The following is a 57,671-nucleotide window of genomic DNA, read 5'->3' as shown; positions in this document are numbered from 1 at the left end:
AGAGTCGTGAAGAGAAGAGTCGTGAAGAGAAGAGTCGTGAAGAAAGAGAAAGGCCGTCACGCGGGAGTTCGTGGCGAAGAAGGTCGTATCGCATGAGGTCGTGACGCAGACGGCCGTGGCAAAGAATGCGTGGCGGAGGAACAAGTGCTGTTCCGGCCACCGTGATCCGACGGTGTCGGTCACAGGGGTGGTGGTTCCGGCCCGGGATACCGGGTGAGGGCGGCCCCCGATCGTCCCGGCCGGGGCCCGACGCGGCTAGCGGGGCGGATGGGCCGTGCCGGGCGCGAGGCCGGGAGATCGGGGGCCGCCGTGAGGGGCGGGCACGAGCCGCCCGCGAAAAAGGGCGGCGGGAGGGGGCCGCGCCTACCCCTTGACGGCGCCCTGCATGATGCCGCCCACGATCTGTCGGCCCAGCAGGCCGAAGACGAGCAGCACGGGCAGGGTGCCGAGCAGGGTGCCGGCCATGACGACCGACTGGTCGTGGACGTAGCCGCCGCCCAGCTGGCGCAGGGCGACCTGCACCGTCGGCTGCTGCGAGGTCAGGGCGATGATCGGCCAGAAGAAGTCGTTCCAGGAGGCCATGAAGGTCAGGATGCCGAGCACGGCCATCCCGGGCCGGGCCACGGGGATGACGATGCTCCAGAAGATCCGGGCCGTCGACGCGCCGTCGACGCGGCCGGCCTCGATCAGCTCGTCGGGCAGCGCCTGCAGCAGGAACTGGCGCATGAAGAAGACCCCGAAGGCGGAGACCAGGCCGGGCAGGATGACGGCCTGGAGCTGGTTCACCCAGTGCAGTTTGGCGATCACCATGAACAGCGGGATCACTCCGAGCTGCGGCGGGATCATCATCGTGCCGATGGTGAGGGCGAGCAGTGCGTTGCGTCCCCGGAAGTGCAGTTTGGCGAAGGCGAAGCCGGCCAGGGTGGAGCACAGGACGGTTCCCACCGTCACCGAGCCGGAGACGATGAGGGAGTTGAGCAACGCCTTGCCGATGTCGGCCTGTTGCAGCACCTGGTCGAAGTTGTGGATCAGGTTGCCGCCGGGCAGCAGCGCCGGCGGGGTCTTGGCCAGATCCGCGTTGGAGCGGGTGGCCGCCACGATCGTCCAGTAGAAGGGGAAGGCGGAGAACAGGGCCGCCGCGATGAGGATGGCGTACGCCAGGCGCCCGCCGCGCTCGTGGCCTCCGGCCCGCCTGCCGCGTGGACGGCGGGCGGGGCGGGCGGCCGGAGCGGTGCTCTCGCCGGTGCTTCGCGGCGCGGTCAGAGTGGTCATCGCTGGTTCTCCTTGCCGCTGCGGCGACGGGCGACGGCGGTGTTGACCAGCACCAGCAGGACGATGAGCACGAACATCACCCAGGCGATGGCGGCGGCACGGCCGAGATGGAAGAAGCCCCAGCCCTGCTCGTACATGTAGAGCCCGAGGGTCTGGTACTGGTGGGAGATGCCGCCGGAGATGCTGCCCTCGAACAGCAGGGGCTCACCGAACAGTTGGGTGGCGCCGATGGTGGACACCACGATGGTGAACAGGATCGTGGGGCGCAGACCGGGCAACGTGACGTGCAGGAACTGCCGCCAGCGGGAGGCTCCGTCGAGTTCGGCGGCCTCGTACAGGTCCGCCGGGATGGCCTGCATGCCGGCGAGGTAGATCAGCGTGTTGTAGCCGGTCCAGCGCCAGGTGACGATGGTGGACACGGCGATCTGCGAGGCGACGGTGCCGGACTGCCAGTCGACCGGTCCGATGCCGGCCAGATGGAGCAGGTAGTTGATGAGTCCGAAGTCGCGCCCGAACAGCTGGGCGAAGACGAGGGTGGCCGCGGCCACGGAAGTGGCGTAGGGCAGCAGCATGGTGACGCGGAAGAAGGTGCGGCCGCGCAGCTTGTAGTTGAGCAGGTGGGCCAGGCCGAGGGCCATCAGCAGCTGCGGGACGGTGGAGATGACGCCGATGGTGAAGGTGTTGCGCAGCGCCGTCCAGAAGTTGTCGTCGCCGAACAGCGCGGTGTAGTTGTCCAGGCCCCGCCACTCCATCTGGTCCGGTGTCTGGAGTTCGACCCGGTAGAGCGAGACGTAGGCCGTGTAGAGCAGCGGGAACAGCCCGAAGGCGGCGAACAGGGCGAAGAACGGGGTGACATAGGCGTAGGGCGACAGCCGGGCCAGGCGCTGGCGCAGCGTGGCAGGCGGCCGCGCGGTGCGCCTGGGGGCGGAGGCGGTCAGGGTCATGAGGAGACCTTTGGATCGGAGAGGTCTGTCGGACGTCAGGGGAGGGGCGCGAAGGACCGGTGCCGGGAGGCCGCCTGTCGGGGAGGTGGTCCCTCGCGCCCCGTCACGGGGGAGGGCCGGTCAGCCGACCGCGTTCTTGACGCCCTTGTCGGCGTGGCTCCAGGCGGTGGCGGAGCTGGTGCCCTTGCGCTCGACCTCACCGAGCGCGTTGGTGATCTGCACGTTCACGTCGTTGTCGTGCACGCCGAGCACCTGGACGGGCGCGCTCTCGGCGGCCTTGCCGAAGATCTCACCGACCGGGGCGTTGCTGAAGTAGGGGTCGGTGACGCCGCTGACAGCCTTGATGGCGGCGGTGTTGGACGGGAAGCTGCCCTGCTTCTTGAACAGCTTTTCCTGCTGCGGTCCCGCCGTGAGCCACTTGATGAGTGCGTACGCCTCCTTGGCGTGCGGCGAGCCCTTGGGGATGGCGAGGTAGGAACCACCCCAGTTGCCCGCGGCGCCGCCGGGCAGCGGGGCGACGTCCCAGGTGCCGTTGCCGGCCGAGCCGGCCTGGCCCTTGATGTAGCCCAGCATCCAGGCGGGGCAGCCGATGGTGGCGAAGGATCCGCTGCTGAACGCCTGGTTCCAGGCGGGTGTCCACTGGGCGAGCTTGGCGCTCAGCCCGTCCTGGGCGGCCTTGACGGAGGTGTCCCAGGCCGTTTTGACGGCCGGGTTGTCCTTGTAGATCAGCTTTCCGGAGGCGTCGTAGTAACGCTCCTTCTGCTGTCCGACGATCAGGGAGTAGAGGCTGCCGACGCTGTCCATCCAGTGGCTGGAGGATCCCGCCTTGGCCTGGTACTGCTTACCCAGTGCCAGGTAGTCGTCCCAGGTGGCCCACTTCTTGGCCAGCTCGTCGCGGTCGGTGGGCAGACCGGCCTTCTTGAACAGGTCGGTGCGGTAGCAGATGGCCTCGGGGCCGACGTCGGTGCCGAGGCCCAGGGTGCGGCCGTCGGGGGTGCCGGCCGCGTTCCACTTGGCCGCCGAGTAGTCGTTCTTGAGGCTCTTGGCGCCGTAGGCGTTGAGGTCCTCGAACTTGTCGGCCTGCTGCTGGGTGACGGAGGCGATGCGGCCGACCTCGATGCCCTGGACGTCGGCGAGGCCGCCTCCGCCGGCGAGCCGGGTCTGGAGTGCCTTCCAGTAGTCGGCCTCGTTCTCGGTGCTCGACTCCTTGATCGTGATGTTCGGGTGGAGCTTGTGGTACTCGGCGTACAGACCGGCCTCCTTGAAGCCGAACGTGCCGAACAGGTCCACGGTGAGCGTGACCTTGCCGCCGTTCTGGGCGGAGGAATCCGATGAGCCGGACCCGCAGGCGGCGAGCAGGGTGCCGGCGAGTGCGACCGCCCCGAGTCTGAGGGTGGCTTGTCTGGCGGCTCGGGAGATGGACATGGAAAGCCTCCATGGCTTCGGGCGGAGTGCGGAGTGCAGAGTGCGGAGTTCGATGCGGAGCGAGTGGAGCGGACGCTGAGACGCCGGGCGCCTCAGATTTTTGAGAGCGCTCTCAAGCGGTGCTCAGAGTTTCCGGACCCACGCCGCTCCCGTCAAGAGTCGAACGCATAACGGTGGTCCTCGATCGCCGCACCGGCTCGGCGCGCACCGGGTGTCAGGGCTGTCGTTTCATGGCTCTGTCGGCGTCGGCGAGGGCCCGCCTCCAGCCCTTCTCCGCAGAGGTCTTGTGCCCTTCCAGTGCTGCCAGCGCATCGGCGAATGCCTGGTGAGCCGGGGTTTCGTCGGCGCCGGCCGACTGCACGGGCGTGCGGGCCGACGCCTGGCCGAAGATCTCTCCGACGGGCGCGTTGTTGAAGTACGGGTCCTGGGTCAGCCTGATCTGGGCCTGGGCCCGCAGCCCGGAGGGGAACAGGCCGCTCCTGGTGAAGACCCTGACCTGCTGCTGGTCGGCCGTGAGCCACTTGAGCAGTGCCGCGGCCTCCTTCGGGTGCTTCGCCGACTTCGGGATCGCGAGGTAGGAGCCGCCGAGGTTGCCGGACCGTCCGGGGCCGGCTGCGACGTCCCATGTGCCCGCGTAGCGGTCCCCGGCCTTGGCTTCGATGCGCCGGAGCATTCCGGCCGGGCAGACAACAGTGGCGAATCTGTCGGAGGTGAGCGCTTTGTCCCATGCGGCGCTGTTCTGGCGCAGGTTCGCCGACAGTCCGCCGCCGACGAGTCTGGCCGCGTGTTTCCACGCCGTGCGCACCGCGGGGTTCTTCGCATAGACCGCGGCGCCGCTCTCGTCGGTGTACCGCACGCGTTGCTGTCCGAGCTCGGCGGTGAACAGGGCGGTGGCGCTGTCCGTCCAGGTCCGGCCGGGTTTGGCCTTCGCCGCGTACTTCTTCGCGAGTGCCAGATAGCCGTCCCAGGTGGACCATGCGGCTGCCAGGCGGTCCCGTCGCGTGGGGAGCCCGGCGGCGCGCAGGAGGTCGGTGCGATAGCAGATCGCCTCGGGCTCGCTGTCGGTGCCGGCGGCCAGTACCCGGCCGTCGGCGGTCGTGGCGGCGGCGGTCTTCCACGGCGCCAGCCCCTGGTCGGCGCCGCCGAGACCTGTCTTGCCGAGGTCCGTGAACGATCCGGCCCGGCTGTGCACGACCTCGGCCATGCGCTCCGCCGACAGGCTCTGGATGTCCGCCGGCCGTGATCCCGAGTCGAGTCTCGTCCGCAGATCCCGCCAGTACCGGCCCTCGTTCCGCGTGTTGGTCTGCTGGATGACGATGTTCGGGTGGGCCTTCATGTACTCGGTGTACAGCCCCGCCTCCTCGAAGCCGAAGGAGCCGGAGACGCCGATACGCAAGGTCACTTTCTGCCCCCCGGAACCGCCGTCCGCGAAGTCGCCGCTGCACGAGGTCGCGACGAGGCAGGCGGCAGTGGCAGTGGCCGTCATGGCAAGTGCTCGCAGGCGGACTGAGCTGCGCGAATGCATGGAGGTCTCCAGGCGTCGGGGAAGGGATGCCGAGTTCGCCCCGCGTTCTGAGAGCGCTCTCGAACGGTTCTGACAGTGGAGATGCCGGGAAGAACAGTCAAGGGGTCCGGACGAAGCGGCACTTGAGCGGGTGTCTTGTGTGGCCTGCTGTTTCGCGGGCGTCACAGACGGGTGAACAGTCGTTGCGCGAAGTGTTGACAGTGTCGGGAAACCATCCCTAGCCTCCCATTCTGAGAACGCTCTCAACGGCGAGCCGTGCGGATGCGTTCACGGCACAGCGCGACCGCATCGCCGCGGCGGTTCATCCCCCTCGCGGGTGGCCCACCTCTCGCAGACGGAAGGCTCTGCGGATCGGCCACCGAGGGCGTCACACGCACGAGCACGTCCATTCGTCACCGTCGCGTGCGGCTCGCGACGGCCCCTCTGACCAGGAGTTCTGTCATGCTCCCAGCAAGTCACCCGCTGCCCGCGCCAGCGGGCCACCCCACCCCACCAAGAGCCGCGCCAGGCGCTCGGTGGCATGCCCAAAGATCCTTCCGTCTGTACCGGACCGTGGTGCTCGGCGTGGTGGTCGCCCTGCTCGGTGCCGCATTGACCGTGCTCGTCTCGCATGACGCGCGCGCCGACACGGTGGGCCAGGGCAGCTACACCACGACGCCGCCCGGCCCCCTTCCGTCCGGTTGCGGGGACCTGTCGACCAATCCCCGGCACTGGGTGACGGCGAACGCCCCGTCAGGTGCCGTACCCACCAACGACTGGTGGTCGTCGATCCTGTGGAAGCGCACCAACTGCGCATACGGCGAGCCACTGTTCGCGCAGCCGCTGGGCTTCAAGGCCGGCTCCGGCGGACTGGGCGTCTCGTACAGCACCACGCCGGCGATCTCCGGCAGCGCCACGGGTGTCGGCGAGTACCACTTCAACTACGACGAGGACTTCGTCGTGGGGGTCGAGGGCCTCGCGGCTCCCGAGGTCAAGGTCGACGACTGGAGCGACTGGACCGTCAGCCCCGTACTCACGGACGGCGCGCACACGCTGCGGGCCACCATCGGCTCCGGTCTGCCCTTCTCCTACTACCGAGCCACCGGCGGCAAGGCGCAGATCAAGGGCTCCTCCACGGCGACCCTCAGCGTGTGGTCCAACTCCGGTGGCACCATCGGCTACACCGTCAACGGTCACGACTACGTCGCCTTCGCCCCGACCGGCTCCACCTGGTCCGTGAGCGGCAGCACCCTCAGCTCCTCGCTGGGCGGCAAGGACTACTTCTCCGTCGCGGTCCTCCCGACCACGTCCTCGACCTCGGCGACCGACCGCTCCGCGCTCGTGGACGAGTACGCCAAGTACGCCCACCACCACGTCACGGGTACCGCGGTCTCCTACAGCTACGACGACGCCACGAGCACCGTCACGACGACGTACAAGTACACCACCAAGGCGATGGAGGGAACGGGGACCGGCACGGTCGCCGCCCTGATGCCGCACCAGTGGCGCCACCTGACCGGCGACACCCCGCTGACTCAGAAGTACGTGTCCTCCCGCGGCCCGCTGAAGATCCTCACCGGTATCGACTCCTTCACGACCTCGATGGTCTTCCACGGTGTCCTGCCCGAGGTACCGGCCGTCGCCGACAGCTCCGGCTCCGACGCCGCCACGCTCCAGAACTACCTCGACGCGGAGAAGGTCGATCCGACCCGCCAGCAGAGCGACGACACCTATTGGACGGGCAAGGGCCTCGGCCGCGCCGCCCGCCTGGCGGAGATCGCGGACCAGACCGGCAACACCGCGGTGCGCGACGCCGCCCTGTCCGCGATCAAGTCCAAGCTGAACGACTGGTTCACCGCCTCGCAGAACGAGACGGGCCATCTCTTCTACTACGACAAGAACTGGGGCACCCTGATCGGCTACCCGGCCTCCTACGGGTCCGACCAGGAACTCAACGACCACCACTTCCACTACGGCTACTACATCGCCGCCGCCGCCACGCTCGCCAAGTTCGACCCGGCCTGGGCCGCCTCGAGCCAGTACGGCGGCATGGTCGACCTGCTCATCCGGGACGCCAACAACTACGACCGGACGGACAAGCGCTTCCCCTACCTGCGCGACTTCGACATCTACAGCGGCCACGACTGGGCCTCCGGCCACGGCTCCTTCGCCGCGGGCAACAATCAGGAGTCCTCGTCCGAGGGCATGAACTTCGACAACGCGCTCATCCAGTGGGGCATCGCGACCGGCAACAAGACCGTCCGTGACGCCGGCATCTACATGTACACCACGCAGGGCCGCCGCCATTCAGGACTACTGGTTCGACACCAAGGACGAGATCTACCCCACCGACTTCAAGCACAAGGAAGTCGGCATGGTGTGGGGCAACGGCGGCGCCTACTCGACCTGGTTCTCCAGCGCACCCGAGCAGATCCAGGGCATCAACCTGCTGCCGGTGACCGGCGGCCACCTGTACCTGGGCTACGACCCGGCCTACGTCAAGGCCAACTATCAGGAGATGCTCACCCAGAGCGGCAAGACCCAGCCGACCATCTGGACCGACATCTGGTACGAGTACCAGGCCCTCGGTGATCCCGCCGCGGCCCTCGCCAACTTCAAGGCGAACAACTCCTTCGCCTCGGAGGAGGGCGAGAGCAAGGCGCACACCTTCCACTGGATCCGCAACCTCGCCGCCCTCGGCACCGTGGACACCACCGTGACCTCGGACAGCCCGCTCAGCTCGGTCTTCGTCAAGAACGGCGCCCGCACCTACGTCGCCGCCGACGCCACCGGCACGGGCTCGACGGTCCACTTCTCCGACGGGACCACCGTCGAGGTCGGCGCCGGACAGACCGTCGCCACCGGAGCGCAGAACTGGAAGGGCGGCAACGGCGCCCCGCCGGCCACGGACTCCCCGCCGCCGAGCACCCCGCCGGCGAGCACGTCCCCGCCCCCCGGCGGCGGCAACTCCTCCACCCTGTACGCGCAGAGCGACGGTTCGCTGACCGCCGCCACGAGCGCCTCGGGCAGTGTCCAGGTGACCGCCGGTGACGGCGCCAACCACGACGCCAGCCCGTACCAGCCGGTCACGCTGACCGCCACCGGTCTGACCGGCACCTTCAACGGCGGTACCCCGGCGTTCGACCTGTCGGTCGACGCCGGCAGCGCCGTCGGCAACGCCGTCCAGGTGCAGCTGTCGTACGACTGCACCGGCAACGGCACCTGGAACCGGGTGGAGACCTACCACTACTTCGCCACCGACCCGGTTCAGGGCTGGGAGCACTACACCCAGACCTCCGGCCTGGTCTCCGCCACCGGCACGGCGTGTGACCTGGCCAACGGCAAGGTCCAGGCCAAGATCTGGAACGCCCTCGGCAGCAACCCCAGCAAGCTGGGCACCGGCGACCTGTCCGTGTTCAAGCTGCCCTACACGATGACCGACGGCGATGGGAGCGCGAGCCCGACCGCGTCGCCCACGGCGACGAGTACGGGCGCCGGTATCACCTCGCCGACGCTGTACATGCAGGGCGACGGGTCGCTGACCCCCGACACGAGCGCCGCCGGCAGCGTCTCACTGGCCGCCGGTGACGGCGCCAACCACGACGGCAGCCCGTACCAGCCGGTGACGCTGACCGCCGACGGGGTGAACCTCGCCTACAACGGCGGCACGCCGACGTTCGACCTCGCGGTCGACGCCAACACCGCGGTCGGCAACGCCGTCCAGCTGCGGCTGTCCTACGACTGCACCGGCGACGGCTCGTGGGACCGCGTGGAGACCTACCACTACTTCGCCACCGATCCGGTGGCGGGATGGGAGCACTACACCCAGTCCAAGGGCCTGGCCTCGTCCAGCGGCGCGACCTGTGACCTCAAGGACGGAAAGGTCCAGGCGAAGATCTGGAACGCCCTCGGCACCAGCGCCGGCGCCCTGGGCACCGGCAACCTCTCGGTGCTGCATCTGCCCTACAACTGACCGCTGACGTACGACGCGCCTGGCCCTCCTCACCGGGGGCCAGGCGCCTCGCGTGCCCGCGCGCCCGACGGCGGTCGCGCGACCCGAGAGGTCCGTCGGCTGCCGGCGGTGCGTGGTGGCCGAGTCGGCCCTGTCGGCGTCGAGGTGTTCAGTCGACCCCGCACATCGTCAGGCCCTGTCCGGGGGTCGGCCGGAGGCGGGCGGGCGGTGGGTCAGGGGTTGCCGGGGCGGTGCGGCTGCTCCATGCGCGAGAGCCACGTCGTGAGCAGGCCTTCGAGTGCCTCGGCCTCCGCATCGGTCAGCAGGTCCAACAGGCGGCGTTCATTGCCCATGTGCTCGGTGAACGCCTGGTCGATCAGTTTTCGTCCGGGGTCGGTGAGGGCGACGATCCGGCCGCGCTGGTCGTCGTCGGAGCGGCGACGGGTGACGAGCCCGGCCCGTTCGAGGCGGTCGATCCGCTTCGTCATGGCACCGGTGGTCACCATGGTGTGCGCGGCCAGTTCGCCGGGTGCGCGTTCGTAGGGTTCGCCGGCGCGGCGCAGAGCGCACAGCACGTCGAACTCTCCCTCGCTGAGGCCGTACCGGGCGTACACGAGGCGGAGTTCCCCGGTGAGTCGATCGGCCAGCCGGTGCAGTCGCCCGATCACTGCCTGCGGGGACACGTCGACGTCGGGGAGTTCCCGTCGCCAGTCGGCTTGGATGCGAGCCACACGATCGATCGGTTGAGTGCCTTCCATGGAAGACATTATAGCTTCCATGGAAGTAAGATGGCTTCCGTGGAAGCTAATATCGGCCGAGTGGCGCTGACCGCGATCGCCCCGGTGGCATGGGGAGCCAACTACTTCGTGACGCGCGAGTTCTTGCCCGCCGACCGCCCTCTGTACGGTGCCGCCCTGCGCGCCCTGCCCGCCGGTGTGGTCATGCTCGCCCTGTGCAGGCGACTGCCCAAGGGTGCGTGGTGGTGGCGATCCGCGGTGCTCGGGCTGCTCAACGTGAGTGTCTTCTTCGTCCTCGTCTACGCCGCCTCGCAGTTGCTTCCGACGAGTATCGCCTCGACGGTCATGGCGGTGTCCCCGCTGACGATGATGCTCATGGCCTGGCTCCTGGTGTCGGAGCGTCCGAGAGCGGCCCATCTGGCCGGCGCCGGGATCGGACTGGCCGGCGTATGCCTGATGCTGCTCACGGGAGCGGCGGATGTGGGCGTGCCCGGGGTCCTCGCGTCAGCAGCCGCGGTGCTGGTGTCGTCCTTCGGTCACCCCCTCACCAGGCGGTGGGGTGCCGGTGTGGATGTGACCGCGTCGACCGCTTGGCAGCTGACCGCGGGCGGCCTCCTGCTCCTGCCGGCCGCCGTGGCGGTCGAAGGCGGCCCGCCCCGGCTGACCGCGCCGGGATTCCTCGCCTTCTGCTACGTCGCCGTCGTCGCGACCGCGCTGGCGTTCGCCGTCTGGTTCGCCGGCCTGCGGCACCTGCCCGCGGGAACCGTGGGGCTGATCGGCCTGCTCAATCCCGTGACGGGCGTACTGCTCGGTGTCGCGGTCGCAGGGGAGTCGCTGACCCTGCAGCAACTCTGCGGTCTGGTCCTCGTCCTGGCCGGGGTCGTCCTCGGCCGGCCCGCGCGCGCCGGGCGGCGCGTAAGGAGTGGAGTGGCCGCGGCTGCCCCGCGCAAAGAGCGGGCCGCGCGGTAGCCCCATTTTCCGCGTGGGGCGTGGAAGTCGGCTGAAGGCTCCGCAGGAGCGGCCGCCCGCGCTGGTGGTGCGCATACGGGTGGGCCGGCCGGCCCGGAGCAGACGCTCCGAGCCGGCCCACTCTGCGATCCTCGCGAGGTACGTCAGTGTGCGGCGCGGGGGCGGGGGTGTGAGCCGGTGCGGGCGCCGGTATCGGATCGTGCGGGGTCGGCCCCGCGGAAGGAGTGAGGGCCGGGGTGTAGGGGATCTCTCCGCACAGGGCGGCCCTGGCGGTCCTCGTCGAGCTCTCCCTCCCAGCGGGCGACGGCGAGGGTGGCGACGCCGTTGCCGACCCGGCTGGTCAGGGCGCGGTCCTCGGACATCAACCGGTCGATGCCGAAGATCAGTGCCAGGGCGGCCACCGGGACGTGCGGGACGGCGCTGAGTGTGGCGGCCAGGGCGATGAAGCCGGAGCCGGTGACGCATGCGGCGCCCTTGGAGGGGAGCAGCATGACGCCGAGCATGGTCAGCACCTCGAAGTAGATCAGGGCCTTCAGGCTCACGCGGCCCACCGCACGGGCGTTGCCCATGGAGGCGATGTAGTCGCCACGCGCGGTTACCCGGGAGCATGGGTTCGCATCGGCGGGTTTCCAGGAGCGTGTGAGGTGGATGCAGTTGAAGGGCCGTTTCTCATGCCCGTTGAAGATGTGTTCTGTCTGCAACAGGGCAGGGAGGTCATGGCGACGGGTCGGATCGAGCGTGGCCGGGTGCACAAGGGTGACGCGGTGGAGATCGTCGGCCCGGGCGGTGACGCGACCGCTCGCATCGCGGGCATCGAAATGAATCGCACCCCTATCGGGGAGGCGAGGGCGGGGATGAACGTCGCGATGCGGCTGCGTGGCCTGGCCGTGGATGCCGTCAGGCGGGGACAGGTGCTCGCGGCTCCAGGTTCGGTCCGCGCCCGCAATGGCTTCACTGCCGACATCACCCTGCTGTCCGAGGAGCAGGGCGGCGCGGACGTTGCCTCCGGCGATCGTCTCTGCTTCTACGTCCGCACCGCCGCAGTCTGGGGGACCGTCACCCTGCCCGAGGGTGCCGACGTAGTCCGGCCCCTTCACGGAGCCGAGGTGACAGTGGCACTCGAAGAGCCTGTGGTACTTCAGCACGGCCAGTCCTTCGCATTCCGTCACCACGGTCGTGCCGCCGGATCGGGCATGGTGACGCATCTGCCGCGTTGAGCTGTACACGCGAGCAACGCCAACGGCGGAGCACTGCGCGAGTGGCACGGCGGCGACCCGTGGCCCGAGCAAGCAGTCGGCGGCGGAGTTGCCTGATCTGTTCGTGCCGTCCTGGAGGCTCAGTCGTTGCACGGATCGGAGCGATCTCCTGTGACCTGGGTCTTTCTTGTTGACCGGGGCGGTTGCGGGGGCAGTTGGACGGCTCGTGCGTGAGAACCCTCATCCTCGAAAAGGAACCTTGCCGCGGCTCAAATGCCTCGGCGGCCCGGCGTAGCGTCCTCCGTGAGACACCCCGGTGGCGCCGACAGGCCCGGGATCGCGTGGGTGCTTGTCCCACGTCGATCCGATGGGGATCAGGTTGGTAGGGAGTGGTATCGGTGCGCTTCGGGCTTTCCTTTCTTCCTGACTGCACGCCGGAGACGAAATCTCCACAGGTCTACTTCAGCGACGCGCTGGAGTTGTCGGTCCAGGCCGAAATGGGAGGCCTGGACTCGGTCAAGATGACCGAGCACTATCTGCACTACTACGGCGGGTACTGCCCCAGCCCCCTGGGCTTCCTGTCCGCCGTGGCCGCCCGGACGAAGTCGGTCAGGCTGATCACCGGCTGCGTGCTGCCTGTCTTCCACCATCCCATTCAACTGGCCGCGGAAGCCGCTCAGGTGGACGCGATCAGCGGTGGCCGGCTCGATGTGGGATTCGCCCGGGCCTATCTGCCCGACGAGTTCGACGCCCTCGGTCTGGAGATGGACGAGAGCACCGACCGATTCCGCGAGTCGATTCGCGCGGTGCAGCGTATCTGGACCGAGGAAAAGGTCAGCGAGCAGACGCCGTTCTTCTCCTACCGTGACGTGACGGGACTGCCGCGGCCCACCCAGCGGCCGCATCCGCCGATGTGGGGCGCCGCGGTCCGCACCCCGGAAAGCTTCACCTGGCTGGGCGAGGAGGGGCTGGGGTTGCTGATCACGCCGCTGATCTCGCCGCACGAGTTCCGTGACCACCTCACCCTCTACCGCGACGCGTTCGAGGCCGCGCACGCCGGCTCCGGGCTGCGGCCCCGGATCGCGGCCAGCCTGCCGCTGGTGGTCGCGGACACCGACGAACGTGCCGAGGAGATCGCCGAGACCTATCTGCGCCGTTACCTGGACGTGTGGGCGGAGGCCGTGAGCCCATGGGACAAGCGGGAGTCCTCGGCCTACCGCGGCTACTCCGGGTTCGGCTGGATGCTGCGCGGTCTTCGGCCGGCCAAGCTCTACACCGAGGGCGGAGCCATAGTCGGATCTCCCGCCACCGTCATCGAGCGCATCCGCGCCTTCAACGACCACATCGGCGGCGTCGACCAGATCCTGTGGCAGATCGATTTCGGCGCGATGCCGCTCCCCGAGGCTCGGCGGACCTTGGAGCTCTTCTGCGACAAGGTGCTGCCGGAGGTGAAAAAGCTGTGACATGAAAGCGGCTGTCGCAGCGATTTCACTTGGCAGGAAAACACAGATGAAAGCTGTGCAGAAGGAGGTGTAAGACATGGAGGAATTCGACGAGTTGGTGCTGGATGACAGTGCCTTCGAGTTGGTGGACCTGGGCAAGGTGGTGCCCGCCTCGGTGACGGCCGGTTACGGCCTCACGGAGCTGTCCGCTTCCGGCGGTGCGAGCAGCTGTTGCTGCTGCTGCCCGTGCTGCTCCTGCACCTGATCCGGCGAACGTTTCCGGTGCGGACCTTCCCTTGTCGACACGGCGCAGGAAAGGGGGTGCAAGACATGGAGGAATTCGACGAGTTGGTGCTGGATGACAGTGCCTTCGAGTTGGTGGACCTGGGCAAGGTGGTGCCCGCCTCGGTGACGGCCGGTTACGGCCTCACGGAGCTGTCCGCTTCCGGCGGTCAGAGCAGCTGCTGTTGCTGCTGCCCGTGCTGCTCCTGCACCTGATCGGGGTGCTGAACCTTCCGGCACATGTGCTCTAGCCGGTGCGTGAATCCGAACGGGGACCGGGTGGCTCTCGGTCCTCCTGCTGACCAGTCATCAATGAGTTCATGAAGAAGCGGTGGTCATGGAAGTAGATGTCGAACGGGTGCGGCCGCGACTGCGCGGGGATGTCTACGTCATGCGCGTCCAGGAGGGCGCGTACATCCGCAGCAACCTCGGCGGGTCGATGCTCAAGGGCGCGTCGACGTACGAGTGGATCCAGCGGATCGCGCCGATGCTGGACGGCACCAGGACCCTCGGCGAACTGTGCGCAGCCGTGCCGGAGTCCAGCCGCACCGCCCTGGCCAAGCTGATCCTGCTCCTGCACGGCAAGGGGTACGTCAAGAACGTGCTGGACGACCGTCCGCACTCGCTGACTCCCGACCTCGCCAAGACCTACGCGGCCAACATCGCCTTCGTCGAGTACTTCACCGACTCGCCGGAACTGCGCTTCGAGCGCTACCGGGACAGCACCGTCGTACTGGCCGGGTCCGGTCCGCTGTTGCAGGCCCTGGCCAACTCCCAGCTGCGTGCCGGTGTGCGTACGCCCGTGCTCGCGCCGTTCGCCGAGTCGCCGTTCGACCGCGATCGCGTCGCCGAGCACCTCGCGGTGGCCCAGGCGCGGGACCCGGAGCAGGGGATCGCGTACCGGGAGGTCGACGACGGGCACCTCGACGAAGTGGCCGCCGGCGCCGCCATGGTGCTGCATGTCGCCGATCGCCCCATGACGGAACGCGCGCGGCTGCTGAGCGCTGCCGCCGGCGCCGCGGGCGCCGCGTCCGCGCAGGTGATCGTGGTGGGTGACGAGGCCTGGATCGGACCGCTGATCGGCAAGGACGGCGACACCACGGCCTGGGAGTCGGCCTGGCGCCGGCTGTGCGCGTTGGCGCCCGACACCGTCGGCGCGGATCTGCGCGACCACCCGGACGCGGTGCCGAGCGATTTCCTGCGCGGTCCCACGGTCGCGCTGGTCGCCAACCACCTGTGCTTCGCCGCGTTCCGGCACCTGACCGGCATCGACGAGGGCGCGGCTGCCGATCAGCTGGTCCGGTTCGACCTGGAGACGCTGGAAACCTCCCACCACGCCTTCCTGCCGCACCCGCTGGCGTTGCCCGCCGTTCCCGACGACCCGGCCCGGCCGGCCGCGCTGGCGGCCGCGGCGCCCGTCGACGACGAGGAGCTGGCCCGGCGCGCGGTGGACTGCGTCGACCCGCGGACCGGCATGTTCGCCGAGATCACCGAGCGGGACTACGAGCAACTGCCGTTGTTCGTCAGCGAGGTCGTGGTGTCAGACCCGGTCGGCCTGGCCGGCGGCCCGTTCCCGGTGTACGGCTGGGGCGAGAGTGTCGTGGAGTCGCGCCAGCGGGCGGTCCGGCACGCGCTGGAGCGCTACGCGGCCGTCATGGCCGACCCGCGCAGGGGCGACCGGCTGCACGGCCTGGACGTGCTGACCGGTGAATCGGTCGCGGTCGACGCGACGGCGGTCTTCCCGACGGGGACCGCACCGAGGGCGGCCTCCGGACGCGACTGGAACGAGGCCGTGCGCGCCGCGGTGGTCGCGGCGGCCGGCGAGAACGTCGCGGCGGCGCTGTCGTCCGCGGCCGAACCGTTCCGCAGGCTGGACATGGACGGCGCCGAGCTGAGCCCGCGCGCGGCGCGCCACCTGAAGCTGCTGGAGATCGTCGGGCAGTCCTTCGAGGTCTACGACCTGACCGATTCCCTCGGGCTGCCGACGTTCGCGTTCACCACCCCGAAGGGCACCGTCGCCTACGTGAGCGACCTGGAGACCGGTGCCGCGCTGGAGAAGGGACTGGAGCGGACGCTGCTCGCCTATCAGTCCCAGGCCGCGGACCAGCCCGCCTATGCGCCGCCGCCGGTGCCCGACCTGCCCGCGCAACTGCGCGGTGACATCGCGAAGGCCGACGGGATCGGGGCGCTGCCGGATTCCGTGAGCCTCGAAGAGGCCGTGGCGGCCCTGACGCGCGAGGGCGGCCGCGTGGTCGCCGTACCGCTCGACCACGATCCCTTCCTCGCCCGGACGTGTCCGTTCGTGGTGCGAGCCGTGGTCGTCCATGGCTGATCGGCCGCAGGTGCTCGTCGAACCGCGGCAGGTGGTCGTCGGGCCGTGGGCGCCGGGCTGCCCGGAGTGCCTGAGGACGCGGCGCGCCGCGGCCGCGTCCGCCGAGCGTGCCGCCGAGCTGGCCGCCGAGGTGCCGGACCAGGAGCTCCCGACCTTCCTCGCGGACACCGTCGCCGGGCTGGCCTCGGCCGGGTCCGAGGAGCGGCGGTACTGGATCGTCGACCGGGCCACCCTCGCGCTGTCCCGGCACGCCTTCCTCACCGACCCGCACTGTCCGCGCTGTTCGGCCCTGCCCGCCGACACCGAGCAGGGCGCGAAGCCACCCAGGCGGGCGCGGCCCAAGCTGTCGCCCGAGTCGAGCCGCGTCCGCCCGCTGGACCGGGACGCACTCGCCGCCCTGTACGTCGACGGAGAGAGCGGCCTGGTTCCGTCGGTCACCTCCTACACGCAGCACTCGTTCCCGTTCACCGAGGCCGTCCTGGCCGTACCCGGTGTCTCCAGGGAGGCGTCCGGATACGGGCGTACCCGGGACTTCGACTCGGCGTGGTCCATCGCGGTGGCGGAATCGCTGGAACGCCTCGCCGCCTACGCGCCGGGCAAGCGGACCGCCGTCACGGCCGCCTACGCCGATGTGGCCGACGTGGCGGTCGACCCGCGCTCGCTGGGCCTGTATCCCGCCGACCGGTTCTCGACTCCGGGCTTCCCCTATCGGGAGTTCATCGAGGACGCGGTCACGCACTGGGTGTGGGGTTACTCGTTCGGTCAGGACCGGCCGGTGCTGGTGCCGGAGAGCTTCGTGTACTACCGGTTGCGGACGTCGTCCGGCGGTGGCCACGGGTTCGCCTGCGAGATCTCCAGCGGCTGCGCGCTGGGGAGCTGCTACGAGGAGGCGGTGCTGCACGGCGTCCTCGAAGTCGCCGAGCGCGACGCGTTCCTGATGGCCTGGTACGGGCGGACACCGCTGCCGGAGATCGACCTGGCCACCGTGCCCGACCGGCGGATCCCGCTCGTCGCCGAGCGCATCGAACGGCAGGGCTATCGGGTCCATGTCTTCGACACCACCCAGGACCACGGGATCCCCTCGTTCTGGACGTTCGCCGAGGACGTCACCGGCACCGGCCGGCCCAGGGCCGTCTCGACCGGCGGCAGCGGACTGCGCCCGGCCGAGGCGGTCCTCGCCGCGCTGCACGAACTGAGTCAGACCGTCGAGTACGTCACCGTCCTCGCGCTCGACCCCGGCTGGCGCGAGCGCGCCCAGCACCTGGCCGATCATCCGGACGACGTCGTGTCGATGGCGGACCATCTGCTCTGCGCGGCCGGCCCGGCCACCTTCGACCGGTACTCCTTTCTGCTCGACGCCCCGCGGACGCTGGGCTGGCAGCAGGCACTCGAACGCTGGCGGTGGCCGCGCAACACCGACATCGGCGCGGATCTCGACGAGGCCGTACGGCGGTTCGCCGCGGCCGGCATGGACGTCGTCGCCGTCGACACGACCTCCACGGAACAGACAGCGGGAGGCTTCAGATGCGTCAAGGTGATAGCACCGGGCTCGGTGCCGATGACCTTCGGGCACGCGGCTCGGCGGGTGACCGGACTGCCCCGGCTCCCCGAGGTGCGCAACCCGCACCCGCATCCGTTTCCGTGACCGAGCGCGAGGACGGCGCGGGCCGGGAGTTCTGGCGGATCAGCCTGGAGGATCTCGCCGTCGCGATGGCGACCCGGCAGTCGGAGTACGGCAACCCGGACGAGCCACTGAAGTTCAAGATCTACCGGGGCCGGCCCCGCCGTCCGCTGACGACCCGGGTGCCCCGGAAGCTGACCGAGGTGACGGCGCTCGACGAGACGGCGTTGTCGACGCTGCTGCACTACGGCTACGGCATCTCCCGGCAGGAGTTCGACACCGACGGGACCTGGCCCTACCACCGGATGGTCGCCTCCGCGCGCTGCCTGTTCGGCGTGCAGCTGTACGTGTGCCTCGCCGACGGCGTCTACCACTACGACGCCCCCCACCACGCACTGGTGCTGCTGCGCGAGGGTGATCACCGGCGGCTGCTGACCAGGGCGGCCGGGACCGAAGGTGCGCCGCCCGAGGCCGTGTTGGTGCTCTCCGGGCTGTTCGCCAAGACCGCGTACATCTACCGCGACTACGCCTATCGGCTGTGCACGCAGGAGGCGGGCCTGCTGACCGGGAACGTCGACCTGGTCGCCCGGGCCATGGGACTGCGGGCTCATGTGCACCACCAGTTCGTCGACGAGCCGGTCCACAAACTGCTCGGCCTCGACGCCGACGAGGAACCGGCACTGATGGTGCTGCCGCTCCACTTCGCCGGCGTCGGTGCTGGTATCCGGCGTGGCGGAGCAGCCCAGAGCGCCGCCGCGCTGGCAGCGACCATCGACCCGATCGCGCCGGACGTGGTCCACAGCGGACTGAGGGTCGCGCAGGCCTGTCCGACCCTGACGGAGGTCAACCGCGCGTCCCTGCGCACGGACACCGCGACCTTCGCGACAGCCGTTCCAGTCGCGCCCGGAGTGCCCGGAGAGTCCGGTGCACCCGGTGCCGTACCGCTGCCCCTGCCCCGGGCCGACGCCCCGGAGTTCGATCTGGCCGAGGTGCTGCGGACGCGGGACTCGGGTCCCGGTGTCTTCCGGCCGGTGGCCTCGCGGGTCGACGGCGTCGAACTGTGGACGCGCCTGGCCCGCATCCGCACCGATGTGACCAGTGACGCCGTACCGTCGGGCGCGCCCGTCCCGCTGGAGATCTACCTGACCGTCGGTGATCTCACCGGGATACCGGCGGGCTGCTACCGCCTCGACCAGGACACCGGCGCGCTGCACCCGACCGGCCCCGCGGGCACCGATACAGGCACCGACGCCATCACGGCGATCGAGCGCGTCACCATCCCCGGACCGGTCTTCCAGCACATGAACGCCGTCGTCCATCTCGTCGGCGACCGCGACTGGGCGTTCGACACCTTCGGCGACCGCGGCTACCGCGTGATCAGCCAGGAGGCCGGGCTGCTCGCCCACCGGGTGTGCGTCGCGGCCGCGGCCCAGGGGATGTCCGGCCGCATCGTCAACGCCTACCACGCCGAAGGCGTCCGCCAGGCCCTCGGACTGACCGAGCGACGCCTCACCCCTGTCTTCCAGATCCTGCTGGCCAGGACGGGACCGGGCGGGCGCGTGATCGTCCCCGTCGAGCCCGAGGCGGTGAACTGATGGACACCTTGCGCCAAGCCCGCCCGAACGCGGCGGGGTATGTGCTCGGCCCGGCCGCCGTGGTCCGGCTCGCCGGCAGCCCGGTGGCCGTGCTCGACGGGCTGCGATGCACGCGCAGCTGGCACACCGCACAGGAACTGGTGCGGCTGCGCGCCGAGATCGCCGACGCGACCGGCGTGCTCTCCGACCTGCTGCACACGGCGATCGGCGCCGCGGGCGACGGGGAGCTCAAGGGCCGCCTCGTCGCGGTACGCAGAGCCGTGCACCGCGGACGCCGTGTCGATCCCGCCCGGCTGGCCGACGTACCCGCCGACGTCCTGCCTCCGCTCCGGCAGTGGACGGCGTGGGTGGCCGAACGCGACCGCCTGCTCACGGCGTTGCCGGACCGGCTCGAGGAGGACTGGGCGGCGGGGTACGAGGCACTGCGCGACGCGGCCCGCGTGCCCGCGTTCCAACTGGGCCTGGTGCACGCCAACCCGGACATGTTCATGGCCCTGCGCAAGTGGTTCGGCACCGGACGCGCGCCGCAGCGCCAGAGCGTGCTGCGCCTCGCGCAGTACCTCGCCCGGTCGGCGGCGAAGACCAGCCCGTACTCCACGTTCACCAGCAGCGGTCTGGCCGCCTGGGGCCGGACCGACGACATCGTGCAGTGGTCCGCAGGGCCGTTGGGGGGCGGGCTGCCCGCGGTGACGGCGACCGAGATCAGCGTCGGTTCGCTGCACCGGATCGCGCGCGCCCTGTGCGAACGCCCGGAGTTCGAGGGCGGCAGCCGGGTGCGGATCAACCCCAGTGCCACCGCCGTCGACGGCGCGCTGCTGTTCCTGGGCCGCCGACCCGTCGAGTCCGTGCACACTCTCGCCCTCACTCCGATCCTGCGCCGGGTGACGGAACTGACCACGTCCGACATCACGTTGGACGACCTGCGGGGGAAGCTGCGGGCCCTGGCGAGCGACGGGCAGCGGGTCGACGCCTTCCTGCGCCGGCTGGTGGCGCTGGGCCTGCTGGAGCTGGTCCCGCCGCTCGCCGACCAGGCCCCGGACCCGGTCGCCGATCTGCGCTCCTGGCTGCACGAGCACCGGCAGCCCGGTCTGGAACGGCTCGACCGGACCCTGCACGGAGTGCACGAGGCGCTGTCGGCCTACCCGACGATCACCGCGCCCGCCGACCGGGTCGCCGTCCGCGACGCCGTGATCCGCGGTCTGGACACGGCACTGCGCGAAGTGGGCGATCACGCCCACGCCGACCACCCCAAACGAGCCCAGGAGTTCGCCCGCTACAGCTTCTACGAGAACGCGGTCCACCCCGGTACGACGGCCGTGCTGGACCGGGACAGCTGGCAGCCGCTGCTGGACGACCTCGACGCGGTCCGCACGTTGCTCGGCCTGATCGGGCCCGACCTGCCCTTCAAGCTGACGCTCGGTTCGCTGTTCGAGAGCCGGTACGCGGACGGCGCGGAGGTGCCGCTGCTGGTCTTCTACCGGGACGTGCTGGCCGAGCAGGCCGCCGGGTCCGGGACGCATCGGGCGTCGGCGGAGCCGTCCGTACTGGCACACAGCCGGTTCGCCGGCCCGGACAGTCCGGTCGAGGCGGTGCGCGAGCTGTATCGGCTGCGCACCGCGAGCAAGCGGCTGCTGGGGGAGCGCACGCCCGACCGCGACGGTGTGGTCCGGGTCCGGCCCGAGAAGGTGCGGGAACTCGCCGAGAACTGGCCGGAGTGGGTCCGCACCCCGACGTCCGTCGCGGTCTACTGCCAGCTCGCCGACGCCGCACACGGCCCGGAACTGGTGGTCAACAACATCGGTTGCGGCTTCGGCCGCGGCCGCAACCGGGTGCGCCAGATCCTGGACGTGCTCGACCTGCGCGCCGACCTGCCCGCCGAACCGGGGCTGGTCGCGAGCCGCGGCGACATGCTCTTCGCCGAGTTCGAAGCCGTGTCCCGGTCCGCGGTCAACGTCCGCGAACCCGGCGTCCCGCTGGTCGTCGACTATCCCGGGGTGCGCAGCGTGCGCGAGGCCGACGCCCTGCTGCCGGTGAACGACCTGTACGTGCGGCGCGGTGACGACGGCCTGCTGTGGCTGATGTCGCGGCGGCTGGGCAGGCGCATCTGCCCGGTCCACCCGGGTCTGGGCGCCGACCGGCTGCTGCCGCCCGCGGCCCGCTTCATGCTGGAGGCGTTCGGCGAGTCCAACACCTGGTTCGGCGCGCACACCGAACTCAGAATGACGTCGGACCCGCGCGCGGACAACGGCGTACGCCACCTGCCCCGGCTGATGGTCGGCAACGTGGTGCTGCGGCGCGCCATGTGGATGACCCGCGCCGACCGGCTGCCCCGGCGGGCCGACGTCACGACCGACGCGGCCTGGATGCTGCGGATGGCCGGCTGGCTGGCCGAACACGGCATCCCCGAGCGGTGCTTCGTCACCGTGCTCGACCCGGCCACGCTCGGCCAGGGCGAGACCGGCCAGGGCCCGAGCAACGACACCAAACCGAACTACGTGGATTTCGCGAGCATGCTGCTGCTGCTCGGGTTGGAACGCAGGCTCGCCGAGCCGAACGCGATCGTGCAGATCAGCGAGATGGTGCCGGACCCCGGCCACGTCCGCGGCGAGCACGTCGCCGAGTACATCGTGGAACTGAACGAGCCCGGAGTCACCTATGTCTGAGCGCAGCTGGGTCAGCGCCCACCTCTTCTACCACGCCGATCAGGATGCCGCGATCGTCGGCATCGTCAGGCCCGCGGCCGAACGGCTGCGCCGGGCCGACATCGCCGACGGCTTCTTCTTCCTCCGCTACTGGGAGGGCGGCCCGCACCTGCGACTGCGGGTGCTCACCTCGCCGGACCACGTCCAGGAGGTCCGTTCGGTCATCGAGGAGACGGCCGCGGAGTTCTACCGGACGTCGCCGTCGCGGTCGTCGATGTCGGCGCAGGAATACGCCGACACCGCGCCCGGACTCGCCAAGCTGGAGCAAATGACCGACTACGAACCTGAGTTGCATGCGGACAACTCGGTCGCCTTCATCGACTACGTGCCGGAGACCGACGTGTTCGGCACCGGCCGCTCGCTGGAGGCGGTGGAGCGACAGCTCATGGCGACCAGCGTGCTGGCGGTCGAACTGATCGCCCGCGGTCGCACGCCCGGACAGCGCGCCATGGACGCCTTCGCCATGCTGGCCGCCAACCGCACCCTGTTCACCGGCATCCTCCCCGAACTCGCCTACCAGGCACGGTTCCTGGTGGAAAGCGGCGGCGGGGCGGCACGCCTGCTGGAATCGACGGAGTTCGAGAAGCACTTCGACGCGAACAAGGCCCACCTGCGCACCAGCCTGGAGGCGGTGTGGTCGTCGACGCGGGGCGTGGCCCTGCCGGACGGCTCCGTGGCCGGCAAGTGGCTGACGGCCACGCGGGACCTCAACGACACCCTGGTCAGACTGGAGTTGCTCGGGGAGCTGGACGCCTATCCCGCCTTCGAGGCGCCCGCCGACGTCCTGGAGCACATCAACCACCTGGTGCCGCAGCTGATCGTGGAACGCTGCGCGCATCTGATGTGCAACCGCCTCGGCATCAGCCTGGCGCAGGAGTCCCATCTGCGGCTGCTGCTGACCAGAACCGCGTTCGACCTGTGCGCGGTGTGACCAGATGAGCCCTACGAGCCCCACGAGCGCCGTGAGCGCCACGACCCCGGCGCGTCCCGCGGCCCCCGCGCATCCGGCGACAGCTGAGCCCCCTGTGACACCCGAGAGCCCCGTCGGCAGCGAGGCGACGCGCTATCACGAGACCGTCCACACGCCGACCGAGGTCGCGAACCCGGAGGCGTACCCGCCCTTGGTGGTCAAGAGCTACCCGGGCGCGCCGCGACACCGGCTGCCCTGGCCGCCGGAGCGGTCCGCGCACCGGCTCGGCCGGCTGCTCGCCGACCTCGGCGGCATCACCCGGTCGCAGTGGCTGACCCCGCTGGACATGCTGCCGTTCACCGACAGCTTCGAGGCCATCCCCGACGCCGATCCGCTGCAGTGGCTGGTGACCCGGCGGCCGACGCCGTCGGGCGGCGCCCGCTACAGCGCCGAGTGGTACGTGATCGCCGGCCCCGACTCCGAAGTGCCCACCGGCGTCTACTACTACGACCCGGCCCGGCACGACCTGGTGCGGCTGCGCGAGGGCGACTACCGCGGGTGGGTGGCCTCCCGGCCGGCCACCACGGTCCTCGTGCACACCAACGTGTTCTGGCGGCTGGCCGCCAAGTACGGCGAGATGTACTACCGCCTCGCCTGCCTGGAGGCCGGCATCCAGGTGGCGCAGGCTCTCGCGGTCGCGGACGGCGAGAACGCCACGGCCCGGCTGTGCTTCGCCGACGCCGACGTCACCGAGGTGCTGGGACTCGACCCGAGGGAGGAGGGGGTGCACGCGGTCGTCGAACTGCTCCCGCCGGTGCCCGCCGGGTACGGCGGGCCCTCACTGGCCGCGTTCCCGCGCGCGTACGGCGCCCACGCGGCCGTCCTCGCACAGAGCCGCCCCGACCCCGAACCGCTGCCGGCCGCGTCCCCGGGCGAGGGCAAGCGGATCAGCCTGCCGCACGCGGCACCGGACCTGGCGGCCGGCACCCTGACCCGGCACGCGGCCATGCGCGGCTTCAACGGCGCGACCATGTCGATGGGCGCCCTGGCCACGATTCTCACCGCCTACGGGCAGCCGGCGCGCTGGGACCTGCCGGCGAACCTGGTGGAGTTCTACTGCGTCGTCGCCGACGTGACCGGCATCCCGGCCGGCGCGTACCGCTACCACCCCGACGCACACGAACTGGAGCTCGTGGGGGAGGGCGATCCCCGGCAGCGGCTGCGCGAGGCGGCGTTGGCCGCGCTGACCCAGCAGGGCGCGCGCACGGCGAACGTCTGGCTGCTTCCGGTGGGCGACGCGGCAGCGGCCGAGGAACGGTTCGGCAGCCGCTGGTACCGGGTGCAGCAGGCGGCCGCCGGTGCTGCGCTGCACCGGGCCTGCCTCGCCGGTGCGGCCGTCGACGTGGCGAGCCGGATCCAGAACGACGTGCTGACGCATCTGCTGGATTCCTGGTTCGGCCTGACCGGACGCCGACGGAGCCTGCTGGTGGCGCAGTTCGGCACGGAACACCCCGGCGGTCTGCGCCCCGAGTTCCGGCTGACGTGGTGAGGGAGAACCGCACGTGAGCGACACGGTACTGGGCGAGGGCCGACTGGCCGAGGCCATCGCACGGAGACCGCCGTCGATGCTGGTGGTGGCGCGCGACGGTTGGGACACCGGCGACTGGGCGGCGGCGCACGACCGGGGCGAGCCCTGGCTGCCGGTGTGGAGCGAACTCGACCGGGTCGTGATCGGCCCGCTGGTGCGGCCCGGCGAGCGCGGCTGCGTGTGGTGCCTGCAGAGGTGGCGCTCCGGCGCGCCCCAACGCGACCCGTGGACGGACCAGTTGCGCGCGGACGAGCGGATCGCCGCCCGACCGTCGGACTGGCTGTCCGGCTTCGCCGCCGAGACCGTACGCGAGCTGGTCCACTCGGGCGTCGCCGTCGACCGCTGCTGGTACCTCGGCCTGCGCGACCTGTCCCTCACCCGGCACACGTTCCTGCCGGACCCGCTGTGCCCGGTCTGCGGGACGCTGCCCGACGACACGGCCGAGCGGGCTCGGATCGCCCTCGTGCCCCGGCCTAAACCCTCGGCGCGCGCCGGCAGGATCGGCGAGCTGTCCGAGCCCCGGCTGACGGAGCTGTACGTGGATGCCGAGACCGGTGTCGTCGCCCCGCCCCAAGGGCTGCGCGACTCGCTCCTGCCGCTGGCCGAGGCCGTTCTGGCCGAGTACGGCTACCGCGGCGAGGCCGGTTTCGGGCGCGGCCGGGACTACGCCTCGTGCCGGGCCACCGCGGTCGCCGAGGCCCTGGAACGCCTCGGCGGCCAGTGGTCCTGGGGCAAGCGGACGACCGTACGCGGCCGTTACGCCGAGCTCGCCGCCGACGCCCTCGACCCGCGCTCGCTCGGCCTGTTCCCGGCCGAGCGCTACGAGGAGCCGGACTGCCCCTACCAGCCCTTCACCGAGGACGCCGTGGTGTCCTGGGTGTGGGCCCACTCCTTCCGCGAGGCCCGGCCGCTGCTCGTCCCGGAGACGTACGCCTACTACCGCACGACCTGGCAGCCGGGGGCCGGGGCCGCGCCGGACAAGCCCTTCACCTTCGAGATCTCCAACGGCTGCGCGCTCGGCGGCTGCGTCGAGGAGGCGATCCTGCACGGGATCCTGGAGGTCGTCGAACGTGACGCCTTCCTGATGACCTGGTACGCGAGGATGCCCGTCCCGGAGGTGGACCTCACCCAAGCCCCCGACCCGCGCATCAAGCTCGTCGTCGACCGCATCGAGCGCACCGGTTACCGGCTGCGCGTCTTCGACATGACCCTGCCCGAGGCGATCCCGGCGTTCTGGGTGCTGGCACAGGACACCACCGGCGACGCCATGCGGCCCAGGGTCGTCTGCACCAGTGGATCGGCACTGGATCCGGCCGCCGCCGTCCTCACCGCGCTCGGCGAACTGGCGCCCATCGTGGAACAGGAGATGCGCAGATACCCGGCCGAAGCCGAGCGGGCCCGCCGGATGACCGCCGATCCCGAACTCGTGCGCGTGATGACCGACCACTCGCTGTGCAACGCCACCCCGGAGGCGCTCGACCGCTTCTCCTTCCTGCTCTCCGGCGACCGCCGGATCGGCTGGGACCAGCTCGGCCGCGGGCCCTGGCCCGCCCACACCGACCTGCGGGACGACCTGACCGAAGCCGTCGACCGGATGCTGGCGGGCGGCATGGACGTCGTCGTCGTCGACCAGACCTCGCCGCTGCACGAGGCCGCCGGCCTGACCTGCGTGAAGGTGATCGCGCCCGGTGCCCTGTCCATGACCTTCGGCCATCACAACCGGCGGACCACCGGCCTGCCCCGGCTTCGCGAGGTGCCCCACCGGCTCGGCCACGTGCCGCGGCCGCTGACCGACGCCGACCTCAACCCGCACCCCCACCCGTTCCCATGAGCGGCCACGCCACCACCTTCGGGGTACGCGTAGCGGTGCTGCCCGCCACCGTGCCCGGCGAACTCGTCGACCAGCGGCTGCGGCACGCGCTGCTCACGACGTCCCGTAGGGCGGCCGAGCTGACGGCCGAAGCCGCCGCACTGTCCGACCGCTGCCACGATGTGATCGGCGCGCCGCACTCCGGCGCGGCCAAGCCCAAGCTGGTCGCGCTGCGCCGGACCGTGCACCAGCTGCGCGATCCGTCCCGGCTGCTCGCCGAACCGTCGGTCGCCGCCGCACTCGGCACCGAACTCGTCGCGGACATCGGCGCGTTCGGCAGCAAGCTGATCCGGTACCGGGCCGCGCGCGCCGAGTTGCCGGCGGTGCTGGCCGAAGCCGACCGCGCCGTCACCGCGAGGCTCCTCGAGATCGGCGCGGACCCGCGCTTCGACCAGGGCCTCGCGCACGCCAGCCCCACCCTCCGCGAGGAGCTGCGGCGTAAACCCGGCAGGCAGGAACTCATCCGCCTGGCCGTCTACGTCACCCGCGCCGCCGTCAAGACCAGCCCTTTCAGCACCTTCACCGCCAGCGGCCTCGGCCGGTTCGTCCCCGACGGCCCCGCCCTGCGCTGGAGCACGACCGCGCCGCCCCGGTCGGTCGTCGAGCTGGACCTGTCGGCTCTCGCCCCGCTGGCCGCCACACCGACCGAGGCCAGGGTCCGCATCAACCCGAGCGCGCGCCTGGTGGCCGACACCGTCCAGTTCCTCGGCCCGCCACCGGCCGAGGAACTCCTCACCCTGCCCCTGACCGGGCCGCTACGGCACTGTCTGCGCGCCGCTGCCCCACAGCCGACCCTCGCCGAACTGACCGCCGGCATCCCCGCTCCCGCCGAGAAGGCGGCCGGATATCTGCGCTCCCTCGTGACAAGCGGACTGCTCCTGCTGCTTCCGGACCCGGAACTCGACGAACACGGCCTCGACCCGCTGGGGCAGTTGGCGGACCGGCTCCCCGAACTGGACGCGGTCCGCAAGGCAGTGCACGAGTACGCGGGCGCCGACGGCACCGAGCGGATCGCGCTCGGGCCGGCGTTGCGCGAGCGGCTGTCCGGCCTCGGCGTCTGCGGCAAACTGCGCGACGTCCTCACCGAACAGTCCGTCGTCCCCGGCACGGTGGTCGAAGCGGGCCTGCCGTCGTGGCGGCATGTCCTGGACGACCTCGCCGTCGCCTGCCGGTTGCTCGCCGCCTTCGACTGCACCCTGCCGTTCAAACTGGCTGTTGCCGCCTTCATCCGGGAACGCTTCGGCACACGGACCCCGGTGCCCTTCGACCGGTTCTACGCCGAGCTCGTACGGGACGGCCACGAGGCCATGCGGCTGCACCCCGCCGCGGTCGCCTTCGACATGAGCGGGCCGACCCGGACGCCGGCCGCGAGCCCGATCGCGGAGGTACGCCGACTCGTCGGCGTGATCGCCGACATCCGGCACGCGCTGCCCGACCGGGAGCGGATCGAGCGGGTGCTCAAGGCCGCACCGTCCTGGGTGCGCCCGGCGGGCTCGGTCGCCGTGTACGCCCAGCACGACGGCGGACAGCTGATCGTCAACGCGGTGAACTCCGGCTTCGGCAGGGGCCGGGCGCACGTGCGCCGCCTGCTGCGCCAGGTCACGGACGATCCGCTCCCGGTCGACACGGCGTATCCGGGCACGCCTACGCACGCAGGCGAGCACCCGTCCGAGCCGACCTACGCGGAGTTCCCCCAGACCCTCGGCACCTCGCTCAACCAGCGCGAACTCACCCTCCCCGACCGGCTCGACTACCCGCCGGCCGCCCGGCTGACGGTCGGCGTGGACGGCGACGGGCTCCCCGCCCTCTTCGACCACGGAACGGTCGTGCGGCCCGTCCACGGCGGACTGTCCTACGAGCGGCAACTGCCCCCCGTCATGGCGCTGCTGATCGAGGCCTTCGGCGAGAACCCCATCCTGTTGCGCCCCGACCAGCCGCTGCAGCACGACGCCGGAGCCGGCCGCGGAGCGGGCCGCGTCCTGCACGCGCCCCGCCTGACCATCGGACACGTGGTGCTCCGCCGGGCCACCTGGGTGGCCCAGGCCGGCACTCTGCCGCATCGCCCGGCCGGCCAGTCCGACGCGGACTACCTGCTCGCGATGACGGCCTGGCTGGGAGAACACGGCATCCCGCCCCGGTTCTTCGTGTCCGTGCTCAGGCCACGCGCCATCGCCGCCGGCGCGCTCGCGGGCGACCGCACCCGCAAACCGCTGTACGTCGACATCGGCTCACCACCTCTCGTACGGGCCTTCGAACGACTGGCCGGGGACCCCGCCGGCTCGGCGTTGTTCTACGAGGTCGCACCGGAGCCGGAGACCGCGATCGTCGACCACCAGGGCGTGCCGCGAGTGACCGAGTACGTGATCGAGCTCGACTGCCGGGCAGCGCTCGACCGCCGGGACGAGCCCGACTCTCAGGGAGAAGAGAAATGACGGAGCCCTCGTGGCGCAGCGTGAACGTCTTCCATCACGACAGCGACCGCACCGATCTGCTGCTCGACGCCGTCCGCCCGTTCCTCATCACCGTGGCCCCCGCGGTGTCCAGGGCGTACTTCCAGCCGCACTGGCGGCGCGGCCCGCACGTCCGCATCCCCGTCCAGGCGACTGCCGAGGCCTTCGACGACGTCGTCCGGCCGGCCGTCGCCGATGTGCTGGGGGAGTACCTTCGGGCGCATCCGTCCACCGTGGCCCTCGACGAGCGGCTTGCGCACGCCCAGCACGCGCGGCTCGCCGAACAGGAGCGCGAACGAGGGCCGTTGACTCCCTGGGCGCCCAACAACACCGTCGAGATCGAGCCGCACGACCGTCGGCTGCACGTGCTCGGCGGACCGGCCGCGGCGGACCTGCTGACCGGCTACTACGTCGACACCAACGACATCGTGTTCGACATCCTCGACTGGGTCCGGGGCGGCGGCTCGAAGAAGGCGCTAGCCGTCGACCTGTTCATCGCGGCCGCGCACCGGTTCCTGCCGCCGGTCACCTACGGCTACCTGTCCTTCCGCGGCCACGCCGACGCATTCCTGGCGAAGATGCCCGACGGCCTGCGCGAACGGTTCGACCGGACCTACGAGGCCAACGCGGACCGCTTCCAGCGGAGGGTCGTCGAGATCATCGCGGCCGACGACCACCACGACGTGATCCGGTTCGGGGGCCTCCTCGACACACTGCTCGACTACCGCAACCGGGCCAACGTACTCCTCACGTCCGGCGAACTGACGCTCAACAGCGACGCCGACGGCGACCCGGAGGCGTGGGGGTCGAGCTGGAGCGCGTGGTCGGACCGCAGCCCCTTCCACCGGGTGCTCGGCGGCCATCGGGCGGCGGCCGACCAACTCGGCGACTGGAACACCTTCCAGCAGTACCGGATCGTCCTCAACTGGCTCTATCTCAACATGTACCGGCTGGGCATCGGCGAGCTGGAACGCAACCTCATCTGCCATGTGGTCTCCCGTGCCGTCGAAGACGTGCACGGGGTGAGCGCGATGGACCGGATCCAGGACCTGATCGGCTTCGTCGACGACGGCGGTCGTCTGTAGAACGGAGACAACGCATGAGTGACGCCGTCACCGTCAGCGAACTCGTCAAGCGCTACCACCCGCACGCACCGGCCGCCGTGGACGGCCTGAGCTTCACGGTCGAGCGCGGCGAGGTCTTCGGCCTGCTCGGCCCGAACGGGGCGGGCAAGTCCACCACCGTCAGTGTGCTGACCACGCGGATGCTGCCGACCTCGGGCCGCTGCCTGCTCTTCGGTACGGATGTGGTGGCCCAGCCGGCCAGGGCCAGGCGCCTGCTCGCGGTCGTACCGCAACGCCAGAACCTGGACCGCTCCCTGGACGTGCGCCAGAACCTGCTCTTCCACGCCCGCTACCACGGCATCGCCCGGAACGAACGGACCGCCCGAGCCGCCGAGTTGCTCGACCTGATGGGGCTCACCGACCAGGCCGGCCAGCGCGTCGAGCGGCTCTCCGGCGGACAGGCGCAGCGGGTGGTCATCGCCCGTGCCCTGATGCACGCGCCCCAGGTGCTGTTCCTGGACGAGCCGTCGACCGGCCTCGACCCGCAGTCGCGGCTGTTCCTCCACGCACGCATCCGCGACCTGCGCGACCGCGGTGTCACCGTCGTGCTCACCACCCACGACATGGAGGAGGCCGCGACCCTCTCCGACCGCGTCGGCATCGTCGACCACGGCAGGCTCCTCGCGCTGGACACACCGAGCGCGTTGACCGAGGCGCTGCCAGGGGGCACCACGATCACCGCGCAGGTGCGCTGCGCCGAGGGCACAGCGGCCGACAAGATCGTCGCCGCGCTGACGGAGCTGCCGGGAGCCTGCGCCGTCGAACACGACCCGGCCCCCGACGGCACCGGGCACGGAGCCGGCCCCGCTCAGTCCTTCCGGGTGCGCACCGACACGGACCCGTCGGCCCTGCTGCCGGAGGTACTGCGCACCCTCCTGGACCAGGGGGCGGAGCCGGTCGGCCTGTCGACGGTCCGGCCCAGCCTCCAGGACGTCTTCATCAGCCTGACCGGAAGGGAACTGCGGTGACCACCCCGACGACCACCCTGACCGAACCAGCCGGTCCGGAAACGAGTTCCGACACCGCCGCCCCGGGCAGGTGGCAGCACGTCGCTCCCACCACGCGGACCTTCCTCGCGGTGCTGTGGCGCGACGTGTTCACCACCGCCCGGCGGCCCGCCTCGTTCCTCGTCCAGGTGATCGTCCAGCCGCTGCTGCTGTTCTTCGTCTTCGGCAAGGTGCTCGGCGAGGCCGGTTACACCCACGGTGACTTCGGCGCGACGCTGCTGCCCGGCGTCATGGCGTTCAACGCGCTGCTCGTCTCCCTGCAGAACACCGCGATGCCGCTGATCATGGACTTCTCGTGGTCCGGTGAGATCGAGGACCGGTTGCTCGCCCCGCTGCCGGGGCCGCTCGTCGCCGTAGCCAAGCTGGTGTTCGGCACCCTGTGCGGCCTGTTCGCCGGCCTGGTCATGGCACCGCTGGGGTTCCTCGTGCTCGGCACCACGGGCTGGCCGCTCACCGCCTGGCCCGGCGTGCTGCTCATCCTGCTGCTCGGCTCGGCGACCGGAGCCGGGATCGGGCTGACACTGGGCACGGTCGTCTCGCCGGAACGCATCAGCGTCACGTTCTCCCTGGTCCTGGCCCCGCTGACGTTCACCGGATCCGTCCAGTACCCGTGGTCCTCCCTCGGCCGGCTCAAGTGGTTCCAGGTGATCTCCGCGATCAATCCGCTGACCTACGTCAGCGAGGGCCTGCGAGCCGCGACACTGCCGAACCTTGACTGCATTCCCCTGTGGACGGACACCCTGGTGCTGCTGCTCGCCCTGACGCTCGTCGCGGCGCTGGGCATCAAGGGCTTCATGTCCCGGGCGCTCGGACGGCGTTAGGGGCCTCCTCGAAAGGCCTTGGGGAGCTGTACGTCATCCGACCTGCCCCGTCGGCCGCACCGTGATGTGGTTGATGTCCACGCCCGCGGGCTGGTTGACGGCGAACACAATGGTGTCCGCGATCTGCTCGGCGGTCATGGTGGCGGCTGCCTCGGGGGTGCCGCCGCGGGCGTGCCAGAAGGGCGTGTCCACGACGCCGGGGGCGACAACGGTGACGCCGACTCCGTCCTGGCCGACCAGGAGGCGGGTGTTCTCGGCGAGGGCGTGGGCGGCCCACTTGGTGACGGAGTAGAGGTTGCCGGGGGTGTGGCGGACGCCGGCGACCGAGCCGATGATCACGAACCGGCCCTTGGAGGACCTCAGGTGGGGCAGGCTCTGCTGGATCAGGAGGGCGGGGCCCAGGACGTTGGTGAGGATCATGGCGCGCATGTCCTCAGGGGCGTGCGTCTCCAGGTTGCCGGGCAGGGAGAAACCGGCGTTGGCGATGACGTTGTCCAGCCGGCCCCAGGTGTCCAGCACGTTGCGGACGGCGGTGGCGACGTCATGTGCCTCGCCGGCGTCGCCGGTGATCGTCAGCAGCCGCTCGCCCGCCCCCGCGGTGGTGGCGAAGGCGGCCAGCTTGCTCTCGTCGCGTCCGGTGACGGCCACGCGGTGGCCCTGCTTGAGCAGGGCGCGGGCGGTGGCGGCGCCGATTCCGGTCGAGCCACCGGTGATCAGCGTGACGGGTTCCATGGGACGGCCTCCTCGGCGGCAGGGTCATCAGGGCAAAGCGCCTGCACTCTACCCAGCGATCTTCGACGCCCGCTCCTGGCTTTTTCCGGCGGCCTCGCTCCTGACTGCACATCAGGGGGTGTGCAAGGTACGGCGCTTGGCCGCACTCACTGGGTGGGGCACCGGCCACCGTCCGTCCCGTCAGGTGCCCGCCAGCACCCCCCGTTCGTATGCGGCGATGAGGTCCAGTCTGGAACGGCAGCCCGTTTTCGCGAACAGCCGGGTGAGATGGCGTTCCACGCTCTTTTCGCTGAACCGGATGACGGCCGCGATCTGCCGGTTGGTCATGCCCTGCCGGATCAACTGGATGATGCGTGTCTCGACCTCGGTGCTGGAGCGCGAGTTCGCCGTGCGTCGCGGCAGGGTCACGCCGCGCGCGCGGGCCAGCGACTTGATGTACCTGCGCAGCCGGCTGTCGCCGAGCTGTTCGGCGATCTCGTCGGCCGCGCCGAGCCAGGGGCGTGCGTCGTCCGCCGTGCGCGCGGCGATCAGATACGCGGTCGCGAGCTCGGTCCGGTAGCCCTTCGTCCTCAGCGCGGCCGCGGCCGCCCGGGCTGCCGGGAACGAGTTGTGGGCCACCGCGGTCACCAGGAGTTCGACAGGGCTCGGCTCCCGGGCGGGGGAGGGGGAGCCGCACGCCTTGGCCGCCTCTTGGATCTCCGCCAGGTCGTCGCCGGTACCGCAGGTCGATGCCAGGAACGCCCGCCGGATGATCAACAGGTGCAGGCCCGCCGTGTCACCGGCCTCCGCGTCTCGTACGGCGGCCGCGCAGGCGCGCCGGCCGAACGCGAGCGTCGCCTCGGCCTGGCCCCTGCACGCCAGCAGGCCCATCTCGACCCAGCTGCGGAGTGTGGGAAACGCACTGCGCCCGTCGGGTTCGCCCAACCACCTCTCGGCGAGGTCCAGTTCGTCCCGGCACATACACATCTCGGCGGCGAGCAGCCGTGCCAGTTCGCGGACGGGGGTCGCCGCCGGGTAGGTGGTCGTCAACGTGCGTGCGGCGGACAGCGCGTCGTCCCACTGGCCGCGCCGGTAGCCGTCGACGATCCGGCGGCACAGGGCGAGTGGGCCGTGCCGGGGCGCGCCGTAGGCCGGGCCGAGGGCCGACTCGAACATCCCGATCGGGTCGAACCAGCCGTCTCCCGGCAGCGGTTGCCTTGCCGCGGGCGGATCGTAGGTGGCGCCCAGGGGGGCCAGGGCGGTCGCGAGTTCCGCGGTGCGGAAGGGCTTGTTCGCGCCGAACCAACGGCCGACGAGCAGAGCCGCCGCTCCGGCTGCCTGGGGTGGCCCGGTCGGTGCGTCACCGATTCCCGCGAGTGACGGGATGCCGGTGTGCAGAGCCGCCAGACAGGCAGCGGCGGTCAGCTCCCGGGAATCCTGGACGTCGGTCGAGTGTCCGGCTGTCCCGCCGTGAGTTCGGCTGGCTTCCGCGACCACCTCGCCGAGCCAGTCGTACCGGCCGATCCGCGTCAACTCCCGGACCAGGCCTGTGAGACGGCGTGCGTGGTCCGTGGGGGCGCAGTGCGTGAGCGCGGCCCGCCTCCATCGCGCGGCCAGTGTCGGGTTCACTGGCTGGACCCGGTGGGCCGCGTGTTCCAGCAGCGCCGCCGCGTCGAGGCCTCCGACATCGCTGCCGACGCCCGTGGCGCCGTCCGGGGAGCCTCCCGCGAGGTGGTCGGCCAGTGGAAGCAGGGCGTGGGCGGGCCCCCTGCCACGGGCCACGAGATGCCGGGCGAAGGCCAGGTGCAGGGCGCACAGTTCGTCTCTGCCGACCGCGGCGACCGCCGCCGCACCGAGTGCGGGTGAGGCGAGGCTGAGGCCGCCGTCAGGGGCGCACCGCAGGGCGCCGAGGTCGGTGAGCTCGTCGATCGCGCGCCCGCACGCGTCCAGCTCAGCCGCGACGGCGTCGGCGAAGACGACGAGGTCGTCCATGCCGAACCACTCGGAGTCCGCGATCAGCGCGAGCAGTCGGAGGCCGAACGGATGGGTCCCCGCCATCCGCTGGACGAGCCAATGGCCGGCCGGGAGCGCGATCGGGGCGTCCGGGTCGGCCAGGCACAGAGCTCCGCCGACGTGGGTCAGCCGTCCCTGGCCGAGGAGCAGGTCGCACAGGGCCAGTACCGCGCCCGGATTCCCGGCCAGGGATCCGAGGGCGGCTTGCAGCGCCGGTGTGACGGCCTGGTCGGGTTGCTGCCGGGCCGTGACGGCTATCAGTTCACGGACGTACTCGTCCTTCAGCGGCCCGAGCTCGACGACATGGCCGGCCGCTTCGCCGTAGGCGGTCAGTTCGAGCGCGACGGTCTCGTCGTCGCAGGCGACGATCGCGGTGCAACCGGCCCGCAGGGCGGCGCCCGCCGTGGCGACGACCGTGGCCGGGACCGCGTCGACGTCGTCGAGCAGCACGACCGCCGTGGCCGCGCCGCGAAAGCTCTCGAAGAGCCGCTGGAACTGGTGGAGCAGCCGGGCGCGGGTGACGGGCGACGCGTAGGCCGCGGGTGTGCACAGCTGGTTGACCGCGGCCAACGCGGTCGCGAGCCGGGAGCCGCCGAGGTCCGCGAATCCCGCGCGGAGAGACCTCAGGGCGGCCTGCACACCGAACAGATCCCAGGTTTCGTCCCCTGACGCCGGCGAGGACGACGTCAGTTCGACGGTGAGGGCCCTGATGCCGCGGTCCCGGCACTCGGACGCCACTTCCTCGAGCAGCGCGGTCTTGCCCGCGCCCCGTGGTCCGCGTACGACGACCGGAACCGGCGTGCCCAAGTGGACGCCGACGGCCGTCAGTTCCTGGTGTCTGCCGACCAGTCCGACGCGCTCCCGGGACAACGTTCCTCCTCATCGCGAGAACAACTCCACCGAACCTTCACGGTGTTGGGTCTCCCTCCACATGAGGGCAGGGCCGAGCGCCTCGTTCCTTCGAACGCACGGCCGTAGGGCAAAAATCTGTCAATGACCTGTACGCCGTGCCTAGGGGGCCGCGCCCGGTCGGCGCAGGTGTTGACATTTGTCATCTCGGGCCGATGACGCGACATCACTACCGGTCGGCCGCCGCCCGACGGGAGCCTGATGACCATGGGAACGACACAGGCAGTGCTGACGGTCGAAGGACTGCGTCACCGGTACGGGGAGACGGTCGCACTGGACGGTGTGGACCTGCGCGTCGACCCCGGCGAGTGCGTCGCGCTGCTCGGGCCGAACGGCGCCGGCAAGTCGACGCTGGTGGCGCTCGCGGTCGGGCTCCTCGTGCCGCAGCACGGGACGGTGCGGATCCTCGGCGGAGATCCGCGCCGCGCGGCGACCCGCCGACGCCTGGGTGTGGCGCAGCAGACGCTCGGGTTCCCCAACACCCTGACCGTGAACGAGTTGGTGACCGGCGCCGCCGTGCGCGGTGGCCGGCGGCCCGCGGCGGCCGGTCCGATCCTCGCGGAACTGGGACTGACGGACCTCGCGTCCCGGCGCGTGCCGAAGCTCTCCGGCGGTCAGAAGCAGCGCGTGCAGCTGGCGATGGCGCTGGTGACCGAGCCGGACCTGCTGATACTCGACGAGCCCACCGTCGGTCTGGACACCATGGCCCGGCGGCACTTCTGGCAGATCCTGGCGCGTCGCCGAGCGCAGGGCACCGCCGTACTCGTGACCACGCACCTGATCGAGGAGTCGGCCGCGGTGGCCGATCGCGTGGTGGTGCTCGACCGCGGCCGAATCCTGGCGGACGCGCCCCCGCAGGAACTGGTGTCACGGTTGCCGGACCGCACGGTGACCGCCAGAACCGGCATGGACCAGGCCGAACTGGAGCGCCTGCCGGACGTGTTGTCGGTCAGGCACGAGCACGACCTGGTGAAGATCCAGACACGTTCGCCCGAGGACCTGCTCCGCGTGCTGCTCGACCGTGACCCGGCGCTGTCCGAACTGCGGGTGCAGGACGCGGGCTTGGAGGAGGCCGTCGTCGCGCTGACCGCCGGTGAGGAGATGGCGGCGTGAGCGGGATGATGCGTCGCGTCTTCGGTGTCGAGCTCCGGGACGAACTGCGGGCTATCGTACGGGAACCGACCTCGCTGTTCTTCGGCATTCTCATGCCGGTCGGCCTCTTCGTGCTGTTCAACCTGCTGTACGGCAAGGACACCACCCAGGGTCTTTCCGCCGGGACGGCGATGGTGGCCACGTTCGGCACGTACGGAGTGATCACGGTGGCCGCGCTGCAGCCGGGCATAGGGGTGGCGCAGGACCGCGACCTGGGCTGGCTGCGCATGAAGCGGGTGTCCGCGGTGCCGATCGGCATCAGCCTGACCGCGAAGGCCACGGCCGCGCTCCTGTACGGGGTCGGCGTTCTCCTGCTCATGGGGGCGGGGGCGGCCGCGTTCGGCACTCTGCACGCCTCGGGGTGGGCGCTGCTGCGGGTGGCGCTGGTGCTGCTGCTGGGCAGTGTCCCGTTCACGCTGTTCAGCGTCGCGGTCGGGTTCCGGTTCCGTACGGGCGCGGCGATCGCGCTCCTCAACGCGGTGCTGTTCCCTCTGGCGATGCTGTCCGGCCTGTGGATCCCGATCCAGTTCCTGCCCTCGGTCGTACAGAAGATCGCGAAGTTCCTGCCCACCTATCACCTGGCCCAGCTCGGACTCGCCCAACTGGGCCACGGCACCACCGTGATCCACGTACTCGCCCTGGTGCTCACCACGGTGGTGGCGGCCGGTGTCGCCGCGATGTCCTATCGCCATGCTCGGATATGAGCACGGTCGCGGACATGGGTACCGTCGCGGGCATGAGCACCGTCGCAGACATGAGTGCGGGCGCAGAGACCCTCGACGCCTCCCCTTCTCCTTCCGGGTCGGTGGCCGAACGGCTGCTGACCTGGGAGTGGGTTTATCTCGGCTACCTGCTGTTCGTGCCGGCGCAGCCGTACTTCACACCCGATCCCGCCTGGTGGGAGTGGCCGCTGGCGATCGCCGTGTGTGTGCTGACGGCGGTGCTGTACGCCCTGGCGCTGCTGCGGGGCCGGTCCGTGCGGCAGATCTGGACGTCGATCGTGCCCATGGCCGTCCTCGGCGCTCTGGCCACGCCGTTCAACACCAACGCCAGTGTGCTGTTCATCTACGCGGCGGCTGCGGCCGGCAACTCCCTGCCGCGGCATGCCGCCCGCTTGTGGTTCGTCGGTCTGACGGCGCTCGACGGCGTGACGGTGCTGGTGTCGCGGGTGCCGATGCCCTACCGGCTGTGGGGGTTCGTTCCGCCGCTCGCGCTGATCTGGGTGATCGGGCTGCTCGAACTCCGCCAGCACGACCGGCGGCAGGAACAGGAGAACGAGCGGCTGCGCAGCTCGCAGGTCGAACTCCTCGCGACCATCGCGGAACGCGAACGGATCGCGCGTGATCTGCACGATCTGCTCGGGCATTCGCTGACCGCGGTCGTGATGCGCGCGCAGCTGACCAAGGAACTGGTGCTCGCCGACCCGCAGCGGGCGCGTGCCGAGGCCGAGGAGATGGAACGCAACGCGCGGGAGGCGCTGGCGGCGGTGCGCAGCACGGTCACCGGCTGGCGGCAGACCGACATCCGCACCGAACTGGGGGCGGCCCGGCGGGTGCTGGCCGGGTCCGGGGTGACACTGCGGGTCGACTTCGACGACGAGCTGATCCTTCTGTCGCAGGCCGAGCACGAACTGGGGCTGGCGTTGCGGGAGGCCGTGACGAACGTGGCCCGGCACGCACGGGCGTCCGTCTGCCACATCGGACTGGACGCGGACGACGAACGGCTGCGGCTGGTGATAGCGGACGACGGGATCGGCGGCGACGCCCCGGAGGGCACCGGGCTGACCGGGCTGCGCGAGCGGGTCGCGAAACTCGGCGGCGCGGTGCGGCGCACCGGCTCCGCCGGCACGACCCTCACAATCACGGTTCCGGTGGAGGCGGCCCGATGATCCGGGTGGTACTGGCCGAGGACCAGGGCATGGTGCTGAGCGCGTTCGCGTCCCTCCTGGATCTGCAACCGGACATCACGGTGGTGGCGACCGCGACCAACGGCGACGACGCACTGGCCGCGGTCCGCGAGCACCGGCCGGACGTGCTGGTGACCGACATCGAGATGCCCGGCCGCAGCGGTCTCGACCTGGCCGCGGATCTCAACCGACTGGGCGACCACACCAAGGTGTTGATCGTGACCACCTTCGCGCGCAGTGGCTATCTGCGGCGGGCGGTCGACGCGGGGGTGGCCGGGTACGTCCTCAAGGACGCGCCGATCGGCGAACTGGCTGCGGCCCTGCGCCGGGTGTACGCCGGCGAGCGGGTGGTCGCGCCGGAACTGGCGATGGCCGCCTGGGACGCGGCCGATCCGCTGACCGACCGGGAACGCGAACTGCTGCGCGCGGTCGCGGACGGGGCGAGCAACGCGGAGATCGCCGGCCGGATGTTCCTCGCCGAGGGCACGGTACGCAACTACCTGTCCACCGCGATGGCCAAACTCGGTGCCCGCAACCGGACCGAAGCGGCCAGAACAGCCCAGACCCGCGGTTGGCTCTGATACCGGAAGCAGTTCGGGACCCGTCCGGCCGCGCCGGACGGGTCCCGGTTCGTGGTGACGTCGTCAGCCGGCCAGGGCCGGGAGCCGGTCGGGCACGACGAACTGCGTGTCGCGCAGGGCGAACTGCAGGTCGTGCAGAGGGCGGCCGGTGCCGTGCCAGATCGACAGGGCGTAGACGCTGATCGGGTAGTGCACCCAGCGCGGCGGCGCCCATACCGTGCCGCGCACCGTGCTCCCCTGTCTGCTCGTGTCGAGACTCGACGGTACGTCGCCGGATGCGACGAGCAGGTTCCAGCCCTGCTTCGGCACCGCGAACTCCGCTTCCTCGAGCACGCCGCGCAGACTTGCCCGCATGATCGTCGTCGCCGCGATGTCGAGTGACAGGGCGCCGTCGACCAGCACACGGTCCACCTCGAAACCGGAGTCGGCCAACCCTGCGCACAGGTGGTCGACCGCGGCGTTGAGCAGGTCCGCGGTGGCGCGTTCGGTGGAGACGCTCCGGCACAGCAGTGCCTGGAAGTGCACTTCCTCGGGCACGACGATCTGGTCGCCGATGACCGTCTTGAGCAGCGGCATGTCCAGCTCGGCCGGCTCCCGGTAGGCGATGGCGATGTTGCGGGCGACGGCCCGCAGGAACGGGTCGGGGCAGTCATGGAGGAGGAACGACTGCAGCCGCGCGCACAGTTCGACCATGCGGACGCCGGTGGTGGCGTGGATGACCCGCAGTGCGCAGCGCAGAAGGATCTTCTGGAACAGGGTCATGGCCACCCGGAACTCCATGCCCCTGACCCAGTCCTCGGACGTCATGGCCTCGTGCGCGACGACGACGTCGGCGATGAGTTCGGGATTGGTGACGTCGCCGGGCATCCAGCGGGTCTCGAGAGCGTGTTCGTCCTTGAAGGACGCGTGTGAGTATTCGGTGTTGTTGAGCAGAAGCAGCGGATAGATCACCGGTGAACCGCCCGCGCTCAGTACCTCTTCGATTCCGTTGAGGTACGAGTCGTACGTCTCACCGGGCAGGCCCCCAGATCAGATCGGTGTAGGTGGGCACGTCGAGTGCGCGGAACCGGGTCAGCAGCCGGCGGTAATGGTCGGTGCGGATGTTGGAGCGGTTGGCGATCTTCAGTACTTCGGCGTCGAAGGACTGCGCGGAGAGCGTGATCGCACCCGTGAGATCGGCGGCATGCAGCATGCTCGCGATTTCAACTATACGTTCGTTGCTGTTCTTCGCCCAGTTCGTGCTGACGATGAGCCGCTTGTCGTAGCGCTTGCTGAGTTCGACGATGTGCTCGGCGATCTGCCGGTCACGGGCGAGGATGCCGAAATTGGCGTCCGCGATGAACAGCGTGGCGTCCGTGGGCATCAGCCGGATCAACCGGTCGAGCTCGGCGAAGATCCGGTCGAGGTCGAACTGGCGCACCTTGGAGTTGGTCGCACCGCCCCAATAGCAGAACGCGCACCGGTACGGGCAGCCGCGGTTGGTCTCGTACACGATCATGGACGAGCCGGTGATTTCCTCGTCGGAATACACCGGGGTGAGGATCGGCGAGACGATCTGCTCGAGGTCGGTAATGCGATCCGCATCGGGATTGGTGACGAGGTTTCCGTCGGCGGCCCAGTAGCTGATTCCGGGGATCGTGGCAAGGTCGCCTTCGGCCAAGAAGCAGTGCAACAGGTCACGGAAACGCAGTTCGCCTTCGCCGTGCACCAGTACATCGACCCAGGGAGCCTCGGCGAACAGCGCTTCCTGCTGGTGGCTGACGTCGTTGCCGCCGACCACGATACGGCAGTTCGGCCAGCGCTCCTTCACCCGCTGGGCCAACTCCAGGGATTGCGCGCGGTTCCAGAAGAAGACGGTCAACGCGACGACGAAGGGTTCGTCCCATGAATCGAGCAGCTCTGTCATCGCCTGGTCGCCGCCGCTCTGTTCGCGCACGCTGATCCGGAAATCGCAGGCGTTGTCAAGAGCGGGGTCGGCGACGGACGTCGCCTTGAGGTATCCGAGGGTAACGCTGTATCGGACACCGTGCATCGCGGTGAACTCGACGAGCTGCACCGGTCTCTTATCGGTGGAGATCATGGCTTCACATCCGTACAAAGTCGGGCGCGGTGGGCTTTCCGTACACGGAAATGACTCTTCGAGTAGAGATTGTTGTCCACTGGATGAGTAAGAATACCCTGTATCTGATTGGGTGGATGGAGGAGTTGTGTGATGAACATCGAGGAAAGAGAACGAAGTGGTTCCGATTGGCTAGAAGCCCCGAATCGATGTCGGTCCAGACCCGTTGAATTGTCTTCAGGCCGCGACCGAATGGTCCGCGGGATCGTCGACGCCATAGCCGATCCCGCCGGGCCCAGAGCCGTACTGATCCTCGGTACCGGCGGCACCGGGCTGAGCACCGTGCTCAAGCAGGTATGCCAGGAGTTCGGCGACGACCGCACCTGGTTCGTCGCCGCGCGGCCCAGACAGCCGCACTCCGCACTCGGCAACGTGCTCAACAACTTGCGCGCGCTCCACCCGAAGGAGCGGTCAGACCGGCCGGACACCGTGCTCGCGATCGACGACGCGCAATGGGTCGACGCCGGCACGATCAGACGGCTGACGTCACTGGTCCGCGCCTCGACCGACACAGGTCTGCGCTGCGTGTGCACGGTACGGGTCGACGTCCCGGCCGCCGCCCAACCCCAGCTGGTGTCCGAACTGGTCGATGAACGGCTCGTCGACGTCGTCTGGCTCCGGCCGCTCGACGAAACCGGACTCGCCGCCCTCATCACCGAACGCTCGGGTGCCGAACCCACGGCCGAACTGGTGCGCCACGTAGGCAGACTCGCCCGGAACCGACCCAAGGCGGTCGGCATCGCCATCGACGCGCTGACCGCCGCCGACGGCATCCGCGTCGTCGATCTGCGCACCCATCTCGTCCGCCCGGACGCCGAACCGACGCTACGGCCCCAGCACCGGCTCCTTCAGGAACTGCGTGGGCTCGGTGCGACCACGTGGTCCGTGGCAAAGGCCGCGGCGGTTCTCCATCCGCTCGGCGACGCCATGCCGGAACTCGTTGCGAAAGCAACGGGCCTGTCGCAGCCCGAGGTCACGGAGGCCCTCCACGTGCTGCGCGCGAACGGAATCGTACGGCAGGCGCGGGACGGCGGTCGCTGGATCTTCCGGCTTCCGCTGGTGCAACGGATCCTGATGGGCCAGCCCGGCCCCTACGAACGCCGCCGCCTCGCCGAGGTGGCGGTCACGGCGGTCTGGACGGGACGTGCCCGCTGCACCGACCCCGACTACCTCGCCGATCAGCAGGCCTGCGCCGGACGCATGCTCGACGAACGACGTGCCAAGGCGGAACTCCTCGCACACGCACGGGCATCGATGTACCGGCCCTCCGGCTCCGGTCCCGGCTTCGGGGGCGGATCAGCGGGCCGGCCCGGCTCCCGCTCCGGTGCCAACGCCGGCGTCTGGCTGCGGGTCGCCGCCGAACTCTCCTCGGACGAGACGGAACGCGTGCGCATCCTCTGGGAATCCGCGCGCGTGTTCGCCGCGCAAGGCAGAACGGCCGAGAGCCTGGCGACCCTCGAATCGCTGCTCAACGACGTGTCCACCCAAACCGGCTGCACCTCCCTCCTCATCGACATCCACCTGGCCCACATCTCCATGCTGCGCGCCACCGGCAACCAGGCCGCCCTCAACTGGCTGGCCCGGGGCGAGACATGGCCCTGGGCGCCCGACCCGGTGATCCAGGCCGTGACCAGAGCGGGTGCGTCCTACGCACTCGGCCAGTGGAAACGGGTCCGCGAACTCCTCTACGACGTCCCGCGCCACGAGGCCCCGCCCGACGGCCCCACAGACCACGCCGGACAGCACGACTACCCGGCCCGCCGCGCGGAGGTCCTCGCCTCCCTCGCCGCGCTGTGGCAAGGCCAACCCGACCGCTTCACCGAGCACCTGTCCGGCCCGGATGAGCGAGGCCTCCCCTACACCGCGGCCCTCCTCACTCTCGGGGAACTGACCGCAGCCGAAGGAACACTCAGCCGCAGCGGCGGCCGCCCCGAGCACCTGGCACTCGCCGACCAGGCCGTACTGGCCGCGCGCCGCGGTGAGTTCACCCGCGCGCTGAAGCTCACGCGCCGCTGCCTCGCTCCCGACGCGACGCCCAGCTCGGACCCGAGCCGAATCGGCATGATCCAGACCGCGGCACTGATCCTGCTGGCACGCGGCCAGCTGAGGAAGGCGAGCGAGCTCATCGACCGCGGCCACGGCGGAGGCCGCACACCGCTGCTCCATCTGCTCGCCGTCCCCCAGGCGCGCGCCGCGATGGCACTCGGCGAGCACCGGCAAGCGGCACGCATTCTCGACCAGGCCGTCACGTACGCGTCGAACGGCGACACAGTGGTCGGCACCGACGAGATCTGGTTCGCTTCCGCACAGCTCGCCGTCGCGACGGCAGACCGCGACCGACTCGGCATGTGCTCGCGCGAAGCCGACACGATCGCGAGCAAACTGCGCACGGACCGCGCCGTCGCACACAGCCTGCTCGTCAAGGCCGCCATCGACCCGCACTCCGGTCCAGCCGCCCTGAACGCCGCCCGCGCCCTGGGCCAGCCGTTCGAACTGGCCATGGCCATCGAACACCTGGTGCGCGTCGGCGCGGCCGACCCGCAGTCGCTCCGAGAGGCGTACGGCTTGCTGGGCCCGCTCGGCACGCTGCTCGTCCGGGCGCGGATGCGGACGCTCATGCGCGAACACGATGTCGCGGTGCCCGACCGCCAGGCCGTCGTGGAGGAGAACGAGCGCCTGCTCGCGGTGCTGGTCGCCCAGGGTTTCGGCAACCAGCAGATCTCGGCGCTCCTCGGCGTCAGCAGGAGAAGCATCGAGTCCCGGCTCACCAGACTGTTCTCCCGATCCGGCTACCGCTCACGGCTGGAACTGGCGATGGCGATGCTTCACGACCGCCCCGAGCCACCGCGGACAGCCGACGCGTGCGCACAACAGTCCCTGTCTTGACGCCGTTCCTGGCTCACCGGCATTCGTCTGCCTCGCGGGCGGTCGGGGTCAGGCCAGAACGGGGGCATGGGATCGCCGCCCCGCTGAGCGCCGAGGAGCGCTCTACGATGTTGGGGGAGCGGCCCGCGGCCGGTTCGCCGGGCTGTCGCCGCCCGGTCCGTCCACGTGAGGAGACGATGGTGCAGGGAAAGAGCGCACTGCTGCTCGTGGGCGCCGTCGTCGCGGTCTGGATGGTGGCCGTGGGCCCCAGATTTCCCGGCGGTGCCTCATCCGCTGAGTCGCAGCCGCAGGCGACCGACCACGACGCCGTACCGAACCGCGTCATGACATGGAACATCTGCAACCCGTGCAAGAGCGGTGACGTCGACCTGGCGGGGGAGATCGCGGCCTTGGCGCCTCAGGTCATCGGGTTGCAGGAGTCGTGCACAGGTGAGGTCGAGCGGATCCGGAACTACCTCAAGAGCCGCCACGGGCTCGACTACCACGTCGAGTACGGCACGGTTCTGCGGAGCTGGGGTCGCTGCGGAGGAGCGCCGTGGAAGCCGGGGGGCTACGGCGAAGCCATCCTCTCGGCGGCGCCGATGACCGACGCCGTCGCCGTGGAGTATCCCGACGGCGGGTCCGAGGACCGTGGATACATGGCGGTCACGACCACGGTCGGCGGCCGACAGGTCAGGGTGTTCAATACTCACCTTGCCGAGCGACGCCAGGAGTCGGTCCGGGCGGAGCAGGTCGACGTCCTCGCCAAGGCGGTCGCCCACCACGACCGCGCGATCGTCATGGGCGACTTCAACGCGGTGCCGTACGCCTCCGAACTCGGCCCGATGTGGCGGCTGGCCACGGACACCGACCCCAAGTGCCGTCCCTCGTCCGCCGACGGCTGCAAGCCGACCACGGACTGGCGGAGCAAGTTCGACTACATCTTCCTGCGCGGCGTCGACGCCCGCGACCACCATGTTCGGCCGAGTGCCTACTCGGACCACCACATGCTGTACACCGATCTGGCGCCCGACAAGGCGGCCAGCTCATAGGGGAATGCGCCTCGCCGTCATGAGGTGCGGTTCGAGTCGTTGGTGTCGGTGGTGCTGCCGCTCCGGTTGAGGAGGTAGGCGCCGGTCGCGACGCCTTGCAGGATGCTGCCGGCGGTTGCTTCGGCCGACAGGCCGGTGGAATCCAGGACGTGGGCCTCAAAGACGCCCACGTCGCTGAACTGGCCGTGCAGGGAGCGAATCGGCTCCGGGTCGGTCAAGGCGTCGTCGGCCCGGCTCGTTGCCCGTTCCAGGGTCGTCTGCTGGTCCGGCCGAAGGATGACGTAGCTCAGCGGCAGGGCCCGCTCCTGGGCGGTCTCACGGAAGAGGTCGATGAACCAAGGCCCGACGACCCCGTCGCAGATCACCTGGTAGCCGCCGTCGGCGTACCCGAACGCTGCCGAGACGAGTACCCGCAGGACCACCTGGTTCTGTTGATGAGCCTCGGGCAGGTAAGGCGCGATCCAGCCCTGCTCGATATAGCGCCAGAAGTCGTCGCTGTGCAGGTGGACACTGGGAGTCAGGCGACTGGCCAGCAGGTGTGCCACGGTGCTCTTGCCGGCTCCGGGCGGCCCGGTCAGGACGATCACCTGACCCCGGCCAGGGGACGTCCGAGAGAGGGATGGCGCGTTCATGCCGCCACGATGCCACGTCCGACCAGCACTCGGCTTGTGGCATGGGGCTCTGCAACGACAGGGGGCTGCACCTACTGATCAGGGACGTGCTTCGTCGGCCGATGATGAACAGCAGGCCGCTCTGACCAGCACGTCAGAGCAGGCTTGAGACGCATTCCTCCCCAGCGTGAACGCCCACGGATGGCTGGAATCTCCTGCGCTCGGCGTGTGCCTTGCGGTCCCATGGGCGGGGGAGCGGTGCAGACTGTCGGCATGGCCGAAAACGAAGCGCAGGTCAGCCCTCCTGAGTCGCTCTTGCAGTTGATCGACAATCTCGCGCGGTTCCACCGCGAGCATGAGGAGTACTACTCTCAGGCGCCGTTGCGGCAGGCCGGTGAGCTGCAGGCCGGCTCTCGGGTGCTGAAGGCGCTGGCTGACCGGTGGAGCGAGGTCAGCGTGGGTGAGCAGACGTCCTCGGTCGGGTTCGCCGGCACTCAGGACCTGAACGCGCCTGGGCTCGTCGCCGAGTCGGGAGTGCTGTTCATGGAGGGTGAGGGCGAGCCGACCGAACTGCAGCGGTTGAAGCGCGAGGTCCGGCAGGTCGCCGATGACGTCGAGCAGACGGGTACCTGGCTGACTCAGGCGATGGAGCAGGCATGGGAGATCGCGGGGAGCTTGGCCGCGTACCCCGCGCTGGCCGACCTGCTTGGGGAACGGCACCGGATCATCTCCAACGACTGGCAGTCGGCTGCGCTGCAGTGCCTGATCGCCCGGTTGCTGCGGCGCGCCCTGGACCTGCTGGCCAAGGTCGACTTCACACCGGCGGCACTGCGGGCCGACCTGGCGGGTGAACGGCACGCCCCCGCCTACTTGTATTCGGCATCCGAACTGCTGGATCGGGCGGCCGACCTCACGGCGGAGTCGGCGATGCTGGTGCACGACAACGAACGTCGCTGGCGTGTCTTCCGCGCCCGCGTCCGCGAGCTGCAGTCCGCCTAGCAGGTCGGCAGGGGAGACTACAGCGCGAGAGGAACTCTGTACGGCGCGACTGACGCGTCTGCAACAGGCTGCGGATATGAGCCATCGACGGCACCCGGGAGAGGGCGTTCGCCGCGCTCGTCGCGCAGGCCGACGCGGAGGAAGGCCTCAACCGGGTCGTCTCGGTCGACTCCACTGTCGTGCGCGCTCACCGGTACGCAGCCTGGTCCCGCAGAGAGCAGCCCCGGCCCGCGAGCCCGATGACAATGCCAGCGGCCGGTCTGGCGGTGGGCTGACCACAAGGATCCACCTCGCCTCCTATGCCCACTGTCGGCCACTGGCCTTCGTGCTCACTGCCGGACAGGCCGGTGACGCATCTGCGCCCTGTCAGGTGCTGTTCGGCGGCTGTGCCGTGCAGCTCATCTCTACCCCCGCGCTCTCGGCCAGAGGACGGCGTCAAGCGGATGTGTCGGCCTGCCCGGTGCCAGGTGAGGTGGCCACCTGGGGGGAGCGGAGGACGAGCAGGGTGATCTCGCTGGGAGCGAAGACGCGGAAAGGCGGCCCCCAGAAGCCCGTGCCGCGGCTGGTGTAGAGGAGGGTGCGGGCGCCGTGGCGGCTGAGGCCGGCGAGGGCGGGCTGGTCGAGTCGGACCAGGTGGTGGAACGGCCAGATCTGGCCGCCGTGAGTGTGCCCGGAGAGCTGGAGGTCGATGCCGTCGGCTGCTGCCCGGTCGACGAACTTGGGCTGGTGCGCCAGCAGCAGGACAGGCAATTCGGGGTCGGCGCCGCTCAAGGCTCCGGCGAGATGAGCGCCGTGGCCCGCCAGGCCGGAGTTCTCGGCGGTGACGTCGTCCACGCCGGCGACCACGAGGGTGTCGCCCCCGCGTTCGAGCAGCAGATGGCGGTTGCGCAGCGGCTCCCAACCCAGCTCGCCCATCAGGTCGACCCAGCCCTGGGCTTCGCTGTAGTACTCGTGGTTACCGGTGACGTACACCCGGGCCCGGGTGGCTTGCACGGTTCCGAGTGGGGCGGCTTGGGCGCGGCGGCGTTGAGCCGTGCCGTCCGCGATGTCGCCGGTGTGGCAGACCAGGTCGGCTTCCAGGGTGTTGACCCTCTCGCACACCCGTGCCGACCAGCGGGCCCGATCGAGGGGACCGTAGTGGGTGTCCGTGATGAGTACGACGCGGAGGCCGTCCAGACCGGCACCCAGCCGCGGGAGCTGCACGTCGAGTCGGCGCACGCGCGGGACGCGGCGGGCCTCGATGTAACCCCAGCCCACCATGAGGGCGCTTACGCCCAGGGCGGCCCACGTGACGATGCGGGCCTGGTCCTGACCTTCGCCGACGCCGGCGATGGTCAGGGCGAGCCGCAACAGGACGCCGAGCAGAACGGACCAGGTGAACAGAATCCAGCTTGTTCCCAGCAGGGTGTCACCGATGATCGCCGCCCAGTCCTGCTGACGCCGGCCGTGACCGCGCGCCATGGCGAGCGGCATACCCGTGAGACCGAGAGCGAACAGGGCCGTGCCGAGCAGTGTGATGGGCAGCGGCCAGTGCTGGCCCATGTACAGCAGCACCCAGCACGGAACGGCCCACAGCAGGACGGGGGCGACGAGAGGGATGTAGCGCATCACTCGGTACAGTCGGCTCCGCCGCCGTACTTGCGCATGGCCCTCGGTGGTTCGGGTGCTGCTGGTGTTGGTCATGCTTGCCCTTCCCCACCAAGCTGCCGTCACGTGCACTTTACCTGGTTGCCCTTGGGCGGCCCGATTCCGTGCCCGGATCAGCGCTCACCGGGTGCCGAAGCGAGTGCGGAGCCATCACCCGACCCGATCACCACCACCCGCCCCGATCACTGCGAAGATCGCCGCAGATGCCGGACCGTAGCCACCTCCGACGTGACGCCCAGACATCGAGGTCTTGCCTGTGCCTCGCTCACGTGGAGACGCAGATGCGATGAAGGCAGGAGGCGTGTCGGGAACAGGCCGGTCCGGTCGGCTGGTTGCATCGATCGAGGGACCGGCGCCGCTCGGGGGACCACGGAGACCACAGCGTCGTCCGCCACACCGTGGCCCGGATCTTCAGGACGGCGGCAGGGCCTGCCGCGCCCGTGGACCAAGACGTACTTCGCAGGAGGATTGATCGATGCTCAGTCGGCCTTTGACACTCATGGCAGTACACGCTCACCCCGACGACGAGGCCACGGGAACCGGAGGGATCTTGGCACGGTACGCGGCGGAAGGCATCCGCACGGTTCTCGTGACGTGTACCGACGGCAGCTGCGGTGATGGACCGGGGGGTGTCAAGCCGGGTGACCCCGGGCACGACCCGGCAGCGGTCGCGATGATGCGCCGTCAAGAACTCGAAGCGAGCTGTGAGGTCTTGAAGGTCAGCGATCTGGAGATGTTGGACTACGCCGACTCCGGGATGGCGGGGTGGCCCGGCAACGACGCTCCGGGGTCGTTCTGGCAGACCCCCGTGCAGGAGGGCGCTGCCCGGCTTGCGGAACGGATGCGGCACTACCGACCTGACGTGGTCGTCACCTATGACGAGAACGGCTTCTATGGCCACCCCGACCACATTCAGGCCCACCGCATCACGATGGCGGCGCTGGAGATGTCCGGGCTGACGCCGAAGGTGTACTGGACCACCATGCCTCGCTCGATGATGCAGCGGTTCGGCGAGATCATGCGCGAGTTCAACGAGGAGATGCCCGAGCCGGATCCGGCGGAGGCGGCCGCGCTCGCGGAGATCGGCCTCCCCGACGATGAGATCACCACATGGGTGGACACCACCGCGTTCAGTGGTCAGAAGTTCGACGCTCTGGCCGCGCACGCCAGTCAGGGGGAGAACATCTTCTTCCTCAAGATGGGCAAGGAGAGGTTCGGTGAGTTGATGGGCATGGAGACCTTCGTCCGTGTCCAGGACGCCACCGGTACGGCCACACCCGAGGACGATCTGTTCGCCGGACTGCGCTGATCCCTCCGTCCCACCGGCGGGTGAGAGCCTGCCGGCCACGCAGCTGATGACGGGATGGCCGTCCTGGCCCTTGAAGACCAGGACGGCCACCCCGCGCCATGACCTGCCGGTCGCACGTACTGCGTCAGCCGGCTTGAAGACCGACCGCCAGCGTCAGTTCAAGGACCCGGTGCGGCGAGGCGAGATCGGGAAACAGCTCCCGCAGCTGTGCCATCCGGTACCGGACGGTCTGAGGATGGACGAACAGCGCCTTCGCCACCTCGTCGCGCCTGCCCTGGTGCAGCAGCCACGCCCGCAGCGTCTCCTCCAGCCGCTGTGCGGTCGTGACAGGCAGGGTCTGCAACGGTGCGAGAGCTCGGGCTCGCAGGTCTGCGAAGGCGTCCGCGTCGGCGCTCAGCACCAGCTCAGGCAAGTGGTCCTCGGTGTCGCGAATGTCGCCCGCGAGGGAGCGTGCGCGTACGGCTCGTGCGTACGAGGCGGACGCGCGCGTCCATGGCCGCGCCGGACCGACCACGGCCGTGCGTTCGGTCAGCTGCCGTAGGAGATGGGACCGGTCGGCATCGGGGACGAGCAGTACACCGGTGGCGTCCGGCAGATCGTCGAGGACGAGGGTGCTCGGGTCGAGTGTGCGGTAGGCAGGCCGGGCCTGGGCGCTGGGCAGCAGGACGGCGGTCAGGGAAACGGGAGGCTGCCATCCGGCCCGTTGAGCAGAGACCAGCAGCACGTCCGGAGTGGCGCCGGCGAGGAGGTCGCGGGCCAGATGCTCCAGGTGGCGTTCGTGCTCCCTGCCCCGGGCGGCCAGTTCGTCGGCGTGCCCCGCGGCGCTCGCTGCGGAGAGCTCGTCGATATAGGCGAAGGTCAGTTCGGCGAACTTGGCGACCTCGGCGGCGGGCAGGCCCGCGGGTACGGCACCCGCTGCGAGGCACCGCCAGGCCACGCGGGCGCCGACGCGGTAGGCGCTGAGCAGGGCGTCCATCGAACGGCCGTCGCGTACCTCGCCGCGGCCCAGCTCGTAGGCCGCGTCACCACCGTCGCCGCCTGTGGCGTTCCCGCTCGCGAGGTCCAGGTAGTGTCCCAGGGCGGTGCGCACGGCTCGGCGGATCGTGGCGCCCATGTGGCCCGACAGGGCGTTGGCGTAGGGCGGGACCTCGTCGATGATCGCCTGGACGACTTCGTCGGCGGTGGTCTTCAGCGCGCCCCGAAGTACGGTGACCGTCGTCTCATCCAGGGCCAGTTCGCTGGCCCTCCGGATCACTTGACTCACGTTTTCATTCCCTGCGAACAATTCCACCGACCAAATTCACGTCCTACGGTCAGGACTTTACGCCCTGAGACGCAGCAAGCTGGAGTCATGACGAGTACTGCCCTGCGCAGCAGGGCGTGGAAACTGCTGGAGATGGTCACGACGCCGCTGCTGCCGTCGGACTACCTCGACCTGGTCAGCCCGCTACGGGCAGGCGCTGACCTGCGCGGACGCATCGAGGCCGTGCATCCGGAGACGGGTGACGCCGCGACCATCGTGATCAGACCGGGACGGGGCTGGCGCGGCCACACGGCCGGTCAGTACGTGCGGATCGGGGTCGACGTCGACGGGGTGCGCCTGTGGCGCGCCTACTCCATCACCTCACCGACCAACCGCCAGGACGGCCGCGTCACGATCACCGTGAAGGCGATCCCGGACGGCAAGGTCAGCAACCACCTGGTCCGCAAGGCACAACCGGGCACGCTGATCCAGCTCGACCAGGCGACCGGTGACTTCGTCCTGCCGCAGGCCAGGCCCCCCAAGGTGCTCTATCTGACCGCCGGCAGCGGCATCACACCCGTGATGGGCATGCTCCGCGACACCGAGTTCGACGACGTCGTCATGATCCACTGCGCGCCGCAGCCGCGAGACGTGATCTTCCGCAGTGAACTGCACGACCTGGTCGCGGACAAGAAGCTGCGGCTCACCGAGGTGCACACCGACACCGACGGCATGCTCGACATCGCCCGTCTCGGCGAACTCGTGCCCGACTGGACCGAGCGCGAGACCTGGGCCTGCGGTCCCGCGGGCCTGCTCGACGCCGCCGAAAAGCACTGGAGCGAGCACGGCGTACCAGAGCGCCTGCACACCGAACGCTTCCGCCCCAGCATCGTCGTCGCCGGTGACGGTGGCGAGGTCACGTTCAGTGCCACCGGCAAGACCGTCGACGCGGACGGCGCCACGCCGTTGCTGGACGTCGGCGAGGAGGCCGGCGTGCTCATGCCCTCCGGGTGCCGCATGGGCATCTGCTTCGGCTGCGTCACGCCGCTCAAGGCCGGCGCCGTCCGCGACCTGCGTACCGGCGAGATCACCGAGTCCGAGCCGGGCGTCCTCATCCAGACCTGCGTGTCCGCCGCGGCGGGCCCTTGCGACATCGAACGGTAGGAGCACCTTGACCGCCATCGACCCCACCGCCCACCTGACCGCAGAGCAGATCGAGGAGCTCGGCCGCGAGCTGGACGCGATCCGCGACGAGGTGATCGCCAGCCGGGGCGAGAAAGACGCCGCCTACATCCGCAAGGTCATCTCGGCCCAGCGCAGGCTCGAGCTGGTCAGCAGGGGCGTGCTGCTGTTCTCGTTCTTCCCGCCCGCGTGGCTGGTCGGCACCGCCGGTCTGTCCGTGGCGAAGATCATGGACAACATGGAGATCGGCCACAACATCCTGCACGGCCAGTGGGACTGGATGCGAGACCCGAAGATCCACTCCACTACCTGGGACTGGGATCACGTCTCGCCGGCCGACCAGTGGAAGCACTCGCACAACGAGCTGCACCACACGTACACCAACGTGCTCGGCAAGGACAACGACCTCGGCTACGGCATCATGCGCGTCGACGAGGACCAGAAGTGGCAGCCGTTCCACCTCGGCCAGCCGTTGTGGAACTTCATCAACGCCTGCTTCTTCGAGTACGGCATCGCCGCGTACGACCTGGAGCTCGGCAAGAACCTGAACAAGCGCCGCCGCAAGAACCCGGAGTTCCGGGCGCGGGCCAAGGCCGTGGGCCGCAAGATCCGCAAGCAGGTACTCAAGGACTACGTGATCCACCCGCTGCTGTCGGGCCCGTCGTTCCTCAGCACGCTCGCCGCCACGTTCACCGCGAACATCGTCCGCAACCTCTGGTCCCACTCTGTGATCATGTGCGGGCACTTCCCCGAGGGCGTGCAGGTTTTCGAGCGCCGGTCGATCAAGGGCGAGACGCGCGGCCAGTGGTACCTGCGCCAGATGATGGGCTCGGCCAACATCAGCGGCAGCAAGGCCATGCACTTCATGACCGGCAACCTCTCGCACCAGATCGAGCACCACCTCTTCCCGGACCTGCCGAGCAACCGGTACGCCGAGGTCGCGGTGAAGGTGCGCGCGCTGTTCGAGAAGTACGAGCTGGACTACGTCACCGGTCCGCTGCCCAAGCAGGTGTTCTCGGCGTGGCACAAGGTCGTCCGGCTGTCGCTGCCGAACAAGAAGAAGTCCGTCGTCGAAATGCCGGAACGCGAGCAGGAGCTCGTCGCCGCCTGAGCCGCGGTACTGGTTCAGATGTTGCGGCCGTCCCGGCGGCGCCGCTGGTTCGGTGAGACCAGCCGTCGACGGCGGGCGACCGCGACATCAGCCCGTACGGCACGGAATCCGGGCAGCCCGGTGTCCGGCTGGGCTGCCCGGACGTGCGGCAGGGAAACTCCGTCAGGTCCACGAAGGTCTCGCGACGGACTTTTCGCAGGGCGTCCGGCTGGGCCCCGTAGCGGGTCCTGGCCGGTCTGGCCTGCATGCAGCGGACGCCGGGACGCTCGGGCGTGCCGGCAGGACCGTGGAACTGCTCGACCGGTCGACCCCGCCTCGCCCAGGGGCGCCGACGACGAAGAACTCCGCCGGCTGGCGCGCCCAGAAGAACGTCGACGCCCTTTCGCAAGCGAGCCCCATCGCCCCCGGCATGCAGGGCGGCCGGTGATTGCGTGACCAGCTCCCGTCCGGCACACGCGCCCACCGACTTCCGCCGCGGAGCCACCTGCGACCTGGTCGAGCTCGCCGCTGCGGTGTTGAGTATCAGCTGTTGAGGTCGAACACGCCCCACGCGGTGAACGGCTTGGCCTGGACGTAGATCCTGCTTCCCCGGGCGACGACTCGTGGGCGGCCGGGGGCAGAACCATCAGGAAGGGTGAGCAGGCCGACGTCTGTCGGCTCAACGGATGCTTCGGTGAGCTCTCCGTGGGCGAGTCGGTCGCGCTCCTCGCCATAGCCGCCGTAGAAGGCGACGCGATCGCCGTGGACGGCCACGGCATGGGCGCCCCGGATGCGGTTCGCCCAGACCCGCACGGGCCGGTCGGCGCGTATCTCGGCGAGTGGGAAGTCCGTGTAGGGGCACGCCCAGGCGGCGGTGCCCGAGACGTTCAGGGCGTAGCAGTCGAAGAGACCGGGGATGCCGGCTCCGTCTGACGTCCAGGTGAGTCGGCCCGTGGAGCTCCAGCGGCGGATCCCGGCCGGGTTCTCGTCGAAGTGCCCGACCCAGATCTGGCCGGCCTCATCCACGAGCAGGTGCTCGATGGCGTCTCCGACGGAGAAGGACGAGGTCTCGCGGCCGAGCGCGTCGAAGACCTGGACTTGCCTGGCGTCCTCGAAGCGGCGGCCGCGCGACGCGGCGACCACGAACCCGCCGTCGGGAAGACGTCCCAGATGCGGCCAGCGGGCCCGCACGGCGTTCAGCTCAGTGCGCTCGACGTGGCCGTCCGGGTGGACGGAGACGACCAGGGCTTCGAACGGCGGGACTTCGGCGCCGGGCTGCGGGGCGCGATCGGCAAGCAGCCAGTGAGCGGTGCCGAATTCGTCGACGGTACTGGTCAGGACGTGGCGCTCGTGGTGGGCTCGGGGAAGACGGGCGTAGGGGATGAGGGCGGTCTTCTGCATGGGCGGGCTCTCCTGGACAGGCGGTCACGGCCATCGGGCGCTGCGGTGAGCGACGGTGGGGGCGCGCGATCGGTGGAGAGCGGAGCGGGGCGCCTAGCGGGCATTGCCCTTTCTGGTTGCCATGCCGTGATCATCGTCGAGGTCGAACCTCGTGACAAACCGTTTTTGACGACCGGCCATTCGTGTTCGTCAACCGCCGTACCGAAGGGCGAGGCAGTGCGCAAGATTTCAGGGGCAGCGCCGCGAACTCACCGCCGCCGGCGTGGCGATCGCCTGGGTCGTCCCGCACTTGGCTCGGGGGGTTCGGCGGGCCGCCCCTGGCTGTGCGGGCCAGGGGCGGCGGTGTGGACGCTCGGCTGTGGTGGTCAGATCTGGCTGGCTCCACCGTCGACGTATATCTCGGCACCGGTCATGTAGCTGCTGGCCTCGCCGGCGAGGAAGAGGACGGTTTCGGCGATCTCCTCCGGGCGGCCGAGCCGCTTCATGGGCACCCCGGCGGCCAGTCCCTGAAGCAGTTGTTCGGCGGCCTCAGGACCGCCCGCGAGGCCGCTGAGGCCGGGTGTCTCGATCGGCCCGGGCGCGATGCTGTTGACGCGGATGCCGCGGGTGACGAGCTCCGCCGCCCAGCTGCGGGTCAGGGAGCGCAGCGCGGCCTTGGTCGCGGCGTAGACGCTGAAGGAGGCGGCCCCCTTGGTGTCGATGTTGGAACTGGTCAGGATGATCGATGCGCCGGTGGTGAGCAGAGGGAGTGCCTTCTGCACGGTGAACAGGGTGCCGCCGACGTTGGTGTTGAAGGTGTCGGCGTAGTGGTCCCAGGTGATGTCGGGCAGCGCCGCGAACTCACCGCCGCCGGCGTTGGCGAAGACGATGTCGAGGCTGCCGTGCTGCTCGATCTGAGCGAAGAGTCGGTCGAGGTCGTCGAGGTTCGCGACGTCGGCACGTACGCCGGTGGCGCGGTCGCCGATGGAGGCCACCGCCTCGTCGATGGCTTCCTGGCGGCGGCCCGTGAGGAAGACGTGAGCGCCTTCCGCGGCGAGCCGCCGGGCGGTGGCCAGGCCGATGCCGGAGGTGGCGCCGGTGACGAGGGCGGTCTTGCCGTCCAGCTGTCCCATGAGGGGTTCTCCTTTTCTGTACCGTTCGGTACTCAAGTCGTTCGGTAGTGGAGAACCACGGCACCGGAGCACCTATTCCGTACCGCTCGGTTAAAATTTTCGGGACCGACACAGGAGGGCGTCATGGCGGTACGCGGCAGACCCCGGGGATTCGACGCGGAGGCCGCGCTGGATCGTGCCGTGGAGGTCTTCTGGCGTCAGGGATACGAAGGGGCCTCGCTCACCGACCTCACCGAGGCCATGGGCATCAACCGCACGAGCATGTACGCGGCGTTCGGCAACAAGGAGGAACTGTTCCACCGGGCCGTCGCCCGCTATGCCGAGGCCGACATGGCCTACGCTCGCGAGGCCCTCGCGGCGCCGACGGGCTACGAGGTTGTCGAATCCTTCCTGCGGGCCAACGCCGACGCGCTCACCCGCGCCGACCGCCCCTCGGGGTGCCTGTCCGTGCAGGGCGCCCTGGCCGAGGGCGGCGACAGCGGCCGCATCGCCAGGTTCCTGGCCGACAGCCGGCTCGCCGGCGAGCGTGCCCTGGCGCACCGGCTGGCCCGCGCCGTCGAGGACGGCGATCTGCCCGCGGAGGCCGACCCTCACGCACTCGCCCGCTACGTCATGGTCGTCAGCGAGGGCAACGCCGTACACGCTGCCGCCGGTGCGACCCGCGCGGCCCTCCACGCCACCGTCGACATCGCCCTGCGTGCGATACCTCGGATTCCCGCACACGCGGCCGCCTGACGGTGCCGCCACCACGCCACCTACGACCTGATCGCCCGCACCCGGCCCACGGACCGAGGACGGCACGTCGCGGCGGCCTTCATGGCCCTATGGCCCGGTGAAGACGAACGCTCCGTGCCGGCGCGCACTCCTCACGCGCGACGAGGCCGTGCTTGGCCATGCGCGAGTGGTGATGCGAGACCCTGCTCTTGCACCGCCCGAGCACCTTGGCGAGGTCCTGGATGCGCGGCCGGTCCGCGGGAGTGCGGGTCGGCTCTGCCGGCACCGCCACCACCCGCTCTCATGCGTGAGTGAGACATCGGGGCTCCCAGACCGGCAGACCGCAGTCGAAGGCACTGAGTGAACCCGGACGAGGACTCGGTGGCTCCGGGGGAGATGCGTGATGTTGCACGCGAGGAGATCCACCGGCGCTTCGGACTGCTGGCGGCGGGTGACATCGCATCGGTCGAGGCGCTGCCCTGGCAAAGATGACCGGCCTTGCGCTGGTTCACTCCTTGCGGGCTGGAGTTGCGCTTTCGTCACCTGCTCGAGCAAGTCCGAGGCAGCCACGTTTTCGCGGCGCCCAAAAGTCCAGGTCGACGCTCATCCGTTCGGACGCCCGCTTGGGGCCTCACCCGCGCTGCCAGACGCTGTCCACGACATCATGGCCACTCACCCCCAAGGAATCGTCGACGCAGTCACCGTAGCCGGCGCCCAGACCTTGGGCCGACAAGGGCTTTCAGGGGGGCGTGGGGAACGATCTGCGCGGCCCATCACGGCCGTTGGAAGACGTCAGCCGGAAGCCCGGCGTACGCCTCCGACGCCAAGCTCCACGCTGTCGGCGAGCAGGCCATCGTCACCCTCAAACGCTGGTGTCTCCTCCGCGAACTCCGTTGCGGCACCACCCGCATGACCGACATCGTCAAGGTATGGACATCAACACCGGCAAGGGAGCCGGCTCGCCATGGCAGACATCGAAGTCACCTACGACAGAGCTGTGAATGCGGCGTACCTGTACCTCACCGAACCCCACGGCCGAGAGACCTCCGCGCGCATGTACGCATGTGACCCGGTGGGCGTGGACGGCATGATCAACCTCGACTTCGACGAGCAGGGGCGCCTCATCGGCATCGAGGTGCTGGCGGCCAGTTCAAAACTGCCCGAATATCTGCTCCGGTCCGCGGAGCGGCTGGACACCGAGGGTGCATGAAGCGCTGGTCGCGGGATCTGGGCGAGGTCACAGCAGACGGTCGACCAGGCCGTCGACGTAGTCCGGGGTGAGCGGGACCATGCCGAACAGGACGCGGATATA

The 57,671-nt window shown here is 70.1% G+C and carries 45 protein-coding genes and 2 pseudogenes (1 of these 47 cut by a window edge); 31 read left to right on the top strand and 16 right to left on the bottom strand.

Going from position 1 to position 57,671, the window contains the following annotated elements:
* Positions 1-363: 363 nt before the first annotated feature.
* From LN251_RS28880 to LN251_RS28865, 4 genes are all read right to left on the bottom strand, one after another.
* Complete coding sequence (locus LN251_RS28880) at positions 364-1,272, bottom strand: carbohydrate ABC transporter permease (RefSeq protein ID WP_458247117.1); 909 nt, start codon at positions 1,270-1,272, stop codon at positions 364-366.
* Positions 1,269-2,216 carry a carbohydrate ABC transporter permease gene (locus LN251_RS28875; protein WP_458247116.1) on the bottom strand — a complete coding sequence of 316 codons (948 nt, stop codon included), beginning with the start codon at positions 2,214-2,216 and terminating at the stop codon, positions 1,269-1,271. Before LN251_RS28875 ends, LN251_RS28880 begins: the two co-directional genes overlap by 4 nt.
* A gap of 120 nt (positions 2,217-2,336) precedes the next feature.
* The gene (locus tag LN251_RS28870; RefSeq protein WP_458247115.1) at positions 2,337-3,641 is read right to left on the bottom strand and encodes an ABC transporter substrate-binding protein; all 1,305 of its coding nucleotides are present in this window, start codon (positions 3,639-3,641) and stop codon (positions 2,337-2,339) included.
* Positions 3,642-3,855: 214 nt separating this feature from the next.
* A complete protein-coding gene (locus LN251_RS28865) occupies positions 3,856-5,043 on the bottom strand; it encodes an extracellular solute-binding protein (RefSeq protein WP_458247114.1) in 1,188 nt (395 codons plus the stop codon).
* A gap of 384 nt (positions 5,044-5,427) precedes the next feature.
* Between LN251_RS28865 and LN251_RS28860 the strand changes: the two are divergent.
* A pseudogene (locus LN251_RS28860) lies at positions 5,428-7,380 on the top strand (glycosyl hydrolase); the annotation flags it as partial.
* Between the two features lie 28 nt (positions 7,381-7,408).
* Positions 7,409-9,118 (top strand): glycosyl hydrolase, encoded by a 1,710-nt coding sequence (locus LN251_RS28855; protein WP_458247113.1) that lies wholly within the window; start codon positions 7,409-7,411, stop codon positions 9,116-9,118.
* Positions 9,119-9,330: 212 nt separating this feature from the next.
* Here LN251_RS28855 and LN251_RS28850 read toward each other — a convergent pair whose 3' ends face one another.
* The gene (locus tag LN251_RS28850) at positions 9,331-9,855 is read right to left on the bottom strand and encodes a MarR family winged helix-turn-helix transcriptional regulator (protein WP_458247112.1); all 525 of its coding nucleotides are present in this window, start codon (positions 9,853-9,855) and stop codon (positions 9,331-9,333) included.
* 30 nt (positions 9,856-9,885) lie between these two features.
* Between LN251_RS28850 and LN251_RS28845 the strand changes: the two genes are divergently transcribed.
* Positions 9,886-10,803 (top strand): EamA family transporter, encoded by a 918-nt coding sequence (locus LN251_RS28845; protein ID WP_458247111.1) that lies wholly within the window; start codon positions 9,886-9,888, stop codon positions 10,801-10,803.
* A 143-nt stretch (positions 10,804-10,946) separates the two neighbouring features.
* On the opposite strand, the gene LN251_RS28840 is transcribed toward LN251_RS28845, so the two are convergent.
* Positions 10,947-11,372: a cation:dicarboxylate symporter family transporter gene (locus tag LN251_RS28840; protein ID WP_458247110.1), complete on the bottom strand. Its 426-nt coding sequence runs from the start codon at positions 11,370-11,372 to the stop codon at positions 10,947-10,949.
* Positions 11,373-11,447: 75 nt separating this feature from the next.
* On the opposite strand from LN251_RS28840, the gene LN251_RS28835 reads away from it, so the two are divergent.
* The 15 genes from LN251_RS28835 to LN251_RS28765 all read left to right on the top strand — a co-directional run bounded on the left by LN251_RS28835 (position 11,448) and on the right by LN251_RS28765 (position 31,743).
* A complete protein-coding gene (locus LN251_RS28835) occupies positions 11,448-12,020 on the top strand; it encodes an EF-Tu/IF-2/RF-3 family GTPase (protein ID WP_458247109.1) in 573 nt (190 codons plus the stop codon).
* Between the two features lie 377 nt (positions 12,021-12,397).
* Entirely contained in the window at positions 12,398-13,462 is a 1,065-nt protein-coding gene (locus LN251_RS28830; protein ID WP_458247108.1) for an LLM class flavin-dependent oxidoreductase, read from the top strand.
* Positions 13,463-13,538: 76 nt separating this feature from the next.
* A complete protein-coding gene (locus LN251_RS28825) occupies positions 13,539-13,706 on the top strand; it encodes a thiomuracin/GE37468 family thiazolyl RiPP peptide (RefSeq protein ID WP_107067791.1) in 168 nt (55 codons plus the stop codon).
* A gap of 65 nt (positions 13,707-13,771) precedes the next feature.
* Complete coding sequence (locus LN251_RS28820) at positions 13,772-13,939, top strand: thiomuracin/GE37468 family thiazolyl RiPP peptide (RefSeq protein WP_159027190.1); 168 nt, start codon at positions 13,772-13,774, stop codon at positions 13,937-13,939.
* A gap of 121 nt (positions 13,940-14,060) precedes the next feature.
* On the top strand, positions 14,061-16,055 hold the full coding sequence (locus tag LN251_RS28815; protein ID WP_458247107.1) for a hypothetical protein: 1,995 nt from the start codon (positions 14,061-14,063) through the stop codon (positions 16,053-16,055).
* Positions 16,048-17,700: a TOMM precursor leader peptide-binding protein gene (locus LN251_RS28810; protein ID WP_458247106.1), complete on the top strand. Its 1,653-nt coding sequence runs from the start codon at positions 16,048-16,050 to the stop codon at positions 17,698-17,700. The genes LN251_RS28815 and LN251_RS28810 overlap by 8 nt, the downstream gene beginning before the upstream one ends.
* Complete coding sequence (locus LN251_RS28805) at positions 17,697-19,271, top strand: SagB family peptide dehydrogenase (protein WP_458247105.1); 1,575 nt, start codon at positions 17,697-17,699, stop codon at positions 19,269-19,271. The genes LN251_RS28810 and LN251_RS28805 overlap by 4 nt, the downstream gene beginning before the upstream one ends.
* A complete protein-coding gene (locus tag LN251_RS28800; RefSeq protein ID WP_458247104.1) occupies positions 19,271-21,934 on the top strand; it encodes a lantibiotic dehydratase in 2,664 nt (887 codons plus the stop codon). Before LN251_RS28805 ends, LN251_RS28800 begins: the two co-directional genes overlap by 1 nt.
* Entirely contained in the window at positions 21,927-22,904 is a 978-nt protein-coding gene (locus tag LN251_RS28795) for a lantibiotic dehydratase C-terminal domain-containing protein (protein ID WP_458247103.1), read from the top strand. The genes LN251_RS28800 and LN251_RS28795 overlap by 8 nt, the downstream gene beginning before the upstream one ends.
* A 94-nt stretch (positions 22,905-22,998) precedes the next feature.
* The gene (locus tag LN251_RS28790) at positions 22,999-24,432 is read left to right on the top strand and encodes a nitroreductase family protein (RefSeq protein WP_458247102.1); all 1,434 of its coding nucleotides are present in this window, start codon (positions 22,999-23,001) and stop codon (positions 24,430-24,432) included.
* Positions 24,433-24,445: 13 nt separating this feature from the next.
* Positions 24,446-26,302 carry a TOMM precursor leader peptide-binding protein gene (locus LN251_RS28785; protein ID WP_458247101.1) on the top strand — a complete coding sequence of 619 codons (1,857 nt, stop codon included), beginning with the start codon at positions 24,446-24,448 and terminating at the stop codon, positions 26,300-26,302.
* Positions 26,299-28,773, top strand: coding sequence for a lantibiotic dehydratase (locus tag LN251_RS28780; protein WP_458247100.1), 2,475 nt, complete (start codon positions 26,299-26,301; stop codon positions 28,771-28,773). The genes LN251_RS28785 and LN251_RS28780 overlap by 4 nt, the downstream gene beginning before the upstream one ends.
* Positions 28,770-29,876, top strand: coding sequence for a thiopeptide maturation pyridine synthase (locus tag LN251_RS28775; RefSeq protein ID WP_458247099.1), 1,107 nt, complete (start codon positions 28,770-28,772; stop codon positions 29,874-29,876). The genes LN251_RS28780 and LN251_RS28775 overlap by 4 nt, the downstream gene beginning before the upstream one ends.
* A gap of 14 nt (positions 29,877-29,890) precedes the next feature.
* Complete coding sequence (locus LN251_RS28770) at positions 29,891-30,883, top strand: ATP-binding cassette domain-containing protein (protein ID WP_458247098.1); 993 nt, start codon at positions 29,891-29,893, stop codon at positions 30,881-30,883.
* Positions 30,880-31,743, top strand: coding sequence for an ABC transporter permease (locus LN251_RS28765; RefSeq protein WP_458247097.1), 864 nt, complete (start codon positions 30,880-30,882; stop codon positions 31,741-31,743). Before LN251_RS28770 ends, LN251_RS28765 begins: the two co-directional genes overlap by 4 nt.
* 33 nt (positions 31,744-31,776) lie before the next feature.
* On the opposite strand, the gene LN251_RS28760 is transcribed toward LN251_RS28765, so the two are convergent.
* Both LN251_RS28760 and LN251_RS28755 read right to left on the bottom strand, forming a co-directional pair.
* A complete protein-coding gene (locus LN251_RS28760; RefSeq protein WP_458247096.1) occupies positions 31,777-32,475 on the bottom strand; it encodes an SDR family oxidoreductase in 699 nt (232 codons plus the stop codon).
* 180 nt (positions 32,476-32,655) lie between these two features.
* Positions 32,656-35,337, bottom strand: coding sequence for an AAA family ATPase (locus LN251_RS28755; RefSeq protein ID WP_458247095.1), 2,682 nt, complete (start codon positions 35,335-35,337; stop codon positions 32,656-32,658).
* A 246-nt stretch (positions 35,338-35,583) separates the two neighbouring features.
* On the opposite strand from LN251_RS28755, the gene LN251_RS28750 reads away from it, so the two are divergent.
* From LN251_RS28750 to LN251_RS28735, 4 genes are read left to right on the top strand one after another with little or no spacing between them, the layout of a single operon-like run.
* Positions 35,584-36,489 carry an ABC transporter ATP-binding protein gene (locus tag LN251_RS28750; protein ID WP_458247094.1) on the top strand — a complete coding sequence of 302 codons (906 nt, stop codon included), beginning with the start codon at positions 35,584-35,586 and terminating at the stop codon, positions 36,487-36,489.
* Positions 36,490-36,494: 5 nt separating this feature from the next.
* On the top strand, positions 36,495-37,232 hold the full coding sequence (locus LN251_RS28745) for an ABC transporter permease (protein WP_058927709.1): 738 nt from the start codon (positions 36,495-36,497) through the stop codon (positions 37,230-37,232).
* Positions 37,233-37,264: 32 nt separating this feature from the next.
* On the top strand, positions 37,265-38,416 hold the full coding sequence (locus tag LN251_RS28740) for a sensor histidine kinase (protein ID WP_458247093.1): 1,152 nt from the start codon (positions 37,265-37,267) through the stop codon (positions 38,414-38,416).
* Positions 38,413-39,015 carry a response regulator gene (locus LN251_RS28735; protein ID WP_458247092.1) on the top strand — a complete coding sequence of 201 codons (603 nt, stop codon included), beginning with the start codon at positions 38,413-38,415 and terminating at the stop codon, positions 39,013-39,015. Before LN251_RS28740 ends, LN251_RS28735 begins: the two co-directional genes overlap by 4 nt.
* 63 nt (positions 39,016-39,078) lie before the next feature.
* Here the strand turns inward: LN251_RS28735 and LN251_RS28730 are convergent, their stop codons facing one another.
* Together LN251_RS28730 and LN251_RS28725 are read right to left on the bottom strand one after the other, a co-directional pair.
* Positions 39,079-39,966, bottom strand: a complete 888-nt coding sequence (locus LN251_RS28730) for a hypothetical protein (RefSeq protein WP_458247091.1) — start codon at positions 39,964-39,966, stop codon at positions 39,079-39,081.
* 58 nt (positions 39,967-40,024) lie between these two features.
* Positions 40,025-41,095, bottom strand: a complete 1,071-nt coding sequence (locus LN251_RS28725; protein WP_458247090.1) for a radical SAM protein — start codon at positions 41,093-41,095, stop codon at positions 40,025-40,027.
* 231 nt (positions 41,096-41,326) lie between these two features.
* On the opposite strand from LN251_RS28725, the gene LN251_RS28720 reads away from it, so the two are divergent.
* Together LN251_RS28720 and LN251_RS28715 are read left to right on the top strand one after the other, a co-directional pair.
* Entirely contained in the window at positions 41,327-44,020 is a 2,694-nt protein-coding gene (locus LN251_RS28720; protein ID WP_458247089.1) for a hypothetical protein, read from the top strand.
* A gap of 176 nt (positions 44,021-44,196) precedes the next feature.
* Positions 44,197-45,051, top strand: coding sequence for an endonuclease/exonuclease/phosphatase family protein (locus LN251_RS28715; protein WP_458247088.1), 855 nt, complete (start codon positions 44,197-44,199; stop codon positions 45,049-45,051).
* Positions 45,052-45,068: 17 nt separating this feature from the next.
* On the opposite strand, the gene LN251_RS28710 is transcribed toward LN251_RS28715, so the two are convergent.
* Complete coding sequence (locus LN251_RS28710; RefSeq protein ID WP_458247087.1) at positions 45,069-45,683, bottom strand: AAA family ATPase; 615 nt, start codon at positions 45,681-45,683, stop codon at positions 45,069-45,071.
* A 252-nt stretch (positions 45,684-45,935) separates the two neighbouring features.
* On the opposite strand from LN251_RS28710, the gene LN251_RS28705 reads away from it, so the two are divergent.
* The gene (locus LN251_RS28705; protein WP_458247086.1) at positions 45,936-46,661 is read left to right on the top strand and encodes a hypothetical protein; all 726 of its coding nucleotides are present in this window, start codon (positions 45,936-45,938) and stop codon (positions 46,659-46,661) included.
* 435 nt (positions 46,662-47,096) lie between these two features.
* Here the strand turns inward: LN251_RS28705 and LN251_RS28700 are convergent, their stop codons facing one another.
* On the bottom strand, positions 47,097-48,344 hold the full coding sequence (locus tag LN251_RS28700) for a metallophosphoesterase (protein ID WP_458247085.1): 1,248 nt from the start codon (positions 48,342-48,344) through the stop codon (positions 47,097-47,099).
* A gap of 439 nt (positions 48,345-48,783) precedes the next feature.
* Between LN251_RS28700 and LN251_RS28695 the strand changes: the two genes are divergently transcribed.
* On the top strand, positions 48,784-49,617 hold the full coding sequence (locus tag LN251_RS28695) for a PIG-L family deacetylase (RefSeq protein ID WP_458247084.1): 834 nt from the start codon (positions 48,784-48,786) through the stop codon (positions 49,615-49,617).
* A gap of 124 nt (positions 49,618-49,741) precedes the next feature.
* Here LN251_RS28695 and LN251_RS28690 read toward each other — a convergent pair whose 3' ends face one another.
* Positions 49,742-50,881 carry a PucR family transcriptional regulator gene (locus tag LN251_RS28690; RefSeq protein ID WP_458247083.1) on the bottom strand — a complete coding sequence of 380 codons (1,140 nt, stop codon included), beginning with the start codon at positions 50,879-50,881 and terminating at the stop codon, positions 49,742-49,744.
* 87 nt (positions 50,882-50,968) lie between these two features.
* Between LN251_RS28690 and LN251_RS28685 the strand changes: the two genes are divergently transcribed.
* Together LN251_RS28685 and LN251_RS28680 are read left to right on the top strand one after the other, a co-directional pair.
* The gene (locus LN251_RS28685) at positions 50,969-52,024 is read left to right on the top strand and encodes a ferredoxin reductase (protein WP_458247082.1); all 1,056 of its coding nucleotides are present in this window, start codon (positions 50,969-50,971) and stop codon (positions 52,022-52,024) included.
* A 7-nt stretch (positions 52,025-52,031) separates the two neighbouring features.
* Positions 52,032-53,153, top strand: coding sequence for a fatty acid desaturase family protein (locus tag LN251_RS28680; RefSeq protein WP_458247081.1), 1,122 nt, complete (start codon positions 52,032-52,034; stop codon positions 53,151-53,153).
* A gap of 522 nt (positions 53,154-53,675) precedes the next feature.
* On the opposite strand, the gene LN251_RS28675 is transcribed toward LN251_RS28680, so the two are convergent.
* Both LN251_RS28675 and LN251_RS28670 read right to left on the bottom strand, forming a co-directional pair.
* Complete coding sequence (locus tag LN251_RS28675; RefSeq protein ID WP_458247080.1) at positions 53,676-54,533, bottom strand: hypothetical protein; 858 nt, start codon at positions 54,531-54,533, stop codon at positions 53,676-53,678.
* A 365-nt stretch (positions 54,534-54,898) separates the two neighbouring features.
* Positions 54,899-55,645 (bottom strand): SDR family NAD(P)-dependent oxidoreductase, encoded by a 747-nt coding sequence (locus LN251_RS28670; RefSeq protein ID WP_458247079.1) that lies wholly within the window; start codon positions 55,643-55,645, stop codon positions 54,899-54,901.
* Between the two features lie 123 nt (positions 55,646-55,768).
* On the opposite strand from LN251_RS28670, the gene LN251_RS28665 reads away from it, so the two are divergent.
* The 3 genes and pseudogenes from LN251_RS28665 (at position 55,769) to LN251_RS28655 (ending at position 57,569) form a co-directional block, all read left to right on the top strand.
* On the top strand, positions 55,769-56,380 hold the full coding sequence (locus LN251_RS28665) for a TetR/AcrR family transcriptional regulator (protein ID WP_458247078.1): 612 nt from the start codon (positions 55,769-55,771) through the stop codon (positions 56,378-56,380).
* A 568-nt stretch (positions 56,381-56,948) separates the two neighbouring features.
* Positions 56,949-57,286: pseudogene (locus LN251_RS28660) on the top strand (IS5/IS1182 family transposase); the annotation flags it as partial.
* 37 nt (positions 57,287-57,323) lie between these two features.
* Entirely contained in the window at positions 57,324-57,569 is a 246-nt protein-coding gene (locus LN251_RS28655) for a DUF2283 domain-containing protein (protein WP_458247077.1), read from the top strand.
* Between the two features lie 27 nt (positions 57,570-57,596).
* Here the strand turns inward: LN251_RS28655 and LN251_RS28650 are convergent, their stop codons facing one another.
* Positions 57,597-57,671, bottom strand: partial view of a TetR/AcrR family transcriptional regulator gene (locus LN251_RS28650; protein WP_458247076.1) — the final stretch only. 492 nt of this gene lie beyond the right edge of the window; the window shows 75 of its 567 coding nt (coding positions 493-567); its start codon lies off the right edge, out of view — the gene reads right to left on this strand; the stop codon is at positions 57,597-57,599.

It is taken from the genome of Streptomyces sp. MAI_2237, assembly GCF_054189285.1.
The sequence above is the reverse complement of the archived record's forward strand: the minus strand, read 5'-3'. Positions and strand labels throughout refer to the sequence as shown.

Excerpts from the sequence above, each read along its gene's own strand:
- LN251_RS28880 (WP_458247117.1), bottom strand. The coding sequence starts at position 1,272 with ATGACCACTCTGACCGCGCCGCGAAGCACCGGCGAGAGCACCGCTCCG.
- LN251_RS28875 (WP_458247116.1), bottom strand. The coding sequence starts at position 2,216 with ATGACCCTGACCGCCTCCGCCCCCAGGCGCACCGCGCGGCCGCCTGCC.
- LN251_RS28870 (WP_458247115.1), bottom strand. The coding sequence starts at position 3,641 with ATGTCCATCTCCCGAGCCGCCAGACAAGCCACCCTCAGACTCGGGGCG.
- LN251_RS28850 (WP_458247112.1), bottom strand. The coding sequence starts at position 9,855 with ATGGAAGGCACTCAACCGATCGATCGTGTGGCTCGCATCCAAGCCGAC.
- LN251_RS28845 (WP_458247111.1), top strand. The coding sequence starts at position 9,886 with ATGGCTTCCGTGGAAGCTAATATCGGCCGAGTGGCGCTGACCGCGATC.
- LN251_RS28840 (WP_458247110.1), bottom strand. The coding sequence starts at position 11,372 with ATGGGCAACGCCCGTGCGGTGGGCCGCGTGAGCCTGAAGGCCCTGATC.
- LN251_RS28825 (WP_107067791.1), top strand. The coding sequence starts at position 13,539 with ATGGAGGAATTCGACGAGTTGGTGCTGGATGACAGTGCCTTCGAGTTG.
- LN251_RS28820 (WP_159027190.1), top strand. The coding sequence starts at position 13,772 with ATGGAGGAATTCGACGAGTTGGTGCTGGATGACAGTGCCTTCGAGTTG.
- LN251_RS28815 (WP_458247107.1), top strand. The coding sequence starts at position 14,061 with ATGGAAGTAGATGTCGAACGGGTGCGGCCGCGACTGCGCGGGGATGTC.
- LN251_RS28810 (WP_458247106.1), top strand. The coding sequence starts at position 16,048 with ATGGCTGATCGGCCGCAGGTGCTCGTCGAACCGCGGCAGGTGGTCGTC.
- LN251_RS28800 (WP_458247104.1), top strand. The coding sequence starts at position 19,271 with ATGGACACCTTGCGCCAAGCCCGCCCGAACGCGGCGGGGTATGTGCTC.
- LN251_RS28795 (WP_458247103.1), top strand. The coding sequence starts at position 21,927 with ATGTCTGAGCGCAGCTGGGTCAGCGCCCACCTCTTCTACCACGCCGAT.
- LN251_RS28780 (WP_458247100.1), top strand. The coding sequence starts at position 26,299 with ATGAGCGGCCACGCCACCACCTTCGGGGTACGCGTAGCGGTGCTGCCC.
- LN251_RS28775 (WP_458247099.1), top strand. The coding sequence starts at position 28,770 with ATGACGGAGCCCTCGTGGCGCAGCGTGAACGTCTTCCATCACGACAGC.
- LN251_RS28770 (WP_458247098.1), top strand. The coding sequence starts at position 29,891 with ATGAGTGACGCCGTCACCGTCAGCGAACTCGTCAAGCGCTACCACCCG.
- LN251_RS28760 (WP_458247096.1), bottom strand. The coding sequence starts at position 32,475 with ATGGAACCCGTCACGCTGATCACCGGTGGCTCGACCGGAATCGGCGCC.
- LN251_RS28750 (WP_458247094.1), top strand. The coding sequence starts at position 35,584 with ATGGGAACGACACAGGCAGTGCTGACGGTCGAAGGACTGCGTCACCGG.
- LN251_RS28745 (WP_058927709.1), top strand. The coding sequence starts at position 36,495 with ATGATGCGTCGCGTCTTCGGTGTCGAGCTCCGGGACGAACTGCGGGCT.
- LN251_RS28740 (WP_458247093.1), top strand. The coding sequence starts at position 37,265 with ATGAGCACCGTCGCAGACATGAGTGCGGGCGCAGAGACCCTCGACGCC.
- LN251_RS28735 (WP_458247092.1), top strand. The coding sequence starts at position 38,413 with ATGATCCGGGTGGTACTGGCCGAGGACCAGGGCATGGTGCTGAGCGCG.
- LN251_RS28725 (WP_458247090.1), bottom strand. The coding sequence starts at position 41,095 with ATGATCTCCACCGATAAGAGACCGGTGCAGCTCGTCGAGTTCACCGCG.
- LN251_RS28720 (WP_458247089.1), top strand. The coding sequence starts at position 41,327 with ATGGTCCGCGGGATCGTCGACGCCATAGCCGATCCCGCCGGGCCCAGA.
- LN251_RS28715 (WP_458247088.1), top strand. The coding sequence starts at position 44,197 with ATGGTGCAGGGAAAGAGCGCACTGCTGCTCGTGGGCGCCGTCGTCGCG.
- LN251_RS28710 (WP_458247087.1), bottom strand. The coding sequence starts at position 45,683 with ATGAACGCGCCATCCCTCTCTCGGACGTCCCCTGGCCGGGGTCAGGTG.
- LN251_RS28705 (WP_458247086.1), top strand. The coding sequence starts at position 45,936 with ATGGCCGAAAACGAAGCGCAGGTCAGCCCTCCTGAGTCGCTCTTGCAG.
- LN251_RS28700 (WP_458247085.1), bottom strand. The coding sequence starts at position 48,344 with ATGACCAACACCAGCAGCACCCGAACCACCGAGGGCCATGCGCAAGTA.
- LN251_RS28695 (WP_458247084.1), top strand. The coding sequence starts at position 48,784 with ATGCTCAGTCGGCCTTTGACACTCATGGCAGTACACGCTCACCCCGAC.
- LN251_RS28685 (WP_458247082.1), top strand. The coding sequence starts at position 50,969 with ATGACGAGTACTGCCCTGCGCAGCAGGGCGTGGAAACTGCTGGAGATG.
- LN251_RS28675 (WP_458247080.1), bottom strand. The coding sequence starts at position 54,533 with ATGCAGAAGACCGCCCTCATCCCCTACGCCCGTCTTCCCCGAGCCCAC.
- LN251_RS28670 (WP_458247079.1), bottom strand. The coding sequence starts at position 55,645 with ATGGGACAGCTGGACGGCAAGACCGCCCTCGTCACCGGCGCCACCTCC.
- LN251_RS28665 (WP_458247078.1), top strand. The coding sequence starts at position 55,769 with ATGGCGGTACGCGGCAGACCCCGGGGATTCGACGCGGAGGCCGCGCTG.
- LN251_RS28655 (WP_458247077.1), top strand. The coding sequence starts at position 57,324 with ATGGCAGACATCGAAGTCACCTACGACAGAGCTGTGAATGCGGCGTAC.